Below are 55,538 nucleotides of genomic sequence, written 5' to 3'. Positions count from 1 at the left end.
TGGCTGTGCACCGCCGACAGCGGCAGGATCGACACGCCCAGGCCCGATGCGACCATGTGGCGGATGGTTTCCAGCGAGCTGGACTCGACCGTGGTGTGCTTGGAGCCCTCGCCGCCCTTGTTCAGCGTCGGGCAGGCCTCGAGCACCTGGTCGCGGAAGCAGTGGCCCTCGCCGAGCAGCAGCAGGCTCTTGTCGTTGAGCATGGCGGTGTCGATGGTGTCCTTGGCGGTCCACGGGTGGTCGGCCGGCATCAAGGCGCAGAACGGCTCGTCGTACAGCGGCAAGGTCAGCACGTCGGCCTCGTTGAACGGCAGGGCGATGATCACCGCGTCCAGTTCGCCGTTGCGCAGCTTTTCACGCAGCACGTGGGTGAAGTTCTCTTCGATGTACAACGGCATCTGCGGCGCCACGCGGTGCAACTGCGGGATCAGGTGCGGGAACAGATAGGGGCCGACGGTGTAGATGGCGCCGACCTTGAGCGGCGCGGTCAGCTGGTTCTTGCCGGCCTGGGCCAGCTCGCGGATGCCCTGGGCCTGCTCCAGCACCTTCTGCGCCTGGGCGACGATGCTCTCGCCGACCGGCGTGAGGCGCACCGCGCTCTTGCTGCGCTCGAAGATCAGCACGCCGAGTTCGTCCTCGAGCTTCTTCACGCCCACCGACAGGGTTGGTTGGCTGACGTGGCAACGCTCGGCCGCGTGGCCGAAGTGCTGCTCTTGCGCGAGGGTGACGATGTAGCGAAGTTCGGTGAGGGTCATAACGTGCGTCCATGAAGTTGCGGCCCCAGCATAGCGGCTGCAATCGATAGACGCACGTTATCAGACTTGCCGTTTTGTGACAGAAACAAAAACGTCAGCGTCGGTCCAGCGAATAGACGAACGGCGCAACGACTTCGATCGTGCCATTGTTCAGCAACTCCGCCGGAGGCTTTGGCACCGTGCCGGCACGGCGGATCATCTCCAGCGTGGCCCGGTCAAGCGCCGCACTGCCGGAACCGCCGGCCAGCGCGTACGAGACCACCTTGCCTTCGGCGTCGACGACGAAGCGCAGGCGGTTTATGCCCTGCAGTCCGCGACGGCGAGCGTCCTCGGGGTACTTCTTGTACTTGGCCAGGTGGCGCAGCAGATCGCTCTGCCAGCTCGGCAGGGCATTGCTGTTGGACGCGATGCTCGGCTGCGGCGCCGCCGACTTCTGCGGTGGCGTGTTGCTCGGCGGCGTGTCCGCGACGTCGTCCTTGGCTGGCGGCTCGTCCTTCGGCGGCTCAAGCTTCTTCTCGGGCTTGGGCGGCTGTGGCTTGGCCTTGGGCTTGGGCGGCTTGGGGATGGCGATCTTCGGCTTCGGCGCCTCTGCCAGCTTCGGCAGCGGCGGTTCCTCGACCGGCGTCGGCGGCTTCGGGGCGGCCTTGGGTGGCGGCGGTGGCGCGGGCTCGGGCAGCGGTGCCAGCTCGACCATCATCGCTGCCGGCGGCAACTCGAGGGCCTGGGGCACCGACCAGTTGAGCGTCAGCAGCACGGCGACCGCGTGCACGCCCAGCACGATCGCCAGGCTGCCACCGTAGCGCGCCATGTTTGAGCGCGTTTTCGTCATTTCTTGGCTGCCGTCTCGAGTCCGACCAGGCCGACCTTGAGGTAGCCGGCGGCACGCATGGTGTTCATCACTTCCATCAGGTCGCCGTAATCGACGCCCTTGTCAGCCTGGAAGAAGATGGTGGTTTCCTTGTCGCCCTTGGTCTTGGCGTCGAGCATGGCGCCAAGCTGGTCGCGCTGGGCCACCTCGTCGTCGCCGAGGTAGAGCTTCTTGTCGGCCTTGACGCTGACGAACACCGGCTTCTCGGGCCTCGGCGCGGGCTTCGCGGTCGAGGCGGGCAGGTCGACCTTGATGTCGACCGTGGCCAGGGGGGCCGCGACCATGAAGATGATCAGCAGCACCAGCATTACGTCGATGAACGGCGTGACGTTGATTTCGTGGTTCTCGGCGAGGTCGTCGCCACCTTCGTTGAGATGCAGGCCCATGGCTTACCCCACTTTCACCATGTGCGGGGCGGCGCGCTCGCTGCCCTGGTGGTCCAGGTCGCGGCTGACCAGCAGCAGGACCTGGGCGGAGGCGTCGGACACCTGTGCCTTGTAGCCGGCGATGGAGCGGGCGAAGACGTTGTAGATGACCACGGCCGGGATCGCGGCGACCAGACCCAGGGCGGTGGCCAGCAGGGCTTCGGCGATACCTGGGGCGACCACGGCGAGGTTGGTGGTCTGGGTCTTGGCGATGCCGATGAAGCTGTTCATGATGCCCCAAACGGTGCCGAACAGACCGACGAACGGTGCGGTGGAACCGATGGTAGCCAGTACGCCGGTGCCGCTGCTCATGGTCCGGCCACTGGCGGCTACCAGGCGCTCCAGGCGGAAACTGACGCGTTCCTTGATGCCTTCCTTCTCGCGGGCATTGGCCGACAGGCGCATTTCTTCGAGGGCGTCATGCACCAGGATGTGGGCCAGGGTGCCTTCCTTGTTCGACACCTCGCTGGCCTCTTTCAGGCTCACCGAGCGCTTCAGGGCGGCGATCTCGCCACGCAGGCGGCGCTTGGCGCCCATCAGCTCGAAGCCCTTGGCGATCCAGATGGTCCAGGTGATGATCGAGGCGATGGCCAGGCCGATCATCACGGCCTTCACCACCACGTCGGCGTTCTTGTACATGCCCCATGGGGACAGGTCGTGGGCCATGCCCAGCGAGGTGTCTTCGACCATCGCCTGCACGTTCTCGTTGGCCGGGGCCTGGCCTTCCACCGGCGCAGTCGCGTCGGCTGGTGCGGCAACCGGGGCCTGGCCTTCTGCGGCAGGCGTGGCTGGGGCGGCGGCAGCGGCGGGTGCCGGGGTGGCGGCGACAGGCTCTTCGGCCATGGCTGCCGGGGCCAGTACCAGGCTGAACATCAGCGCGGCAATGGCGCGCCAAGCGCGCGACGGGGTTGGCGAAGCGGAAGGTTGAGTACGTGTCATGCTGGCCGGACCTGATGAAGAGAAATGGGTTGAGTTCTTCAAGGCCTCGAAGCAGGCCGAGAACAGACAGGGTCGCCATTATTGCAAGTAATTCTTGTTAACAAAAGTAATAATGTTGCTTTTTTTGACCTTGGTATAGCCGTTTATCGCGCTAACCCGATAGCCTGTGCCTTTCGCATTAGGAGGTTTGGTATGTCAGACGTTTCAGCTTTGATCGTGGGTTGCGGTGATGTGGGCAGCCGCCTGGCCCGCCAACTGCTTGCTCAAGGCTGGCAGGTCAGCGGCTTGCGCCGTTCGGTCGATCAGTTGCCCGAAGGGGTTCGGCCGATCGCCGCCGATCTGGCCGAGCCGCAGATACCGAGCGCTTGGCCCGAGCAGGGACCTGATTACCTGGTGTATTGCGTGGCGGCCAGCCAGCACGATGAAGCCGGCTACCAGGCGGCCTATGTCGAAGGTTTGCGCCATGTGCTGGGATGGCTGGCGGCGAAAGGGCAGCGGCCACGACGCCTGGTGTTCGTGTCCAGCAGCAGCGTGTATGCGCAGCAGGACGGTGAATGGATTGCCGAAGCGGCAGCCACGCAGCCCGAGGGCTATTCCGGCAAGGTGATGCTCGAGGCTGAGCGGCTGGCGCTGGACAGCGGCATTCCCGCGACGATCGTGCGCCTGACCGGCATCTATGGTCCGGGGCGCGAGTGGTTGCTGAGTCAGGTGCGCCAGGGGTATCGCGTGGCCGAGGAGCCACCGTTGTACGGCAATCGCATTCATGCCGAGGATGCCGCCGGCCTGATGGCGCACCTGCTGCGGGCCGATGCCCGGGGTGTTGCGCTGGATGACTGCTATATCGGCGTGGATGACGATCCGGCGCCGCTGGCCGAGGTGGTGGCCTGGCTGCGTGAATACCTGGGCGTTACCCAGTGGTCGGATGAGCAGCGGGTGCGGCGCACCGGCAGCAAGCGCTGCAGCAATGCGCGGGCGCGGGCGTTGGGGTGGGTGCCGATGTATCCGAGTTACAAAGAGGGGTATGCCGCCATTCTGCAAGGGCGTGGTTGAGACTACCGGCCCTATCGCGGGGCAAGCCCGCTCCCACGCATATCGTGGGAGCGGGCTTGCCCCGCGATGTTGGCTAATCCTTTTCCAGCACCCACTGCCGCGCACCGGCGGCCAGTTGCGGCATTTCATCCGGTTGGGCGCGGTTTACCGCCTGGAAGATTTCCAGGGTGTCGCCGTCGCGCTTGAAGATCCATGGCGCGCCACGCTGGTCGCGCTCCAGCCATAGGCTGTCGTTGCCATCGCCCATGGTCGCGCAGTCGCCCGCCAGGCAAAGGGCGAAGCGGTCAGGGCCAGGCAGGCCGGTAACGTTGCCGGTGTCGCTGAAGCGCACCACTGCGCCCTTGCCCTGGCCTTCGACGATCTTCCAGTCGCCGCCCAGGTATTGCTGGTACAGCGCCTTCTCGAAGCTGCCACCCAGCGGCGTGTTCTGTGGGCCTTCGCTGCGCACGAAGGTTTGCTGGTGACCGGACGGGTCGATCGCCAGCAACTCGTCGCCGTCGAGCTTGAGCTGTTCGACCAGGCCACCTTCGAAGCTGACCTGCCAGTCTTTCTCGTTGGCGCTCAGGCGCCCGTCGGCAGCCTCGAAGCCATTGCTGAAGCTGGCCTGCTGGTTCTTGACGTCGATCTTCCACTCGAACACCGGGCCCTGGGCGTCGAGAGCCTGGCGCAGGCTGGTGCCTTTGCGGGCGGCGTCGATGGCGGCCTGGTTGATCCAGGTGCCGTTGAAGTCTTCGGGTTTATGGCTGGCGCAGCCGCCCAGGAGCAGGGCTGCCAGCGCGATAGGCAATGCGTGGCGCATGGGGGAAACCTTGGGGCAGGAGAGGGTGGTGACGGGCTTGATGCCCGTCACCGGGAGCATCACTCGAGGACCAGGATGGCGTCCATCTCGACCTGGGCACCCTTCGGCAGCGCGGCGACGCCGATGGCGGCGCGGGCCGGGTAAGGCTGTTCGAAGTAACGGCCCATGATTTCGTTGACCTTGGCGAAGTGGCTCAGGTCGGTGAGGAAGATGTTCAGCTTGACGATGTCCTTGAACGAACCGCCAGCGGCTTCGGCCACCGACTTCAGGTTCTCGAACACCTGGACGGTCTGGGCTTCGAAGCCTTCGACCAGTTCCATGGTCTTCGGATCGAGCGGGATCTGGCCCGACATGTACACGGTGTTGCCAGCCTTGATCGCTTGCGAGTAGGTGCCGATGGCGGCAGGGGCCTTGTCGCTGGTGATGACGGTCTTGCTCATGATGACTCCTTGCGGTTGGCGGACTACGCACGCATCCGGGTGATGCGGACCACGCCGGTCAAGGTGCGCAGCTTCTTGATCACGCGGGCCAGGTGCACACGGTCGTGCACGCTGACCACCAGTTGGACCACGCTGATACGGCCGTCGCGTTCGTCCATGCTGATTTTCTCGATGTTGCCGTCGGCGGCGTTGACGCTGCTGGCCAGCAGCGCGATCAGGCCGCGCTGGTGTTCCAGTTCGACGCGCAGCTCGACGTTGAACTCGCCGGTGATGTCCTTGGCCCAAGAGAGCTGCAGGCACTTCTCCGGGTTGTGGCGGACTTCACTGATGTTGCGGCAGTCTTCCAGGTGCACGACCATGCCTTTGCCGGCCGACAGGTGGCCGACGATAGGGTCGCCCGGGATCGGGGTGCAGCACTTGGCGTAGCTGAGCACCAGGCCCTCGGTACCGCGGATCGCCAGCGGGCCTTCCGGCGCCGGCAGTTGCTCGCCTTCGGCGGACAGCAGGCGGCGGGCGACCACGTAGGCCATGCGGTTGCCCAGGCCGATGTCCTCGAGCAGGTCCTCGAGCAGTTCCAGGCGGTACTCGGCGAGGATCGACTGGATGCGCTCCTGGGGGATCTTCTCCAGGCTGCTGTCGAAGCCGGTCAGCACCTTGTTCAGCAGGCGCTCGCCGAGGCTGATGGACTCGGAGCGGCGCTGTTGCTTGAGGGCATGACGAATGTGCGTGCGCGCCTTGCCGGTGACCACGAAGTTGAGCCAGGCCGGGTTCGGCCGGGCGCCCGGCGCGCTGACGATCTCGACGGTGGAGCCGCTCTGCAGCGGCTCGGACAGCGGCGCCAGGCGGCGGTTGATGCGGCAGGCGATGCAGCTGTTGCCGACGTCGGTGTGCACCGCGTAGGCGAAGTCGACGGCGGTGGAGCCCTTGGGCAGCTCCATGATCCGGCCTTTGGGGGTGAAGACGTAGACCTCGTCCGGGAACAGGTCGATCTTCACGCTCTCGATGAACTCCAGCGAGTTGCCGGCGCGCTGCTGCAGCTCGAGGATGCCCTTGACCCACTGGCGGGCGCGGGCGTGGCTGCCCTTGGGCTGCTCTTCCTCGTTGGACTTGTACAGCCAGTGCGCGGCAATGCCGTTGTTGGCCATCTCTTCCATTTCGCGAGTGCGGATCTGGATCTCGATGGGCACGCCGTGCATGCCGAACAGCGTGGTGTGCAACGACTGGTAGCCGTTGGCCTTGGGGATCGCGATGTAGTCCTTGAACCGGCCCGGCAGTGGCTTGTACAGGTTGTGCACGGCGCCGAGCACGCGGTAGCAGGTGTCGACCTTGTCGACGATGATGCGGAAGGCGTACACGTCCATGATCTCTGTGAAGGCGCGACGCTTGCCGCGCATCTTCTTGTAGATGCCATAGAGGTGTTTCTGCCGGCCGCTGACTTCGCCTTGAATGCCATCGGCGGCCAGGCAGTTGGCCAGCGAGGTCTCGATCTTGGCGACGATTTCCTTGCGGTTGCCCCGCGCGCTCTTGACCGCCCGGTGGATCAGCGACGAACGCATCGGGTGCATGGCCTTGAAACCGAGGTCCTCGAACTCGACGCGCACAGTGTGCATCCCCAGGCGGTTGGCGATGGGGGCGTAGATCTCGAGGGTTTCCTTGGCGATGCGTCGGCGTTTTTCGCCGGACAGCACTTCCAGGGTGCGCATGTTGTGCAGGCGGTCGGCCAGCTTGACCAGGATCACGCGGATGTCGCGGGCCATGGCCATGGCCATCTTCTGGAAGTTCTCGGCCTGGGCCTCGGCCTTGGTCTCGAAGTTCATCTGGGTCAGCTTGCTGACCCCGTCGACCAGCTCGGCGACGGTCTCGCCGAATTGCTGGCTCAAGGCTTCCTTGGCGATACCGGTGTCTTCGATCACGTCGTGCAGCATGGCCGCCATCAGGCTCTGATGGTCCATGTGCATGTCGGCGAGAATGCTGGCGACCGCCAGCGGATGGGTCACATAAGGCTCGCCGCTGCGGCGACGCTGGCCATCGTGGGCCTGCTCGGCGTAGAAGTAGGCCCGGCGAACCAGGTTGACCTGTTCGGGGCCCAGGTAAGTCGACAGCCGTTCGGCGAGGGCTTCTATACCCGGCATGGTTTCACCTCTTGCTGAAGAAGAGGGCCTTGCGCCGCACGGTGTCGACTGGGCATCAATCAGACGGCCTCGTTGTTCTCGTCCTCGAACGCGGCGAATACCGGATCCTCGGTGACGATCTCTTCGGCGGCGATGAACTCTGGCGTGACGATGCCTTCGGCGATTTCACGCAGGGCGACGACGGTCGGCTTGTCGTTTTCCCACGCAACGCGTGGCTCTTTGCCGCCGGTAGCCAGCTGGCGGGCGCGCTTGGTCGAGAGCATGACCAGCTCAAAGCGGTTATCCACGTGTTCCAGGCAGTCTTCAACAGTTACGCGGGCCATGGTCTTCCTCAGTAGCAAATGCGGTAGGCGTGCGCCCAGAATGGGCAGGCGGACTCGATAGTTTAAAAAATCACCAGCCAATAGGGAAGGGCTGTTTTGTCGGGTGCCCTTCCTCCGGTGCTGTTTGAGTCGTTTTCGCGGGCCCTGTGGGAGCGGGCTTGTCCGCGAAGCAGTTCACACCAAGCTGGGACGGACGATAACGGTTCCTGTTACCCGAAAACAACCGCCCCTGACGCGTTAACGCAACATTGCGTCGCGCAGGCGCGGGGTCAGCTCCTCGAACAGCGTCTGTACCGAGCGCAGGGCACGGCAATCGGGGCGGGTCAGCAGCCACAGCTGGGTGTCGCAGCCGGGCAGCGGGCCGCTCAGCGCCTCGACGCCGGGCAAGTCGTGGACCATGTAGTCTGGCAGTGCCGCCACGCCCAGGCCGGTGGTCACCAGTTGGGCGATGGTCGACATGCCGCTGCACTGGTAGCGCGGAATCAGCCCCGGGTGATGTTGGTTGCGCCAGACCACCGTGGCGTGGTCCTGCATGGAGTCGTCGGGGGCGATCCATGGCACGCTGGCGGCCGATTCCTGCAGGCGCTCGCGTAGCACCGGCAGGCCGCAGACCACGTAGGAGGTCGAGCCCAGGCAGCGGCCCACGAGGTGTTCCGGCGGCGTGTTGGTCAGGCGCAGGGCGATGTCGGCATCGCGGCGGCTGAGGTTGGCAAAGGTGTTGGAGGTGCCCATTTCCAGCGACAGCGCCGGGTAGTTGGGCATGAACTCGGCCAGCGCCGGCAGCAGCAGGCTGTGCAGCACCGCCTCGGTGCAGGTCAGACGCACGGTGCCGCTGACCACCTGCTCGCCGCTGGTCAGCGCGATGCGCGCCGCGTCCAGCGCCTGTTCGGCGCGCTCGGCCTGCTCGGCCAGGGCCTGGGCGGTGTCGGTGGGCAGGTAGCCCTTGCGGCTCTTGACGAACAGCGCAGTGCCCAGTGCCGATTCCAGCCGGCGGATCGAACGGAAGACCGTGGAAACGTCGACCTTGAGCAGTTCGGCGGCCTTGGCCAGGGACCGGCCGCGCTCCAGCGCCAGGACCAGGGCGAGGTCCGCATGGTTGATCTGATATTGCATCGATGCACGCTCTGCTTGCCGAAATGCCAATGTCTGTTGCGTTGGGGCCATTTTATAGTGAAACGGCCCCCGGGAATCAATGCAGCCGGTCGGCAACCAGCCCCCCACGATGGGCCAGTGAAAAGAACAACAGCAGCACCATCGTCGCCTTTCGAGGCGTCATCCGCAGTTCCCCACATCGCCGCTCCGAATCAAAGGATGTACAGCCATGACGTCGGTCTCCCCGTGCGCCAGTTCTTCCCGCGAGATGAATGAGTTCCTGGATGCCCATCCGGATACCCAGTACGTCGACCTGCTGATCTCCGACATGAACGGGGTGGTGCGCGGCAAGCGCATCGAACGCGCCAGCCTGCACAAGGTGTACGAGAAAGGCATCAACCTGCCGGCCTCGCTCTTCGCCCTGGATATCAACGGTTCAACCGTCGAAAGCACCGGTCTTGGCCTGGACATCGGCGACGCCGACCGTATCTGTTTCCCGATTCCGGGCACGCTCTGCGACGAGCCATGGCAGAAGCGTCCGACCGCGCAGTTGCTGATGACCATGCATGAGCTGGATGGCGCGCCGTTCTTCGCCGATCCGCGCGAGGTGCTGCGCCAGGTGGTAAGCCGGTTCGACGACCTGGGCCTGGATATCTGCGCCGCGTTCGAGCTGGAGTTCTACCTGATCGACCAGGACAACCTCAACGGCCGTCCGCAGCCGCCGCGCTCGCCGATTTCGGGCAAGCGCCCGCAGTCGACCCAGGTGTACCTGATCGACGACCTCGACGAATATGCCGACTGCCTGCAGGACATGCTCGAAGCCGCCAAGGAGCAGGGCCTGCCCGCCGACGCCATCGTCAAGGAAAGCGCCCCCGCGCAGTTCGAGGTCAACCTGCACCACGTCGCCGACCCGCTGAAGGCCTGCGATTATGCGATCCTGCTCAAGCGCCTGATCAAGAACGTCGCCTACGACCATGAGATGGACTCCACCTTCATGGCCAAGCCCTATCCGGGCCAGGCAGGCAACGGTCTGCACGTGCACATCTCGCTGCTGGACAAGAAGACCGGCAAGAACATCTTTACCAATGACGACCCGCTGCAGAGCGAGACCCTGCGCCACGCCATCGGCGGCGTGCTGGAGACCATGCCGGCATCGATGGCGTTCCTGTGCCCGAACATCAACTCCTACCGCCGCTTCGGCGCCCAGTTCTACGTGCCCAATGCGCCGAGCTGGGGCCTGGACAACCGCACCGTCGCGGTCCGCGTGCCGACCGACAGCAGTGAGAACGTGCGCATCGAGCACCGCGTGGCCGGTGCCGACGCCAACCCGTACCTGATGCTCGCGGCGATCCTCGCCGGCATCCACCATGGCCTGACCAACAAGGTCGAGCCGAACGCGCCGATCGAAGGCAACTCGTACGAACAGCTGGAACAGAGCCTGCCGAACAACCTGCGCGACGCCCTGCGCGCGCTGGATGACAGCGAAGTCCTCAACCAATACATCAGCCCGGACTACATCGACATCTTCGTGGCCTGCAAGGAGAGCGAGCTGGCCGAGTTCGAAGTGTCGATCTCCGACCTCGAGTACAACTGGTACCTGCACACGGTGTAAGCCCATGAGCGCATTTGCGGTCCCCTTGATCGGTGTCAGCGCCTGCCGCCAGCAGGTGGGAAAGAACTCGTCGCACACGGTGGGCGACAAGTATGTCGAGGCCGCGGGCTTTGCCGGGCTGCCGCTGATCCTGCCGGCGCGTGATGGCGGCAGCGACACCCGGGCGCTGCTGGCCCGGCTCGATGGCATTCTTTTTACCGGTTCGCCTTCAAATGTCGAGCCGCATCATTACAATGGCGCCCCCAGCGCGGAAGGTACCCGGCACGATCTTGCACGTGATCGCCTTACCTTGCCGCTGCTGCAGGCGGCCATTGCCGCCGGTGTGCCGGTGTTGTGCATCTGCCGTGGCTTCCAGGAACTGAACGTGGCCCTTGGCGGCACCCTGCACCAGCGCGTGCAGGAACTGCCCGGCTACCTGGACCACCGCGAACCTGAGGACGCACCCCTGGAGGTGCAATACGGCCCTCGTCATCCCGTCGCGGTCACCGCGGGCGGGTTGTTCGAGCGCCTGGGCCTGGCGGCGCAGTTCGAGGTCAACTCGCTGCACAGCCAGGGTATCGACCGCCTGGCCCCGGGCCTGCGCGTCGAGGCACGGGCCCCGGATGGCCTGGTCGAAGCGGTGTCGATGCCTGATGCGCCGGGCTTTGTAGTCGGCGTGCAGTGGCACCCTGAATGGCGTTTCGCCGAAAACCCGGTTTCGCTGCGCCTGTTCGAGGCGTTCCGCGAGGCTTGCATTGCCCATGCTGCTCGGGAGGGTGTACGTCAGGAAACACGCTGACGTTAGCCGAAGGTCCAGGATGACCGTGCCCCACCACGAGCTTTCAATGAGTGAAAGCGGGCCCACTACGGCGGGCCTGTGAGAACAATTCCAATAGTTACGGCACAGACTCATGAATGAATACACAGAAGCCGGACGCCCACCCGACGTGGCGTCCGACTCGGGCAACACCCAGCGCAGCAAGGGCCTGGCCAAGGGCCGTCTCGGTCTGCTGGCCAGCGTCGTGCTGGGCATTTCCACCATCGCGCCGGTCTACACCCTGACCGGCGCACTCGGCCCGACCGTGCGCGAAGTCGGCGCCCACCTGCCGGCGGTGTTCATCGTCGGCTTCCTGCCGATGCTGCTGGTGGCCCTGGGCTACCGCGAGCTGAACTCGGCCGAGCCCGACAGCGGCACCTCCTTCACCTGGTCGGCCCGGGCCTTCGGTCCGATGATCGGCTGGATCGGCGGCTGGGGGCTGGTGGTCGCCACCACCATCGTGCTGTCCAACCTGGCGGGCGTGGCGGTGGACTTCTTCTACCTGTTCCTGGCCCAGATCACCGGCAACCAGGAGCTGGCGGCGCTGGCGGACAACCTGCTGGTCAACGTCACCACCTGTTGCGTGTTCATCGCCCTGGCGGTGTGGATCTGCTGTCGGGGCATGGCCACCACCATGACTGTGCAGTACGGCCTGGTGGCCTTGCAGTTGCTGGTGTTGATCGGCTTTGCGTTCGCCGCCTTCGGCGAAACCACGGCGCCACCACCGCTGGCATTCGATCTTGCCTGGTTCAACCCGTTCGGCGTCGAGTCGTTCTCGGCATTCGCGGCCGGCCTGTCGTTGTCGATCTTCATCTTCTGGGGTTGGGACGTGTGTCTGACCGTCAGCGAGGAGTCGATCGGTAGCGAAGAGGTGCCGGGCAAGGCCGCCACCTGGACGGTGTTGCTGATCCTTGGCCTGTATCTGCTCACCGCCATCGCCACCCTGCAGTTCGCCGGGATCAGCGAGGATGGATTGGGCCTGGGCAACCCACGCATCCAGGAGAACGTGTTCGCCCACCTGGCCGGCCCGGTCATGGGACCGCTGGCAATCCTGATGTCGATCGCGGTGCTGGCCAGCACCGCCGCCTCGCTGCAGTCGACCTTCGTCTCGCCGGCGCGCACCCTGCTCGCCATGGGTTACTACGGCGCCGTGCCGCAGCGCTTCGCCACGGTCTGCCCGCGCTCGCAGACGCCGCGCTACGCGACCATCTGTGCCGGCATTGCCGCGGCGCTGTTCTACGTGACCATGCGTACCTTGAGCGAGAACGTGCTGGCAGACACCATCACCGCCCTGGGCATGATGATCTGCTTCTATTACTCGCTGACTGCTTTCGCTTGCGTGTGGTACTTCCGCCGCAGCCTGTTCGACAGCGTGCGTCACTTCTTTATGCGCGGCGTCTGCCCGCTGGTGGGTGGGGTGATCCTGTCGGTGATCTTCGTGCGCACGGCGATCGACAGCGCTTCGCCGGACTTCGGCAGCGGCTCGCATGTGGGCGGGCTGGGGCTGGTGTTCGTGATCGCAGCGATCATCTCGGCACTCGGGATCGTGCTGATGATGCTGTCGCGGCTGCGGGCGCCGGCGTATTTCCTGGGGGCGACCCTGCGCCAGCAGGCGACCATTCAGTTGCAGGACTGACGCATGGGGGCGCTTTGCGCCCCTTTCGCGACACAAGGCCGCTCCCACAGGTACAGCACGGTTTCAGACTCTGCACCGTACCTGTAGCGGCCTTGCCGGGGCGCCGTACCGGTCGGATAGGGCCTCGCAGAGGCCCCGGCGGTCTTCAGCCGATCAGCTGCTTGAGCAACTCACCATGCCGCGCCTGCTGTTTCTTCAGCAACAGGCGATTCGATGCGAACACCGCCTTCAATTCCTCCAGCGCCACGCCGAAGTCGTCATTGATGATGACGTACTCATACTCGTCATAGTGCACCATCTCGCTGACCGCTTCCTTCATGCGTCCGGCAATGATCTCCTCACTGTCCTGGCCACGACCATCCAGCCGTTGGCGCAAGGCCTCCTGGCTAGGCGGCAGGATGAAGATCGAACGCGCCTCGGGCATCAGCTTGCGTACCTGCTGGGCGCCTTGCCAGTCGATCTCCAGGATCAGGTCGTAGCCCTGGTCGAGGGTTTCCTGCAGCGCGCTGCGCGACGTGCCGTAGAAGTTGCCGAACACTTCGGCGTGCTCGAGGAAGTCGCCCTGGGCGATCAATGCCTTGAACTCCTCATGAACGACGAAGTGGTAGTTCACCCCGTGCTCCTCGCCCGGACGCATGGCGCGGGTGGTGTGGGAGACCGAGACGCGCACGTTGGCGTCGTCCTTGATCAGGGCCGTGACCAGGCTGGTCTTGCCGGCGCCGGACGGGGCCGAAACGATGTAGAGGGTGCCGCTGATGTGATTCATGGTAGGGGTGGCCTTACTCGATATTCTGTACTTGTTCACGCATCTGTTCGATCAGCACCTTCAGATTGACCGCCGCTTGCGTGCTGCGCGGGTCGAAGGCCTTGGAGCCAAGGGTGTTGGCTTCGCGGTTGAGCTCCTGCATCAGGAAGTCCAGGCGCCGGCCGGCGGCGCCGCCGGACTTGAGCACCCGGCGCACCTCGGTGACGTGGGTGCTGAGGCGGTCCAGCTCCTCGGCGACATCGCTCTTCTGCGCCAGCAAGACCATTTCCTGCTCCAAGCGCTGCGGGTCTAGCTCGGCCTTCATGTCGCCGAAACGATCGAGGACCTTCTGCCGTTGCGCGGCCAGCATCTGCGGCACGAGGGTGCGCAAGGTGGCGACTTCGCCGGCCATGCTGTCCAGGCGCTCGTTGATCAGCCTGGCGAGCTCGGCGCCTTCACGCTGACGACCCGCCTTGAGTTCGGCCAGCGCCTCGTCGAACAGGGCAACGGCTTCGGCATTGAGCGCCTGCGGATCGCTGGCGTCGGCCACCAGCACGCCTGGCCAGGCCAGCACTTCCAGCGGGTTGAGCGGTGCCGGCTGCTTGATCAGGCCGGCGACGGTCTCGGCGGCGGCGACCAACTGCGCGGCACGCTCGCGGTCGACCTGCAACGGCTTGCCGGCGTTGTCCTCGCTCAGGCGCAGGGTGCACTCGACCTTGCCGCGGGACAGGCCCTGGCGCAGGCCCTCGCGTACCGCGCCTTCAAGGTCGCGCAGCGCTTCGGGCAGGCGCAGGTGGGGTTCGAGATAGCGGTGGTTGACCGAACGCAGCTCCCAGACCAGGGTGCCTTGGCTGCCAGCGCGCTCGACACGAGCAAAAGCGGTCATGCTATGCACCATGGGGAGTACCTCGCGTATTCAGATGAACGGGGAGCCTGTCGGCTGCAAGGCGCAGGATTGTAGCGCAGTGCGGCCCGGGCGCCCAATCCGCCCACGCTACCGACCCTCCTCGGGCTTGTCGGAAAAGGTGACAGGCTGCGCGGGTACGACGACAGGCGTGCCTTCGGCGGGCGGCGGGCTCTATAATGCTCGGCAGATTCAAAGTCCCGGTACAGGTATCCCAGATGAAACGTCCAAGTGGTCGCGCCGCCGATCAGCTCCGCTCGATCCGCATTACCCGCAACTACACCAAGCACGCCGAGGGATCGGTACTGGTCGAGTTCGGTGACACCAAGGTCATCTGCACGGTCAGCGTCGAGAATGGTGTTCCCCGCTTCCTCAAAGGTCAGGGCCAAGGCTGGCTCACCGCCGAATACGGCATGCTGCCGCGTTCGACCGGCGAGCGTAACCAGCGTGAGGCCAGCCGCGGCAAGCAAGGCGGCCGCACCCTCGAAATCCAGCGCCTGATCGGCCGCTCCCTGCGCGCCGCGCTGGACATGAGCAAGCTCGGCGACATCACCCTGTACGTCGACTGCGATGTGATCCAGGCTGACGGCGGTACCCGCACCGCCTCGATCACCGGCGCCATGGTCGCGCTGTGCGACGCCCTGGCGGTGATCAAGAAGCGTGGCGGCCTCAAGGGCGGCAACCCGCTCAAGCATATGATCGCCGCGGTGTCGGTGGGCATGTACCAGGGCGAGGCCGTGCTCGACCTCGATTACCTCGAGGACTCCGCCGCCGAGACCGACCTGAACGTGGTCATGACCAGTGCCGGTGGCTTCATCGAAGTGCAGGGCACCGCCGAAGGCGCGCCGTTCCAGCCAGAAGACTTCAACGCCATGCTGGCGCTGGCGCAGAAGGGCATGACCGAGATCTTTGAACTGCAGCAGGCCGCGCTGGCCGACTGACGACACGCCAGGAAGGTGCGCAACATGAGCGATGTGGACTTGCCGATCACCCCGCCCAGCGCCGATGTCCGGCAGTGGGCGATGTTCTGCCACCTGTCCGCGCTGCTGGGTCTGGTGATGCCCCTTGGGCATCTGCTTGGCCCGCTGGTGCTGTGGCACCTCAAGCGCGAGCAGGATCCTTTCATCGATGCCCAGGGCAAGGAGGCGCTGAACTTTCAGATCAGCGTGACCCTCGCCGGGTTCGTCTGCTTGCTGTTGATGTTCGTGTTCATCGGTATCGTGCTGTTCGCCGCGCTGATGGTGGCGGTGCTGATCCTGATCATCCTGGCGGCAGTCAGGGCCAACGAGGGGAAGCCGTATCGCTATCCTTGGATCTGGCGGCCGATCAGATAGGCACAAAAAAGCCGACCCCATGGGTCGGCTTTTTTGTGTGCGCCATCCTCAGATGGTCAGCGTCCAGTCGTAGTCCACGATCAGCGGCGCATGCTGGGAGAAGCGCGGCTGGCGTGGCAGACGGGCGTTGCGCACGAAGCGGCGCAGGCCTGGGGTGAGGATCTGGTAGTCGAACCGGTAACCCAGGTTGAGCATCTCGGCCTGCTCGTTGTCCGGCCACCAGCTGTACTGGTCGCCTTCACGGCTGACTTCGCGCAGGGCGTCGACATAGCCCATGTCGCCGACGATGGCGTCCATCCAGGCGCGTTCCGGCGGCAGGAAACCGACCGACTGCTGGCTGTCGCGCCAGTTCTTGATGTCGAGCTTCTGCTGCGCCACGTAGAACGAGCCGCAGTAGATGTATTCGCGACGTTTGCGACGCTGCTTGTCCAGGTACTTGGCGAAGTCGTCCATCAACTTGAACTTCTGGTTCAGGTCTTCGTCGCCGTGCATGCCCGAAGGCAGCAGCAGGCTGGCAATACTGACTTTGTCGAAATCTGCTTGCAGATAACGCCCGTAGCGATCGGCTGTCTCGAAGCCCAGGCCGGTGATGACTGCCTTGGGCTGCATGCGCGAGTACAGTGCCACGCCACCTTGGGTGGGCACCTCCGCGTCGCAGGCGTAAAGGAAATAGCCATCGAGCTGGAAAGCTGGGTCGTCGAGTTCAAAGGCCGAGGCGCGGGTATCCTGAAGGCAGATGACGTCGGCATTCTGGGCTTGCAACCAGCTGAGCAATCCACGCTCGGCCGCAGCCTGAATGCCATTTACGTTCACACTGATGATCCGCATAAATGGCCCCAAAAATCTCGTGCGTGTATGATACCCGAGCTCAACACATTTAGCTAAATCCGTGGTGTCCGGGACCTTTCATGCAGCCGTATCAGCGCGACTTCATCCGTTTTGCCATCGATAGCGGCGTTCTGCGCTTCGGTGAGTTCACCCTGAAATCGGGGCGTACCAGCCCGTACTTCTTCAATGCCGGCCTGTTCAACACAGGTTCCGCGCTGGCCCAGCTGGGGCGTTGCTACGCGGCGGCCATCGTCGACAGCAAGATCCCCTTCGATGTGCTGTTTGGCCCGGCCTACAAGGGCATTCCCCTGGCGGCGGCCACTGCCGTGGCCCTGGCCGAACAACATCAGCTCGACGTACCGTGGTGCTTCAACCGCAAAGAGGCCAAGGATCACGGCGAGGGCGGCAGCCTGGTCGGTGCCCCGCTGGCCGGTGACGTGCTGATCATCGACGATGTAATTACCGCCGGCACCGCGATCCGCGAGGTTATGCAGATCATCAACGCCCAGCAGGCCAAGGCCGCCGGCGTGCTGATCGCGCTGAACCGTGAAGAGCGCGGCAATGGCGAGCTGTCGGCGATCCAGGAAGTCGAACGCGACTTCGGCATTCCGGTCGTGAGCATCGTCTCGCTGACTCAGGTGCTGGAGTTCCTGGCTGACGACCCGCAGCTCAAGCAGCACCTGCCGGCGGTCGAGGCCTACCGCGCCCAGTACGGCATCTGACCGGCTCGCGGCTCATGAAAATGGCGACCTTAGGGTCGCCTTTTTCATGCCTGTTATTCAGCGGCGGTTCGGGTAACTGGCCTGCACGGCATCAAGGAGATTTCCGAGCGGCGAAGGAAAGGCGGACCTTGGGCCGCCTGTACCTCGTGTCAGTCTGTGCCGTACTTCGGCGAGCGTGGCCCGTAGAGGATCCCGCCATTCGGATAGGGTGTAAGCAGGCGTGCGCTGGTCATCCCGGCGATCGGGTAGCCGGCGTCATCCTGCACGCTGCTGATGATCTGGTTGATGGCCGCCGCCACCAGCATGCCGATCAGGCCGCCCTGGTTCTGCTTGCCTTCCTCGCTGGAGGCCGTGGCGCTGCCGGTCCACAAGGTGGCACCGGTCTTCAGGTCGACCAGTTTGGCGCTGGCGGTGACGATGGTCGCGCTGCTCAGCACCATGTAGCGGGTGCCGTAGTCGCTGACGGTCACGTACAGGCCGGCGTCGGCGCCGAAGATCTCGTTCAGCTTGGCCGTGGGCAGCTGGTGGATATCGGCCGGCGTGGTCAGGCCGTTCTGGCGGAAGGTTTCATCCACCAGTGCCACCGGCATCACGTAGTAGCCGGCCTCGGCCAGCGGATAGGTGACCTGGGACAGCATGCTGTAGGTGGCCTTGACGTCGGGCGACTCGTTCAGCGGCGGCAGGATCAGGATCGACTTCGGTCGGCTCTGCTTGTAGGCCGAATAGTCGATGCTCTTGCGTTCGGCGCAGCCGGCGAACAGGGCCAACACGCAGGCGCCGACGATCAGTTGGGTCAGGCGCTTGATCATTGCTTGGCTCCCTTGCTGGCGTTGCTCATCAGGAAGTCCATGTAGGCCGCCGACTCGGGGAACAGCGCTTTTTCGGTACGGAACTGCTGGATCATCTGGTCATCCTTGCCCAGGCTGGAGTACAGCAGGCCCAACTGCGCGTGGTAGCCCGGCGGCACGGCGCCGTTCTTGGCCTTGATCTTCTCCAGGTCGCGCTCCAGGGCTGTGACTTGCTCTTCCTTGGCGTCACCCTTGAGGTAGCCGTACACCTGGGGCTGGTAGCTTTCCCACTGGTACAGGGTCTTGGGCGAATTGCAGCCGGCCAGCAGGACGCTGCCCAGCAGCAGCCCGGCGACAGTGCGCCAGGCCGGGTAGGTGATGCTCATCGAACGGTCTTCCTTGTCGTGTTGTGCTTGTTATTGCGCTTGTGGTTTCCACTGGCCGCTTTCGACTGCGCCCACCAGCTTGTTGACGGCTTCGCGCATGGCCAGGTCGAGCACTTTGCCGTTGAGGGTCGAGTCGTAGCTGGCGGTGCCGCCGAAGCCGATGACTTCACGGTTGGACAGGGCATATTCACCGGCGCCCTGGCTCGAATAGACCACTTCGGAGGTGCTGATGTTGACGATATTCAGGGCGACCTTGGCGTAGGCGATCTGGGTCTTGCCGCGGCCGAGGATGCCGAACAGCTGGTGATCGCCGACTTCCTTGCGGCCGAACTCGGTGACGTCGCCGGTCACCACGAAGTCGGCGCCCTTCAGGCGCTGGGCCTGGCCCTTGATGGCCGCCTCCTGCTGGATCTCGCCCATGTTGTCGCGGTCCAGCACGTTGAAACGGTTGGTCTGCTGCAGGTGGGTGATCAGGATGGTCTTGGCCTGGCCGCCGAGGCGGTCGACGCCGTCGGAGAAGATGCCGCGCATATAGCTGGAGCGGTTGTCGAACTTGCCCACGGCGATCGGCGTGCGCACGCCACTGTAGGGGCGGTTGACGCTTTCGACCTGTTGCACGGCAACAGCGGTGGAGGTTTCGGTGGCACAGCCGGCGATGGACCCGACAGCCAGGGCGGCTGCCAGCACGAGTCCTTGTGATGCGTATTTCACGCGTGATCTCCAGGTAAATAGAAACTATTCGCAACGAACGAGCATACTGTCACGTTGTTTCGGCAGTCTACCGGGAATCTTTATGGTCAAACACAAAGGTTGATGGCTATAAGCCATCTATTTGCGTGGGCGGGGTGAAAGCATCGCGGTGCAGGCCTGCTCCCTCCAGGGAGCGGGCCTGCACCGCGATAGGATTACAGCGGGATCAGCGTGGCTTGCGGTTGGTGATCAGGGTGCCCACGCCGCTGTCGGTGAAGATCTCCAGCAGCACCGCATTCGGCACGCGGCCGTCGATGATGTGCGAGCTGTTGACGCCGCCCTGGACCGCGTCCAGCGCGCATTTGATCTTCGGCAGCATGCCGCCGTAGATGGTGCCGTCGGCAATCAGCTCGTTGACCTGCTCGGTGGTCAGCCCGGTGAGGACCTCGCCCTGCTTGTCCATCAGGCCGGCGATGTTGGTCAGCAGCATCAGCTTCTCGGCCTTCAATGCCTCGGCCACCTTGCCCGCCACCAGGTCGGCGTTGATGTTATAGGACTCGCCGTTGGCGCCCACGCCGATTGGTGCGATCACCGGAATGAAGTCGCCCTTGACCAGCATGTTCAGCAGGTCGGTGTTGACGCTCACGACCTCGCCGACATGGCCGATGTCGATGATTTCCGGGGTGGTCATTTCCGGCGTCTGGCGGGTGACGGTCAGCTTCTTGGCGCGGATCAGCTCCGCGTCCTTGCCGGTCAGGCCGATGGCGCTGCCACCGTGGCGGTTGATCAGGTTGACGATGTCCTTGTTAACCTGGCCGCCCAGGACCATCTCCACCACATCCATGGTCGCCGCGTCGGTGACGCGCATGCCATCGATGAAGTGGCTGTCGATCGACAGGCGCTTGAGCAGGTCGCCGATCTGCGGCCCGCCACCGTGCACCACCACCGGGTTGATGCCCACGGCCTTCATCAGCACGATGTCACGGGCGAAGCCGGTCTTGAGCTCCTCGCTTTCCATCGCGTTGCCGCCGTACTTGATCACCAGGGTCTTGCCGACGAAGCGGCGGATGTAAGGCAGTGCTTCGGACAAAACCTCGGCTACATGGGAAGCGGCATCGCGATCGAGGGTCATGCAGGGCTCCAGGTAAGGAACGTAAAGTCGTCAGAACGGCAGTTGCAGGCCGGGTTGGACCCGCAGCAACTGCGTGCGGAATACAGCCTTGATTCGGTCGAGCTCTGCCGCGCTGTCGGCCTCGAAGCGCAGCACCAGCACCGGCGTGGTGTTGGAGGCGCGGACCAGGCCCCAGCCGTGGGGATAGTCGACCCGCACACCGTCGATGGTGGTCAGGTTGGCTTCGCCCCAGTCGGCGTCGCGTTGCAGTGCATCAATGATGCTGAATTTACCCTCGTCGGTCACATCAATGTTGATTTCCGGCGTGGAAATATCATTGGGGAACGCGGCGAACAGGCTTTCGGCGTCCTGCCCGGCCTTGCTGAGAATCTCCAGCAGGCGCGCGGCGCTGTAGATGCCGTCGTCGAAACCGTACCAGCGTTCCTTGATGAAGATGTGTCCGCTCATCTCGCCGGCCAGCAGCGAGCCGGTCTGTTTCATCTTCTTCTTGATCAGCGAGTGGCCGGTCTTCCACATCAGCGCACGGCCACCGTGCTGCTCGATCAGCGGGGTCAGGCGGCGGGTGCATTTGACGTCGAAGATGATCTCGGCACCCGGGTTGCGCGACAGCACGTCCTGGGCGAACAGCATCAGCAGGCGGTCGGGGTAGACGATGCTGCCGGTGTTGGTCACCACGCCGACGCGGTCGCCGTCACCGTCGAAGGCCAGGCCGATGTCGGCACCGGTTTCCTTGACCTTGGCGATCAGGTCTTCCAGGTTCTCGGGCTTGCCCGGGTCAGGGTGGTGGTTGGGGAAGTGGCCGTCGACCTCGCAGAACAGCGGGATTACATCGCAGCCCAGGGCCTCGATCAGTTGCGGGGCGACTACGCCGGCGGCACCGTTGCCGCAGTCGACCACCACTTTCAGGCGCTTGGCCAGCTTCACGTCGGCGGTGATCTGCTGGAAGTAGCGGTCGAGGATCTCGACCTTTTCCACACTGCCTTCGCCGCGGGTCAGGTCGTTGGTCTTCAGGCGCGTCAGCAAGGCCTGGATCTGTTCGTTGGCCAGGGTGTCGCCGGCGATGACGATCTTGAAACCGTTGTAGTCCGACGGGTTGTGACTGCCGGTGAGCATCACCCCCGACTTGCCGGCCAGCACGTTGGCGGCGAAGTACAGCGCTGGGGTCGGCACCAGGCCGACATCGCTGACCTGGCAACCGGCGTCAGCCAGGCCCTTGATCAGTTGCTCGACCAGCATCGGGCCGGACAGGCGGCCATCACGGCCGACCGAAATCTGTGGCTCGCCCTGGGCGAGGGTCTGGGCGCCGATGGCGCGACCGATCCAGTAGGCGGTCTCGGCATGCAAGGTCTTGCCGACCACGCCCCGGATGTCATAGGCGCGGAAGATGCTGTCGGGCAGTGCGGGGACCAGCTGGGCCATGTCGTTCATCTCTGGGGACTCCATAAGTCAAAGGCTTCTGGGCAAGCGCAAACTGAACGCTTGGACGGCGGTTTCGCCAGAGAGTTCGCCATCCATGGCCCGAGCGGTCTGCTGTCGGCTCAGCGGGTGCCGGAGTGGCCGAAGCCGCCGGTACCGCGCTGGGTCTCGTCGAACTGCTCGACGATGTCGAAGTGCGCCTGCACCACCGGCACCAGGATCAGCTGGGCGATGCGTTCGCCGACGGTGAGGGTGAACGGCGTGTTGCCGCGGTTCCAGCAGGAGACCATCAGCTCGCCCTGGTAGTCCGAGTCGATCAGGCCGACCAGGTTGCCCAGCACGATGCCGTGCTTATGGCCCAGGCCCGAGCGTGGCAGGATCATGGCCGCCAGGCCCGGGTCGCCGATGTACACCGACAGGCCGGTGGGGATCAGCAGGGTCTGGCCCGGCTCGAGGACGGTGTCCTCCTTGAGCAGGGCGCGCAGGTCCAGGCCGGCGGAGCCGGGGGTGGCGTACTGCGGCAGGGGAAATTCGGTGCCCAGGCGTGGGTCGAGGATCTTGGCTTGAAGAGCGTGCATGTAACTTATTGAACCTGGTTGAGCCGTTCGGCGATGAAGGCAACCAGCTGGCGGGCGATCTTGCCCTTGCTGGTCTGCGCGAAGAGGGTCTGGTGCTGCTGGCGGTCGATCACGGTCAGGGCGTTCTCCTCGCTGTTGAAGCCGATGCTGGGGTTGGCCACATCATTGGCGACAATCAGGTCGAGGTTCTTGTCCTTGAGCTTGCGCGTGGCGTAGTCGAGCAGGTGCTCGGTCTCGGCGGCGAAGCCCACGCTGAACGGGCGATCAGGCCGGCCGGCAATGGTCGCAAGGATATCGGGATTGCGCACCATCTGCAGCAGCATGCCGTCGCCTGTGGTGGGATCCTTCTTGAGCTTCTGTGGGGCGACGACTTCCGGACGGTAGTCCGCGACCGCAGCCGAGGCGATGAACAGGTCGCAGGGCATGGCCGCCTCGCAGGCCGCGAGCATGTCCCGCGCGCTCACCACGTCGATGCGGGTGACCCGGTCGGGCGTCTGCAGGTGTACGGGGCCGGTGACGAGGGTCACCCGGGCCCCGGCTTCGGCGGCGGCCTCGGCCAGGGCGAAGCCCATCTTCCCTGAACTATGATTGGTGATGTAGCGCACCGGGTCGATGTTCTCTTGCGTCGGCCCAGCGGTGATCAGCACGTGCTTGCCGGTCAGGGCCTGGCGCTTGAAGCTCTCGGCGGCGCACCAGGCCAGGTCTGTGGCCTCAAGCATGCGGCCCAGGCCGACGTCGCCACAGGCCTGGCTGCCGGAGGCCGGGCCGAACACCTGGATGCCGCGACTTTTGAGCAGCTCGAGGTTGGCCTGCGTGGCCGGGTCGCGCCACATGGCCTGGTTCATCGCCGGGGCGACGGCCACGGTTGCATCGGTGGCCAGCACCAGGGTGGTCAGCAGGTCGTCGGCCATGCCCTGGGCCATGCGCGCCATCAGGTCGGCGGTGGCCGGGGCGATCAGCACCAGGTCGGCCCACTTGGCCAGCTCGATATGGCCCATGGCCGCTTCGGCGGCGGGGTCGAGCAGGTCCATGTGCACCGGGTGGCCGGACAGTGCTTGCAGCGTGAGCGGGGTGATGAACTCGGCGCCACCACGGGTCATGACCACGCGCACCTGCGCGCCGTGTTCCAGGAGTCGGCGAATCAGCTCGGCGCTCTTGTAGGCGGCGATGCCGCCACCCACGCCGAGAACGATGCGCTTGCGATACAACCGCTGCATAGGCCTTGCCTTATTCCAGTGAAAGCGGGCGGCGACGATAGCTGCCTGCGGCAGATCGTCGCATTTTCGAAGCGAACTAGATTAACACAGCGCCCAAATGGGCCGTAGTGGCTGGCGAGGAGGGGAAATGAACATCAGGGAGTGGCCGGCTGAGGAACGGCCGAGGGAAAAACTGTTGCAGCGTGGGGCGTCGATCCTTTCGGACGCGGAATTGCTGGCCGTGCTGCTGGGCTCGGGGGTTGCCGGGCGCAATGTGCTCGACCTCGCCCGTGGCCTGCTGGCGAAGTTCGGCGGGCTCAGGCAGCTCCTCGAGGCGGAACGAGCCAAGGTGCTGCGTGAGCCAGGTCTGGGACCGGTTAAGTATGCACAATTGCAGGCATTGCTTGAGATCGGCAGGCGCTATCTGGACGAACACATCGAGCGTGCGTCGGCCCTGGAGAGCCCGGCGTCGGTGAGGCGTTATCTGAAATCCATGCTGCGGCACGAGTCCAGCGAGGTGTTTGGCTGCCTGTTCCTGGACACCAAGCACCGACCGCTGGCGTTCGAGATACTGTTCCGCGGCACTATCGACCGCGCGAGCATCTATCCACGCGAGGTCGTGCGCCGGTCCTTGCTGCACAACGCGGCGGCGCTGATCCTCTGCCACAACCATCCGTCGGGCAATTGCGAGCCAAGCCAGGATGACGTGCATCTGACGCTGATGCTCAAGCGCTCGCTGGCGCTGATCGATGTGCGGGTGACGGATCATGTCATCGTCGGCGATGGTGAACCGTTTTCGATGCTTGAACATGGGTGGTTGGGGGGCTGATCCTCATGGGGCAAGCCCGCTCTCACGATGTGTGCGTGGGAGCGGCAGTGCGACTTGCCCTGTGATTAGGCCTCAACGGTCGACGGAGACCTTGCTGAAGTCCTGCCGCCCGAACGGGCTTACCTGATAACCCTCGACCCCTTTGTGGAGCAGTGCGGCCGCCGTGGGATGCGCCAGCGGCAGCCACAGCGCCTGCTGCTGGATCAGCGTCTGCGCCTGTTGGTACAGGCGGCTGCGCACGCTCTGGTCGTTGGTGGTGCGCCCGGCATTGATCAACTGGTCCAGGCGGCTGTCGCAGAAGCGCGCGAAGTTGGTCCCGGACTTGACCGCCGCGCAGGCAAACTGCGGGCTGAGGAAGTTGTCCGGGTCGCCGTTGTCGCCGGCCCAGCCCATGAACAGCAGGTCGTGTTCGCCGGCCTTGGCGCGGCGGATCAACTCGCCCCATTCGATGGTGCGGATCTCGGCCTTGATGCCGACCTTGGCCAGGTCCGCCTGGAGCATCTGTGCGCCGAGGCTGGGGTTGGGGTTGAGCAGGCTGCCCGCCGGGCGGGTCCAGATCGTGGTCTCGAAGCCCTTGGCCAGGCCGGCCTTGGCCAGCAGCGCCTTGGCCTTCTTCTGGTCCATGGCATAGCCGGGCAGGTCCTTGGCGTAGCTCCAGGTATTTGGCGGATAGGGGCCGTTGGCGGCGGTGGCGGTGTCTTCGAACACCGCTTTCAGGTAGGCGGGCTTGTCGAAGGCCAGGTTGATCGCCTGGCGCACCTCGGGCTTGTCCAGCGGCGGGTGCTGGCTGTTGATGGCGACGAAGGCGGTCATGAACGCCGGGGTGGTCGCCACCTTCAGGTTGCCGTCCTTGCCGGCTTCGGCAATGTCCAGTGGTTTGGGCGACAGGGCCACCTGGCACTCGCCGCGCTTGAGCTTCTGCAGGCGCACGTTGGCGTCCGGGGTGATGGCGTAGATCAGCGGATCGACGGACGGCTTGCCGGCGAAGTAGTCGGGGTTGGCGCGGTAGCGCACCACGGCGTCCTTCTGGAAGCGTTGGAAGACAAACGGCCCGGTACCCACCGGCTGGCTGTTGAGCTTGTCCGGTGTGCCGGCCTTGAGCAGCTTGTCGGCGTACTCGGCCGAATAGATCGAGGCGAAGCCCATGCTCAGGGTGGCCAGGAAGGTGGCGTCGGCGTGGGTCAGGGTGAAGCGCACGGTTTGCGGGTCGGGTGCGTCGATCGCCTTGATCAGGCTCCCCAGCTGCAGCGACTGGGCATGCGGGTAGCCGCCCGGGGCGGTCTTGTGCCAGGCGTGGGCCGGATAGAGCATGCGCTGGAAGCTGAACAGCACGTCGTCGGCGTCCAGGTCGCGGCTCGGCTTGAAGAACGGCGTGGTGTGGAACCGCACGCCCTGGCGCAGCTTGAAGTCGTAGATCAGGCCATCGGCTGACACCGTCCAGCTTTCGGCCAGGCTCGGCACCACCTTGCCGAGGCCGGCATCGAACTCGACCAGACGGTTCATCAGCACATCGGCCGAAGCATTGGTGGTGGTCAGCGAGTTGTACTGCACCACGTCGAAGCCCTCCGGGCTGGCTTCGGTGCATACCGACAACGGCGCTGCCTGGGCCAGGCCGGCGGCGCACAGGGTGGTGAACAGGAGGGAAAGGGCGGCGGCACGCATGGTGACTCCTTGGCTGGTCGGTGGCCCATCTGCCGGTGCAGTCTGGAAAATTCAGGAAATGTCCTACCCTAGTGCGGACATGGGCAAATGACCACACCCTTTCGCATTAATTCGGCGACGGGCGGTCGACAGCTTCCCGCCCCAGTCGTTATGCTGCCCGGGCGCGCTCGGCCTGACCGGAATACTCATCTTCTGTTGTTGTGGCAGAGTCTTTCTGGTATAAAGCAGCGCTCTTTTCTAGGGGCTCGGCCTGTCGCGTCAGCGAATACGGTTGATAAGACCTCCAGAATCACGGCGCCTGGCGCCAAAGACTGAGAGATTAAGCGGCCAACCCATGCCGGGTTGGGCATGTGGTTTTAGAGGGCTGAGTCATGTCGAGAGTCTGTCAAGTTACTGGTAAGGGTCCAGTAACCGGGAACAACATTTCCCACGCAAACAACAAAACCCGTCGTCGTTTCCTGCCGAACCTGCAGCACCACCGTTTCTGGGTTGAGTCCGAGAAGCGTTTCGTGCGTCTGCGCGTATCCGCCAAAGGCATGCGCGTCATTGACAAGCGTGGTATCGACGTAGTGCTGGCCGAGCTGCGCGCTCGCGGCGAAAAGTTCTAAGGAGAACGTCATGCGTGAATTGATCCGTCTGGTTTCGAGTGCCGGCACCGGCCACTTCTACACCACCGACAAGAACAAGCGCACCACCCCGGACAAGATCGAGATCAAGAAATACGATCCGGTCGTCCGCAAGCACGTGGTGTACAAGGAAGCCAAGATCAAGTAATTGATCTGCGACCTGAAAAACCCGCTACCGTAAGGTGGCGGGTTTTTTTATGCCTGTTTGAAAGCGGCTTGCCCCGCGATAGGGCTTACTTCTGCTCGAACAGCACATAGATCTTGCGGCACGGCTCCAGCACTTCCCAGGTGCCCTTGAAGCCGGCCGGGATAACGAACCGATCACCGGTACGCAGGGTCTTGGCGTTGCCTTCCTGGTCGCGCAGCACCGAAACACCCTGGACGATCTCACAGTACTCGTGTTCGGTGTAGTTCACTGTCCACTGGCCCACCTCGCCTTCCCAGACCCCGGCGGCGAACTGGCCGCAAGGGCTGGAATAATGGTTGTAGACAGCCTGGTCAGGCTCGCCCTTAAGGATTTTCTCCGCCGCCGGGCGGTAGCGTTCGGCCTCGGTGAGAACTTGGGCGAAGTCGACGATACTGGCGATGCTCATGGTTGTTACCCTGTTGTTGTTTAATAAAATGCACATCAGTAGGCTTTTAGGCCATTCGTGTCAAATATATTGATAGTTTGTCCGCCCTGGTTTAGGGTGTCGGATGCCGGTGTGCGTTCGTCGCCCGGCCAGAATTTCTGACAGCGCCCGTGAGTCCTCAGTGCGGCGTTGCACCTTAACAAGAGAGGAGTTTCCTATGACCACCCTGACTCGTGCGGACTGGGAACAGCGTGCCCAGCAACTGAAGATCGAAGGCCGAGCCTTCATCAACGGCGAATACACCGATGCCGCCTCCGGTGAAACCTTCGACTGCCTGAGCCCGGTGGACGGACGCTTCCTGGCCAAGGTCGCCAGCTGCGACCTGGCCGACGCCAACCGCGCCGTCGACAACGCCCGCGCCGTGTTCGAATCCGGTGTCTGGTCGCGCCTGGCCCCGGCCAAGCGCAAGGCCAAGCTGATCCGCTTCGCCGACCTGCTGCGCAAGCACGTCGAGGAGTTGGCCCTGCTCGAAACCCTCGACATGGGCAAGCCGATCAGTGACTCCTTCTCGATCGACATTCCGGGCGCGGCCCAGGCCATCCACTGGACTGCCGAAGCCATCGACAAAGTCTACGACGAAGTCGCCCCGACCCCGCATGATCAATTGGGCTTGGTGACCCGTGAGCCAGTGGGTGTGGTCGGTGCCATCGTGCCGTGGAACTTCCCGCTGCTGATGGCCTGCTGGAAGCTGGGCCCGGCCCTGGCTACCGGTAACTCCATCGTCCTGAAACCATCGGAAAAGTCGCCGCTGACCGCCATTCGCATCGCCCAGCTGGCCATCGAGGCCGGTATCCCGGCGGGCGTGCTGAACGTGCTGCCAGGCTACGGCCACACCGTGGGCAAGGCCCTGGCCCTGCACATGGACGTGGACACCCTGGTGTTCACCGGCTCCACCAAGATCGCCAAGCAGCTGATGGTCTACGCGGGCGAGTCGAACATGAAGCGCGTCTGGCTGGAAGCCGGCGGCAAGAGCCCGAACATCGTCTTCGCCGACGCCCCTGACCTGCAGGCTGCCGCCGAGGCCGCCGCCAGCGCCATCGCCTTCAACCAGGGCGAAGTCTGCACCGCGGGTTCGCGCCTGCTGGTCGAGCGTTCGATCAAGGACAAGTTCCTGCCCATGGTGGTCGAGGCCCTCAAGGCCTGGAAGCCGGGCAACCCGCTGGACCCGGCGACCACCGTCGGCGCGCTGGTCGATACCCAGCAGATGAACACCGTGCTGTCGTACATCGATGCCGGTCATCAGGATGGCGCCAAGCTGCTGGCCGGTGGCAAGCGCATCCTCGAAGAGACCGGTGGCACCTATGTCGAGCCGACCATCTTCGACGGCGTGACCAACGCCATGAAGATCGCCAAGGAAGAGATCTTCGGACCGGTGCTGTCGGTGATCACCTTCGACACCGCCGAGGAAGCCATCGCCATTGCCAACGACACGCCGTATGGCCTGGCCGCCGGCATCTGGACCGCGGACATCTCCAAGGCCCACAAGACCGCCCGCGCCGTGCGCGCCGGCAGCGTCTGGGTCAATCAGTACGACGGCGGCGACATGACCGCGCCGTTCGGCGGCTTCAAGCAGTCGGGCAACGGCCGTGACAAGTCGCTGCACGCGTTGGAGAAATACACCGAGTTGAAGGCGACCTGGATCAAGCTGTAATCCAGTAACGTTTCATCGTGGGGCTCGTGGGGGCGGGCTTGCCCCGCGATGAGCCGCAGACAGCCGGGCCGGTTCACGCCGTCCCGGCTTTGTCGTCTCTGTCATATACGATTTGCGCTCAAAGGAGGCTGTGATGCGTTGGGGAACCTACTTTGCCGTCCTGGCGTCGGTGCTCAGTGTCGGGCTCGCCCTCGGCGTGAGCATGCCGCTGGTGTCCTTGCGCTTGGAGGGCTGGGGCTACGGCGGGTTCGCCATCGGTGTGATGGCAGCGATGCCGGCGCTGGGCGTGCTGGTGGGGGCCGCGGTGGCCAGCCGCCTGGCCGGTTGGGTCGGTGTGCCTGCAGCGATGCGCCTGTGCTTGTGGGGCGGCGCGGCGTCCATTGCCCTGGTCGCGCTGCTGCCCAGCTACCCCTTGTGGCTGCTGCTGCGCCTGATGATCGGCATGTCGCTGACCGTGGTGTTCATCCTCGGCGAAAGCTGGATCAACCAACTGGTGGTCGAGCAATGGCGCGGACGGCTGGTGGCGCTGTATGGCAGCAGCTATGCCCTGAGCCAGCTGGCCGGGCCGCTGGTGCTGGGCTTTCTCGGCTCGGATGACGACTTCGGTTTCTGGGCGGCGACCGGTCTGCTGCTGGTTGCGCCTTTGATTTTGCTGGGCCGGGGAGGGGCGCCGACCACCGAGGCGTGCAGCGTGACCTTCAGCGACCTGTTCGGCTTCTGCCGACGCCTGCCGGTGATCGCCTGGGCCATCGCGCTGTTCGCGGCGTTCGAGGCGATGATCCTGACGCTGCTGCCGGTGTATTGCCTGCAGCAAGGGTTCACCACGGAGGTGGCGTTGTTCATGGTCAGCACCGTGGTGGTGGGCGACGCGGTGCTGCAATTGCCGATTGGCGCCCTGGCCGATCGCATGTCGCGGCGCACGCTGTTCAGTGGCTGCGCGCTGACCTTGCTGGTTTCCAGCTTGGCGATCCCCTTGCTGTTGCACACACCGGTCATCTGGCCGCTGTGGGTGTTGTTCGGTGCCAGTGCGGGTGGCTTGTTCACCCTGTCGCTGGTGCTCATCGGCGAGCGCTACCGGGATGACGAACTGGTGCGGGCCAACGCCCATGTGGCGCAGCTGTGGGGCATTGGTTGCCTGCTCGGGCCGTTGCTGGCCGGGGCGGGGAGCCAGTGGATCAGTGGACACGCGCTGCCGTTGCTGATGGCGGTGGGGGCGGCGGGGTTGGTGGTGCTGACCCGGCGGCGGGATGCCTTCGAGCCGGCGTCGGCCTGACCGATAGCAATTGCGGGGCAAGCCCGCTCCCACGACCGACGTGGGAGCGGGCTTGCCCCGCAATGCGTTCTACAACATCTTCTCCAGCCCGACCGCCTTGCTGATCCAGGCATTGAAGCGTCGCCATATCCCCCCGGGCTCGGTCACCAGCATATGTCCCTGGCCATTGTCCTCGGTCGCCCAGGCCAGTTTCCCGTCCACCAGCTTCACCTCGTAGCTCAGCGCGGGCGCCATGCCCTGCACGGCCAGATCGCGGGTGTATTCGGCCAGCTCCGGGCTGTCCACCAGCACCCCGACTTCGGTGTTCCACAGCACCGAGCGTGGGTCGAAGTTGAACGAGCCGATGAAGGTCTTGCGGCGGTCGAACACCATGGCCTTGCTGTGCAGGCTGGAATCGGAGCTGCCATGCAAGCCCAGGCGCGGCCGTGGGGCGCCGGGCTGGCGGCGCAGCTCGTACAGTTGCACGCCATGTTCGAGCAGGGCGCGACGGTAGGGCGCGTAGCCACCGTGCACGGCCGGTACGTCGGTGGCTTCAAGGGAGTTGGTCAGCAGCTTGACCGAGGTGCCGGCGTCGGCGCGGCTGGTCAGGTACAGCAGCCCCGGTTCGCCGGGCACGAAATAGGCCGAGACCAGGATCAGCTCCTTGTGCACGCCGTTCAGCTCCGGGGCCAGCTGCCGGCTCATCAGCAATCGGGGATCTGGTTCGTTGTCCGCAAGCACCTTGCTCGGTGCATCCCACAAGGCCTGGCTGTGGGCCCAGATCAGTTCGTTGCGCCACACGTCCAGGCGCGGCTGCGACTGATAGGCCATCAGGCGGTCGTACAGTGCCTTGCGCTTGATTCGTGCCTCGGCCAGCGATACTTCCAGGCGCTGGCGGCTGGCGAACAGGTCGTCGGCATCAGGCTGGCGCCAGAGGAAATCGCCGATGGGGCGGCTCAGGGCGCTGTTCCAGTACTGGTCAAAGCTGTGGCCGAGCTGCTCGGCCACCGGGCCCACGCCCAGCAGGTCGATGTCGGTGAAGTTGAGGTTGGGCTCGGCGTCGAAGTACTCGTCGCCCAGGTTACGACCGCCGACGATGGCCATGCTGTTGTCCACCAGGAACAGCTTGTTGTGCATCCGCCGGTGCTGGCGCGACAGGTTGAACAGCCGCCCCACGGCGCGGGTAGCCCCAGTGCTGCGGCCCAGGTGCAATGGGTTGAACACGCGGATGTGAATGTTCGGATGGGCGGCGAGGGTACCCATCAGGTTGTCCAGGCCGTCGCTGGTGGTGTCGTCCAGCAGTATGCGCACGCGCACGCCGCGGTCGGCGGCGCGCAGCAGTTCGTGGACCAGGGCGCGGGTGCTGAGGCCGTCGTGGACGATGTAGTACTGCAGGTCGATGCTTGTCCGGGCGTTGCGGATCAGTTCGGCGCGGGCGCGGAACGCTTCGTTGCTGTTGGGCAGCAGGCGAAAGCCCGAACGCCCCTCGTAGGGGGCGGCCTGGCGCTGTACCGAGCGGCCGAACGCCGAATCGCCGGCCGGCAGGGCCTGGCTGACTTCACGGGGCGTACCGACGCTGGCACAGCCCGTCAGGCCGAGCTGCAGCACCAACAGCAGAGGCAAAGCTCGCTGGAGTCTCAAGGGTGGATCGTCCTGTGCAGCAAGGGCTTATGGGGTTGGACAATGCCAGGCGGCGCAACGTTACCCGTCGCCGTGCTCGGCCTCCAGTAGACGAAGGGCGGTTTCACCGACCTTGCGCACGGCGGCTTCAATCTGCGCCGTGGGTCGGGCGGCGAAGTTCATGCGCAGGCAGTTCCGGTACTTGCCCGAGGCCGAGAAGATGCTGCCTACGGCAATCTGCACACCCTGCTCCAGTAAAGCGCGGTTCAGGCGCAGCGTATCGAAACTTTCCGGCAATTCAACCCACAGCATGAAGCCACCTTGCGGGCGGCTGGCGCGGGTGCCCGGGGGAAAGTAGCGGGTCACCCAGTCGCACATCTGGTCGCGGCCGCGCTGGTACTGGCTGCGCATGCGTCGCAGGTGTGGCTGGTAGTGGCCTTCGGCGATGAAGTCGGCAATCGCCAGCTGCGGTTGGCAGGCGGTGCTGCCGGTGCTGATGTACTTCATGTGCAGCACCCGCTCCAGGTAGCGCCCGGGGGCTACCCAGCCGACCCGCAGGCCCGGGGCCAGGGTCTTGGAGAACGAACTGCAGAGCAGCACGCGGCCATCGTCGTCGAACGACTTGATCGTGCGCGGGCGTGGGTAGGTGTACGCCAGATCGCCATACACATCGTCTTCGAGGATCGCCACATCATAGCGCTGGGCGAGGGTCAGCAGGGCCTTCTTGCGTGCTTCGGGCATGATGTAGCCCATCGGGTTGTTGCAGCTGGGGGTGATCTGGATGAGCTTGATCGGCCACTGTTCAAGGGCCAGTTCCAGGGCCTCCAGGCTGATGCCGGTGATTGGGTCGGTGGGGATCTCCAGGGCTTTCATGCCTAGGCCCTTCAACGTCTGCATGGCGCCGTGGAAGCTGGGCGAATCGACCGCGACGATGTCGCCGGGCTGGCACACCGCGCGAATGCTGCACGACAGCGCTTCGTGGCAGCCGGTGGTCACCACCAGGTCGGCCGGGCCCAGGCGGCAGCCGGAGTCGAGCATCAGGCGGGCGATCTGCTCGCGCAGCTGGGCGTTGCCGTGGATGTTGTCGTAGTACAGGCCGGGCATGTCCATGCGCCGGCTGATCTGCGCCAGGCTGCGCAGCAGTGGCTTGAGCGTGGGACTGTCGACGTCGGGCATGCCGCGACCGAGCTGGATCACGTCCGGGCGCGGGGTGGCGCGGACCAGCTCCAACACCTGTTCCCACTGGGAGATATCCACAGGCCGCTGGGCGGGGCGGCTGATGTCGGGCAGGGCGGGGAGCTGGCGATCCTCGGCGACGAAATAGCCGGACTTGGGCCGAGGCGATACCAGGCCGTTGTCCTCCAGCAGGCGGTAGGCCTGCTGTACGGTGCTCAGGCTGACCCCGTGCTCGACGCTCAGGGCGCGCACCGAGGGCAGGCGCTGGCCGGGGCGGTAGAGGCCTTGCTCGATACGCGAGCCGAGCAGTTCGGCGAGGTTGAGGTAGAGCGTCACGGCATACTCCTACACGTTTGCGGGTCGATGACCGATACAGATTGTTGGAAAATACTTCATTCAACTGACTTCTCGCCAATTCTGTATGGGAATAATAAGCCGCCGTTGAGTCTGTATTGTCGAGGGCACGAGGGTGCATGCTTTCTCCACGGTATCAACTGATGGGAGAACGCAGTGATGGGTGGCTTGAGCGATGTGCGCTTGCAACTGTTGCCTGGTGAACTCGAGGCCGGGCAGCGGCCCAAGGTCTTCAATGCGCCGGCCGGCCTGAGTCGTTGGGGCCTGATGCTGCATCGCTGGCGGACCCGCAGGGCGCTGCTGCAGTTGGATGATCGGCAGTTGCGCGATATCGGGCTGACCTGGGAGCAGGCGAGACGGGAAGGGCGCAAGCCCTTCTGGAAGGACTGAGCCGGATTGCTGATTACTGTTGAAATCGCTGGAGCCGCTTTGCGGCCCCAGCGCGACACAAGGCCGTTCCCACAGAGGGCCTGGTTCAGGCCGGTATCAGACCAGCTCCTTGAGCCGGTACCAGAGCATACCCAGCGCCAGCAGCGGCGAGCGTAGCAGCTGGCCGCCGGGGAACGTGGTGTGCGGCACCTTGGCGAACAGATCGAAACGACCACCCTGCTGGCCGCTAATGGCCTCGCCGAGCAAGCGTCCGGCCAGGTGGGTGGCGTTGACCCCATGGCCGGAATAGGCCTGGGCGTAGTAGACGTTGGGCTGGCTGGCCAGACGGCCGATCTGTGGCAGGCGGTTGGCGCCGATGCCGATCATGCCGCCCCACTGGTAGTCGATGCGCACATCGGCCAACTGTGGGAACACCTTGAGCATCTTCGGCCGCATGTAGGCGGCGATGTCCTGCGGGTCGCGTCCGGAGTAGTGGCAGGCGCCGCCGAACAGCAGGCGCTGGTCGGCGGACAGGCGGTAGTAGTCCAGTGCCACGCGCTGGTCGCACACCGCCATGTTCTGCGGCAGCAACTGGCGGGCGCGTTCTTCACCCAAGGGTTCGGTGGCGATGATGTAGCTGCCGGCGGGTAGCACCTTGCCGCCCAGCTCGCGGTTGAGGTCGTTGTGGTAGGCGTTGCAGCACAGCACCAGGGTCTTGGCGCGCACCCGGCCCTGGGCGGTGTGTACCTTCACCTCGGGGCCATAGTCGATGCGTGTGACTTCAGACTGCTCGTACAGGCCGACACCCAGGCGGCTGGCCACTGCGGCTTCGCCGAGTGCCAGGTTGAGCGGGTGCAGGTGGCCCGAACCCATGTCGACCAGGCCGCCGACATAGCGGCCCGAACCCACCACCGAGTGCATGTCGCCGGGCTGTACCAGTCGCAGTTCGTGGCGATAGCCCAGGTTGCGCAGCTCCTCGGCGTCTTCGGCGAAGCCCTCCAGTTCGGCGGGCTTGTTGGCCAGGTCGCAGTAGCCCCAGGTCAAATCGCAGTCGATGCCATGGTGCTCGACGCGGTCGCGGACGATCTCCACGGCCTCCAGGCCCATGAGCTTCATGCTGCGAACCCCTTCTTCACCGATCACCGGGAGAAACTGCTCCAGGCCGTGGCCGACGCCGCGGATAAGCTGGCCGCCGTTGCGGCCACTGGCGCCCCAGCCGAGCTTGCGTGCCTCCAGGAGGATCACCGACAAGCCGCGCTCGGCCAGTTCGATGGCGGTGTTCAGGCCTGAATAGCCACCGCCGACGATGCACACGTCGGCGCTGTGTTCGCCTTGCAGGAACGGATGGTCAGGGTGGGGCGCGCTGCTGGCGGCGTAGTAGGAGGCGGCGTGCTGCGCGCTGTGGACCATGGGGCGATTCCTGGGTTGAGACGAAAGGGGGAGGATAGGCAACTGCCCAATCGCGGGGCAAGTCGCATCGGCGCACCGCGACTGGGCTTATAATTCAACCTCATTCATCGCACTGTCCTTGGTCATGTCCTGCAACCGCCACAAGATCCACTTCCTGCGCGAACTCATTCCCTCGTTCGAGTGCGAGCCCGGCTGCCATGACTGCTGCGGCCCGGTCACCACGTCCGCCGAGGAAATGGCCCGTCTGCCGCGCAAGACCCAGGCCGAGCAGGACGCCGCCCTGGAGCGGCTGGACTGCGTGCACCTGGGCCCGAACGGCTGTACGGTCTATGCAGAGCGCCCGATGATCTGCCGCCTGTTCGGTACCACCCCGCGCCTGGCCTGCCCCCGTGGCCGAGGACCGGCGCAACCCATCGAGCCTGCGGCCGAGCAACTGGTCCACCAGTTCATCGCCACGACCCGTCAGGTGCTGGTCTGAGACCTCAGTCCGGGATCGGCAGGCACAGGCTCTCTTTCACCTCTTCCATCACGATGTAACTCTTCGACTCGCGCACATGGGGCAGTTTGAGCAGGATGTCGCCGAGCAGCTTGCGGTACGATGCCATCTCCGAGATCCGCGCCTTCACCAGGTAGTCGAAGTCGCCCGACACCAGGTGGCACTCCAGCACGTGCGGCAGCTTGAGCACGGCGCGGCGGAATTCCTCGAAGGTGTCGCCGGACTTATAGTCCAGGCTGATCTCGACGAACACCAGCAGGCTGCCCTTCAGGTGCTGCGGATTGAGCCGGGCGTTGTAGCCCATGATGATCCCCTCGCGCTCCAGGCGCCGCACGCGTTCGGTGCAGGGGGTGGTGGACAGTCCGACCTTTTCGCCCAGTTCGGTGAAGGAAATACGCCCGTCATTCTGCAGGATCCGCAGGATGTTGCGGTCGATCTTGTCCAGTTCACGTTTGCTCTGGTGCTGGGTTCTCATAGGGGATGCCCCTCCGTGAAAGGCGATTTTGCCGAGAATTCTCGCCAAATATAGCTGCTTATATAGTGAATAGCACTGGGCGGAGATTCATATACTGCGCGCATCCATGCCATTTCAACAAAAGACTGCGGCGAGCCGCGTGCGAGGGATACAACAATGCGAGTTCTGGTACTTGGTAGCGGTGTGATCGGTACCGCCAGTGCCTACTATCTGGCCCGGCAAGGTTTCGAGGTCACGGTGGTCGATCGCCAGCCGGCGGTGGCCATGGAAACCAGTTTCGCCAACGCAGGCCAGATCTCGCCCGGCTATGCCTCGCCCTGGGCCGCTCCGGGCGTGCCGCTCAAGGCCATCAAGTGGCTGCTGGAGCGCCACGCGCCCCTGGCCATCAAGCTGACCGGCGACGTCGACCAGTACCTGTGGATGGCGCAGATGCTGCGCAACTGCACCGCCAGCCGCTACGCGGTGAACAAGGAGCGCATGGTGCGCCTGTCCGAGTACAGCCGCGACTGCCTCGACGAGCTGCGCGCTGAGACCGGCATCGCCTACGAAAACCGCAGCCTGGGCACCACCCAGCTGTTCCGCACCCAGGCCCAGGTGGACGCCGCGGCCAAGGATATCGCCGTACTGGAACAGTCCGGCGTTCCCTACGAGCTGCTCGACCGCGACGGCATCGCCCGTGTCGAGCCGGCCCTGGCCGGGGTGAAGGACATCCTCGCCGGTGCCCTGCGCCTGCCCAACGACCAGACCGGCGATTGCCAGCTGTTCACCACCAAGCTCGCCGAAATGGCCATCAAGCTGGGCGTCGAGTTCCGTTTTGGTCAGGATATCCAACGCCTGGACTTCGCCGGTGACCGCATCAACGGCGTATGGATCGACGGCAAGCTGGAAACCGCCGACCGCTACGTGCTGGCCCTGGGCAGCTATTCGCCGCAACTGCTCAAACCACTGGGCATCAAGGCCCCGGTCTATCCGCTCAAGGGCTACTCGCTGACCGTGCCGATCACCAATGGCGACATGGCGCCGACTTCGACCATCCTGGACGAGACCTACAAGGTCGCCATAACCCGTTTCGACAACCGCATCCGCGTTGGCGGCATGGCCGAGATTGCCGGTTTTGACCTGTCGCTGAACCCGCGTCGACGCGAAACGCTGGAGATGATCGTCAACGACCTTTATCCTCGCGGCGGCGACCTGAGCCAGGCGAGCTTCTGGACCGGCCTGCGCCCGGCCACCCCGGACGGTACCCCGATCGTCGGGGCGACCAAGTTCCGTAACCTGTTCCTCAACACCGGTCACGGCACCCTGGGCTGGACCATGGCCTGCGGTTCCGGTCGCCTGCTGGCAGACCTGATCGCGCGCAAGAAGCCGCAGATCAGTGCCGAAGGCCTGGACATCTCGCGTTATGGCAACAGCCGCGAGATCGCCAAGCACGGGCAGCCGGCGCCTGCGCATCAGTAAGCATTGATACTGCTGGCCTTATCGCGGGGCAAGCCTGCTCCCACGAACACCGTAGAGTCTGGTGGGAGCGGGCTTGTCCCGCGATAAGGCCGAAAACCGATTGACCCGTTCCCTCACCCCGGCGCGTTGGGTACCTACCCCCATCTGCCGTGTCGGGGCTTTATCGATAACCAGAATTGCCAGAAGGCTGCCGCCATGCGTCCCGCCCGTGCCCTGATCGACCTCCAAGCCCTCCGTCACAACTACCGCCTGGCCCGTGAGCTGACCGGCGCCAAGGCCCTGGCAGTGGTCAAGGCCGACGCCTACGGTCATGGCGCTGTGCGTTGCGCCCTGGCGCTCGAGCCCGAGGCCGACGGTTTTGCCGTGGCCTGCATCGAGGAGGCCTTGGAGCTGCGCGCGGCGGGCATCAAGGCGCCGGTGCTGCTGCTCGAAGGTTTCTTCGAGGCCAGCGAGCTGGCGCTGATCGCCGAGCATGACCTGTGGTGCGTGGTGCATTCGCTGTGGCAGCTGGAAGCGATCGAGCAGACTGCGGTGCGCAAGCCGCTGACCATCTGGCTGAAGATGGACACCGGCATGCACCGCGTCGGCGTGCACCCCAAGGATTATCACGACGCCTACCAGCGCCTGCTGGCCAGCGGCAAGGTGTCGCGTATCGTGCTGATGAGCCACTTCGCCCGCGCCGACGAACTCGATGCCGCCGCCACCGAGCAACAGGTCGCCGTGTTCGAGGCCGCGCGCCAGGGCCTGGCCGCCGAGTGCAGCCTGCGCAACTCCCCGGCGGTGCTGGGCTGGCCGCGCATCAAGAGCGACTGGGTGCGCCCGGGCATCATGCTCTATGGCGCCACGCCGTTCGAGGTGGCGCAGGCCGAAGCGGCCCGCCTGCAACCGGTGATGACCCTGCAATCGCGGATCATCAGCGTGCGCGAGCTGCCGGCCGGCGAGCCGGTGGGCTACGGCGCCAGATTCGTCAGCCCGCGCCCGACCCGCGTGGGCGTGGTCGCCATGGGCTATGCCGACGGCTACCCACGCCAGGCGCCCACCGGCACCCCGGTGGTGGTGGCCGGCAAGCGCACCCAGCTGATCGGCCGGGTGTCGATGGACATGCTCTGCGTCGACCTCACCGAGGTGCCCGAGGCCACTGTCGGCAGCCCGGTGGAGCTGTGGGGCAAGCAAGTCCTGGCCAGTGACGTGGCGCTGCAGGCCGGGACCATTCCGTACCAGATCTTCTGCAATCTCAAACGCGTACCACTGGACTATATCGGCGAATAAGACGCTGAAGCGGACAGGCTGCGGGGCTGTGTGTTGTAAATACTGAACGGCATTGCCATCATATCGTTCACACTACCCCCATCTCGACCGATTCAGGAGGCTCCAGCTTTGGACGTCGGTGAACGACTGCAAGCCATCCGCAAGCTCAAGGGCCTGTCCCAGCGCGAACTCGCCAAGCGCGCGGGGGTGACCAACAGCACCATCTCGATGATCGAGAAGAACAGCGTCAGCCCGTCGATCAGCTCCCTGCGCAAGGTGCTCAGCGGCATCCCCATGTCCATGGTCGAGTTCTTCTCGGTGGAGCTGGCGCCTGAGAGCCCGACCCAGATCGTCTACAAGGCCCACGAGCTGATCGACATCTCCGATGGCGCGGTGACCATGAAGCTGGTCGGCAAGTCGCATCCCAACCGGGCCATCGCCTTCCTCACCGAGGTCTACCCGCCGGGTGCCGACACCGGCGCGGAAATGCTCACCCACGACGGCGAAGAGACCGGCATCCTGCTCGAAGGCCGCCTGGAACTGGTGGTCGGCACTGAAATATTCATTCTCGAGGCCGGCGACAGCTACTACTTCGAAAGCACCCGTCCGCACCGCTTTCGCAACCCGTTCGAGGAGCCGGCGCGGCTGATCAGTGCGGCGACCCCGTCGAACTTTTGATCCAGCGCAGTGCATTGATTCGCCAATACCCTTTCCCTCAGTGTGGTCGTTTCACGCCTTCCGGGTTCCCGCTATACTTTTCAACGCTCGCAATTCCGTGGCCGCGGGCGTGATTAGCCACCATGAGGGTGTTCGCGTGAACCAAATCAAGAAGATGCTGGCCGTACCAGCAGCCGTATTCGCCCTTTGGGCAATGAGCGCAACCGCTGCAACCAACGACGACATCGCCAAGCGCCTCGAGCCGGTTGGCCAGGTGTGCGTCCAGGGCCAGGAATGCAAGGGCATGGAAGTGGCCGCCACTGCCGGCGGGGGCGGCGCCAAGACCCCGGACGAGATCATCGCCAAGCACTGCAACGCCTGCCATGGCACTGGCCTGCTGAACGCGCCGAAAATTGGCGACACGGCGGCCTGGAAAGAACGCGCCGACCACCAGGGCGGCCTCGATGGCATCCTGGCCAAGGCCATCACCGGCATCAACGCCATGCCACCGAAAGGGACGTGCGCCGATTGCTCGGATGAAGACCTGAAAGGTGCGATCAAGAAGATGTCGGGGCTGTGAACCTGATCTGATTCGAGTAAAGCCCGCCATTGATGGCGGGCTTTTGTTTTTTCGGACTCTGATGGCCCTATTGCGGTGCCGGAACAGGCAACCAACCCGCTGCGACTTGTGTCCAACCCCTGAACCCACGGATGACTCAGGAGGCCCAGATGTATCGCTGCTCCATCGACCAGGCTGTCGAACAAGCCCTGGCCCGCCTGCCTAGCCATATCCACATGGGCCTGCCGCTCGGCCTGGGCAAACCCAATGCCTTCGTCAACGCGTTGTATGCGCGAGTTCGCGATCTCCCCGAGCGCCGGCTGACGATCTACACCGCCCTGTCCCTTGGTCGTCCCGCGCTGGGCGATGGTTTGCAGCGTCGTTTCCTCGAGCCCTTCGTCGAGCGTGTGTTCGCCGACTATGAAGAACTCACCTACCTGGCCGACCTGCGTGCCGACCGACTCCCGGCAAACATACGCGTCGAGCAGTTCTTCATGCAGCCCGGCAGCCTGTTGCACAGCGACGCGGCGCAGCAGGATTACGTCAGCAGCAACTACAGCCACGCGGCCCGCGACATCAACGCCAAAGGCCTGAACCTGGTCGCGCAACTGGTGGCGGCCACGCCTGAAAGGCCCGACCACCTAAGTCTGGCATGCAATCCCGACATCACCCTCGACCTGCTGCCGATGATCACCCGGCGTCGCGCCGCTGGCGAGACCATTCTGGTGCTGGGTCAAGTCCACGACGAACTGCCCTACATGCCCGGGGACGCGGAGCTGGAACTGACGCAGTTCGACCTGCTGATCGACCAGCCCGAGCGACGCCGGCTGTTCTCCACCCCGAACATGCCGGTGAACACCCAGGACCATTGCATCGGCCTGCATGCCAGCGCCTTGGTACGCGACGGCGGCACCCTGCAGATCGGCATCGGCGCCATGGGTGATGCGATCACCGCGGCGCTGCTGGCGCGCCAGGGCGACAACGAGGGCTATCGTGCGCTGCTCGATGAGCTGGATATCGGACCATGGCAGGCGCTGATCGAGCGGGAAGGGGGGCTGGATACCTTCGCCCAGGGGCTGTACGGCTGCAGCGAGATGTTCGTCAATGGCCTGCTGGCACTGGTCGACGCCGGGGTGGTGCGCCGTCCTGCCGACGAGCAGGGGGTGCTGATCCATGGCGGGTTCTTCCTTGGGCCTCGGGCGTTCTACCAGCGCCTGCGCGAGATGCCGTTGCAACAGCGCGCACGTTTCGCCATGAGCGCCATCAGCTTCATCAACGAGCTCTACGGCCAGGAGGCGCGCAAGCGTCGCCAGCGTCGGGATGCGCGCTTCGTCAACACGGTGTTCGGCATGACCCTGCTCGGCGCGGGGGTTGCCGACCAGCTCGAGGATGGCCGGGTACTCAGCGGCGTGGGCGGGCAATACAACTTCGTCGCTCAGGGGCACGCGCTGGAGGGCGGTCGCTCGATCCTGTTGCTGCGCAGCTGGCGTGAGACCGGTGGCGAAGTGACCTCGAACCTTTACTGGACCTACGGCCATTGCACCATCCCCCGGCACCTGCGGGACATCGTGATCACCGAGTACGGCATTGCCGACCTGCGCGGGCAGACCGACAGCGAAGTCATTGCGCGGTTGCTGGCGATCAGTGACTCACGTTTTCAGCGCGAGCTGATGGAGCAGGCCAAGGCGGCGGGCAAGCTGGCCAAGGACTTCGAGCTGGAGGCGCGGTTCATGAACAATACGCCTGAGCGGCTTGAGACTATTCGGGCGCGGCATGCACGGCTGTTCCCTGAGTATCCGCTGGGGACTGATTTCACGGCAGAGGAGCGGGATCTGTTGCGGGCGCTGAACTGGTTGAAGAGCAAGTTCAAGCTGAGCGAGGTTTTGGAGTTGGGCAAGGCGGCGTTGGATGCACCGGGGCCCGAGGGGTATGGAGCACAGTTGGCGCGGATGCGGCTGGATGACCCGCAGGGTTTGAAGGCGGAGTTGTATCAGCGGTTGCTGCTGGCGGCGCTTCAGGCGACGCGGCAATGATGCAGCGTGGGAGCGGGGCAAGCCCGCTCCCACGAGTCCATCACTCGATGAACGTGACTACGCCGCCTTCAAGCGACTTCACACGAGCCAGCGATTCGACGCGATAGCCTTGGCTGTCCAGTTCGGCACGGCCGCCCTGGAACGACTTCTCGATGACGATGCCCAGGCCTGCCACGGTGGCGCCGGCCTGCTTGATGATCGAGATCAGTGCCTGGGACGCCTTGCCGTTGGCCAGGAAGTCGTCGATCACCAGCACGCGGTCGCTGCTGTTGAGATGGCGCGGCGAGATGGCCACGGTGTTCTCGGTCTGCTTGGTGAAGGAGTACACCGAGGCAGTCAGCAGGTTCTCGGTCAGGGTCAGCGACTGGTGCTTGCGGGCGAAGATCACCGGTACGCCGAGCTTCAGGCCGGTCATCACCGCCGGGGCGATGCCGGAGGCTTCGATGGTGACGATCTTGGTCACGCCCGAATCGGCGAACAGGCGGGCGAACTCGTCACCGATCAGCTGCATCAGCGCAGGGTCGATCTGGTGGTTGAGAAACGCATCGACTTTGAGTACCTGGTCGGAAAGCACGATGCCTTCTTCGCGAATCTTCTGCTGCAGTGCTTCCACTGTGTGTCTCCGATGTAACAAAGGTGGCCGCACGAAGCGGCAAAGTTAAAGAGTAATGGTTGATCAGCGTTTGAGCATCGCCCGGATATCGGCCAGGGCGTTGTTGCCGCGCGCGGCTTTCACTTCCACGGGCGCATCGTCCAGGCCTTCCCAGGCCAGGTCGTCCGGCGGCAGTTCGTCGAGGAACCGGCTCGGGGTACAGTCGATGATTTCGCCGTACTGCTTGCGCTTGGCGGCGAAGGTGAAGGCCAGGGTCTGGCGCGCGCGGGTGATGCCCACGTAGGCCAGGCGGCGTTCCTCTTCGATGGTGTCGGCCTCGATGCTCGAGCGGTGGGGGAGGATCTCCTCCTCCATGCCCATGATGAACACGTAGGGGAACTCCAGGCCCTTGGAGGCGTGCAGGGTCATCATCTGCACGCCCTCGGCGTTCTCTTCCTCTTCCTGCTGGCGCTCGAGCATGTCGCGCAGCACCAGCTTGCCGATGGCGTCCTCGATGGTCATGTCACCCTCTTCGTCCTTCTCGAGGGTGTTCTTCAGCGCTTCGACGAGGAACCAGACGTTGCTGATGCGGAACTCCGCGGCCTTGTCGCTGGCGGTCTGCTGGCGGATCCAGTTCTCGTAATCGATGTCGCGGATCATCTCGTGCAGCGCGGCGATCGGGTCTTCCAGGGCGACTTTGTGGCGCACCCCGTCAAGCCAGTGCTTGAAGCGCTGCAGGCGCTCGGTGTAGCGGGCATCCAGGTGCTCGCCCAGGCCCAGCTCCTCGCTGGCGGCGTACATCGAGATGCCGCGTTCGGTGGCGTAGTTGCCGAGCTTTTCCAGGGTGGTCGAGCCGATCTCGCGGCGCGGCACGTTGATCACCCGCAGGTAGGCGTTGTCGTCGTCCGGGTTCACCAGCAGGCGCAGGTAGGCCATCAGGTCCTTGACCTCCTGGCGGCCGAAGAAGCTGTTGCCGCCGGACAGGCGGTACGGCACCTGGTGGTGCTGCAGCTTCAGTTCGATCAGCTTGGCCTGGTAGTTGCCCCGGTAGAGGATGGCGAAGTCGCTGTACGGGCGGTTGGTGCGCAGGTGCAGGGTGAGGATTTCCATGGCCACGCGTTCGGCCTCGGCTTCCTCGTTCTTGCAGCGGATCACGCGGATCTCGTCACCGACGCCCATCTCGCTCCACAGCTCTTTCTCGAAGGCGTGGGGGTTGTTGGCGATCAGCACGTTGGCGCAGCGCAGGATGCGGCTGGTGGAGCGGTAGTTCTGCTCGAGCATGACGATCTTCAGGGAGGGGTAGTCCTCCTTGAGCAGCATCAGGTTCTCGGGGCGGGCGCCACGCCAGGCGTAGATCGACTGGTCATCGTCGCCGACCACGGTGAACTGGTTGCGCATGCCGATCAGCATCTTCACCAGCAAGTACTGGCTGGCGTTGGTGTCCTGGTATTCGTCCACCAGCAGATAGCGCACGCGGTTCTGCCAGCGTTCGAGCACATCGGGGTGCTCCTGGAACAGCTTGACCGGCTGCAGGATCAGGTCGTCGAAATCCACCGCGTTGAACGCCTTGAGCGTGCGCTGGTAGTGGGTGTAGACGATGGCCGCGGTCTGCTCGCGCGGGTTGCGCGCCTTTTCCAGGGCCTCGGGCGGCAGGATCAGGTCGTTCTTCCAGGCACCGATCATGTTCTTGATCTCGTCGATGCCGTCGTCGCCGGAGTATTCCTTCTGCATGATGTCCGACAGCAACGCCTTGATGTCGGATTCGTCGAAGATCGAGAAGCCCGGCTTGTAGCCCAGGCGCTCGTGTTCCTTGCGAATGATGTTCAGGCCCAGGTTGTGGAAGGTGCACACCGTCAGGCCCCGGCCTTCTCCCGGACGCAGCAGGGTGCCGACCCGCTCCTTCATCTCGCGCGCGGCCTTGTTGGTGAAGGTCATCGCCACGATGTACTGGGCGCGGATGCCGCAGTTCTGGATGAGGTGGGCAATCTTGCGCGTGATCACGCTGGTCTTGCCGGAGCCTGCACCGGCGAGCACCAAAAGAGGGCCGCCGACGTAGTCTCGGGCTTCCTGTTGCCGGGGATTGAGTCGGGACATGCTAGAAACCGGGGGTAACCAGAAAATAGCCGCGCATTCTAGCAGGCATGGGGCTGTTAATGCGCGACCGTCTGACGTTGTGATGGAGGGCGCGAATCGGATTTGCCGCATCTGCTACTTTCGCGCAGGATGCACGTCAGATTGCGTCGGGATGGTGGCCAGGGATGGGCAATGACTAAAAGTGAAAATCATTTCCAATTAATCGGGTAGGATTGCCCGCGCTCGCCGTTCCACCGCCCACGTCTAAGGAGCCCGCTTGTCCACGCCTGTCGAACCCCTGCGTTTGCTGCTGTTGGCTGATGAGTCGGAATGGGCCGTGCATCTGCGCGAGTGCTTGCAGCCGATGGGCGGCAGCGTCGTGCTGCTGACCGCGCCAAACTGGGCGGCGGTGGACAGCCTGTTCGCCAACGACCGCCAGGCCGTGGTGCTGGCCACGCCAGAGCTGCAGCCGGCCCCGGGGCGTTGCGAGCTGCCGACCATCCTGCTGCTGGAGCAGGAGCCGGCCAGCGCGCCGCTGGGCGTCAGCGACTGGCTGGTGCTGGCGCAGCTGACCACCGATACCCTGCGTCGCTCCCTGCGCCATGTGCGTGAGCGCGGTGTGCTGGTGGCCACCCTGCAACGGCTGGCCGAACAGGATCCGCTGACCGGCATCGCCAACCGCCAGGGCTTCCAGGCCCTGCTGACCGCGCGCCTGGCCGAGAACGAAGGCCGCGGCCTGGCCCTCGGCCACCTCGACCTGGATAACTTCCGTCACGTCAACGATGCCCTCGGCCACCAGGGGGGGGACCGCCTGATCCTGCAGGTGGTCGCCCGGCTGAAGCACCAACTGGAGGCGAGCGATCAACTGGCGCGCCTGGGCAGCGACGAGTTTGCCCTGCTGATCGACACCCGGCGCGACCCCAACCGCGCCGAGTGGATGGCCGAGCGCATTACCGAGGCGCTGACCGAGCCCTACTGGATCGACGGCGAGAGCCTGCTGCTCGGCTGCAGCCTGGGGATCGCCCATGCCCGCGCCCAGGCCGGTGCCGACCCGCTGATGTGGCACGCGCACATCGCCATGCGCCAGGCCAAGAGCAGCCAGGGCTGCACCTTCCATGTGTTCAACGAGCGCATCAACCGCAACGCCCGCAGCCTGGCCGACCTCGAAAGCGAGCTGCGCCGCGCCCTGCGCCGCGACGAGTTGGAGCTGCACTACCAGCCGCGGCTCAACCTCGCCGATGGCTGCATCGTCGGGCTCGAGGCGCTGGTGCGTTGGAACCATCCCGAGCGCGGCCTGCTGGCGCCCAGCGAGTTCGTGCCGCTGGCCGAACAGAGCGGGTTGATCGTGCCGTTGGGCTACTGGGTGATCTCCCGGGCGCTGAGCGACATGCAGGCCCTGCGCGAGCGCGGCCTGGCGCCGCTGCACATGGCGGTGAACCTGAGCTTCCGCCAGTTTCAGGACAGCCAGTTGCTGGCCACTCTGAGCCGGCTGATCGTCGAGCACGGCGTCGATGCCCGCTGGCTGGAGTTCGAACTGACCGAGACCGCCGTGATGCGGCGCAACGAGCTGGTGCGCCAGACCATGGACGCCCTGGGGCGCCTGGGGGTGCGTTTCTCGCTGGATGACTTCGGGACCGGCTTCTCGTCGTTCGTGCACCTGAACAGCCTGCCGATCACCCTGCTCAAGGTCGATCGTAGCTTCGTCGGTGGCATGGAGCAGCGCGAGGAGAATGCCAAGCTGGTGCACGCGATGATCAACCTGGCGCACAACCTGAACCTGGAGGTGGTGGCCGAAGGGGTGGAGAGCGAGGAGCAGCTGGCGCTGCTGCGGGCATTCGGTTGCGACCAGGTGCAGGGCTTCCTGGTAAGCCGGCCGTTGCCGGTGGAGGCGTTGATCGAGTACCTGTTGCAGGTGCCGAGCCCGGGTCTGGTGCAGACCTTATAGATCTCATGCAGCCTTGTGCCGCGAAAAGGGGCGCAAAGCGCCCCCGGCAATTTCAAGCCGTAAAGATGATCAACCGACCAACATGCGCCCGGTCTCTTCCAGGTTTTCATGCCAGCTCAAGGCTTCGCGCAGGATATGCGGGGTATGCCCGCCACGCTGGCAGGCGCGCTCGAAGTAATCGTTGAGCGCTGCGCGGTAGTCCGGGTGCACGCAGTTGTCGATGATCACCCGGGCACGCTCGCGCGGCGCCAGGCCGCGCAGGTCGGCCAGGCCCACCTCGGTCACCAGGATGTCCACGTCATGCTCGGTATGGTCGACGTGGCTGACCATCGGCACCACGCTGGAAATCGCGCCGCCCTTGGCGATCGACTTGGTGACGAAGATCGCCAGGTGCGCGTTGCGGGCGAAGTCGCCCGAGCCACCGATGCCGTTCATCATCTTGGTGCCGCAGACATGGGTGGAGTTGACGTTGCCGTAGATGTCGAACTCCAGCGCCGTGTTGATGCCGATGATCCCCAGGCGACGGACCACTTCCGGGTGGTTGGAGATTTCCTGCGGACGCAGCACCAGCTTGTCCTTGTAACGCTCCAGGTTACCGAACACGTCGGCGTTGCGGCGGCTCGACAGGGTGATCGAGCTGCCCGAGGCAAAGCTCAGCTTGCCGGCGTCAATCAGGTCGAAGGTCGAGTCCTGCAGCACTTCGGAGTACATGGTCAGGTTGTCGAACGGCGACTCGATCAGGCCGCACATCACCGCGTTGGCGATGCTGCCGATGCCGGCCTGCAGTGGGCCGAGGTTGTTGCTCATGCGCCCGGCGTCCACCTCGCCCTTGAGGAAGGCGATCAGGTGGTCGGCAATGCCCTGGGTCTCGTGGTCAGGCGGCAGCACGGTGGACGGCGAGTCCGGCTGATCACTGATGACGATGCCGACGATCTTGGCCGGGTCGATCGGGATCGCGGTGCTGCCGATGCGGTCGTCGACCTTCACTAGCGGGATCGGCGTGCGGGTCGGGCGGTAGGTCGGGATGTAGATGTCGTGCAGGCCTTCGAGGTTGGCATGATGCGACAGGTTGATCTCGACGATGACCTGCTTGGCGAAGATCGCGAAGCTGGCCGAGTTGCCGACGGAGGTGGTCGGCACGATATGGCCTTGCTCGGTGATCGCCACCGCTTCGATGACCGCGATGTCCGGCAGGGTGAGCTGTTTGTTGCGCAGCTGCTCGACGGTTTCCGACAGGTGCTGGTCGATGAACATCACCTTGCCGTCGTTGATGGCCTTGCGCAGGGTGCTGTCGACCTGGAACGGCATGCGCCGGGCCAGCACGCCGGCCTCGGTCAGTTGCTTGTCCAGGTCGTTGCCCAGGCTGGCGCCGGTCATCAGGCTGATCTTCAGCGGCGACTGTTTTGCACGCTCGGCCAGTGCGTGGGGCACGGCCTTGGCTTCGCCGGCGCGGGTGAAACCGCTCATGCCGACGGTCATGCCGTCCTGGATCAGGCCAGCGGCGTCAGCCGCACTCATAACCTTGCTGTGCAGGGAGGACAAGCGGATACGATCACGGTACATGGATTGTTATCTCAGGCTACTGAAGCTACTGGAAGCGCAGTCTAGAGATTTCACCCGGAACCGTCCCGCGACCATGGTCGTAGGCGAAGGCCGGAAGTAGAGCCGTTGATCTGGATCAAGCCAATGAAAAGGCCCCTGGGAATATCTCCCCAGGGGCCTTATGCACTTCTTATAGGTGCAAGGTCGGGTCAGTCCACGGCCTTGACCATGTCCTCGATGACTTTCTTGGCGTCACCGAACACCATCATGGTCTTGTCCAGGTAGAACAGTTCGTTGTCCAGGCCCGCGTAGCCGCTGGCCATTGAGCGCTTGTTGACGATGATGGTCTTGGCCTTGAAGGCCTCGAGGATCGGCATGCCGGCAATCGGCGACTTCGGATCGTTCTTCGCCGCCGGGTTGACCACGTCGTTGGCGCCCAGCACCAGTACCACGTCGGCCTGGCCGAACTCGGCGTTGATGTCTTCCATCTCGAACACCTGGTCGTACGGCACCTCGGCTTCGGCCAGCAGCACGTTCATGTGGCCTGGCATACGGCCTGCAACCGGGTGGATCGCGTATTTCACGGTCACGCCGTTGTGCACCAGCTTCTCGGTCAGTTCCTTGAGCGCGTGCTGGGCGCGCGCCACCGCCAGGCCGTAGCCGGGAACGATGATCACGCTGTCGGCGTTGCTCAGCAGGAAGGTGGCGTCGTCGGCCGAGCCGGACTTCACCGGGCGCTGCTCCTTCGAACCCTGCGCCGCGCCGATATCGGTATCGCCGCCGAAGCCGCCGAGGATGACGTTGAAGAACGAACGGTTCATCGCCTTGCACATGATGTACGAGAGGATCGCACCGCTGGAGCCCACCAGGGAGCCGGCGATGATCAGCATCGAGTTGTTCAGCGAGAAGCCGATACCCGCCGCCGCCCAGCCCGAATAGCTGTTGAGCATCGACACCACCACCGGCATGTCGGCGCCGCCGATCGGGATGATGATCAGCACGCCCATGACGAAGGCCAGGGCCAGCATCAGGGTGAACGCGCTGTAGTGGCCGGTGAAGGTGAACAGCAGTCCCAGGGCGATGGTCGCCAGGCCCAGGATCAGGTTCAGCTTGTGCTGGCCGGCGAACTGTACCGGTGCGCCCTGGAACAGGCGGAACTTGTACTTGCCCGACAGCTTGCCGAAGGCGATCACCGAGCCCGAGAAGGTAATCGCACCGATGGCCGCGCCGAGGAACAGCTCCAGGCGGTTGCCGGTGGGGATCGGGTCGCTGATGCTGGCGACGATGCCCATCGATTGCGGCTCGAGCACGGCGGCGATGGCGATGAACACCGCGGCCAGGCCGATCATGCTGTGCATGAAGGCGACCAGTTCGGGCATCTTGGTCATCTCGACGCGCTTGGCCATGATCGAGCCAGCGCTGCCGCCGACCAGCAGACCGACGATGACGTAACCGATGCCAGCGGTCGCCAGCTCCGCGCCAAGCTTGTAGATCAGGCCGACCGTGGTGAGGATGGCGATGCCCATGCCGATCATGCCGAACAGGTTGCCCCGGCGTGAGGTGGTCGGGTGCGAGAGGCCCTTGAGCGCCTGGATGAAGCAGACCGAGGCGACCAGGTACAGAAGCGTTACCAGATTCATGCTCATGCTTACTTCTGCCCCTCGTTCTTGGTTTTCTTCTTGAACATTTCCAGCATGCGGCGGGTGACCAGGAAGCCACCGAACACGTTGACCGCGGCTAGCGCGACGGCCAGGGTGCCCATGACCTTGCCGGCCGGGGTGACGGTCAGCGCGGCGGCCAGCATGGCGCCGACGATGACGATCGCGGAAATGGCGTTGGTGACCGCCATCAGCGGCGTGTGCAGGGCCGGGGTGACGTTCCACACCACGTGGTAGCCCACGTAGATGGCCAGCACGAAGATGATCAGGTTGTAGATGCCGTGGGAAATCAGCATGTCTTCCATTGTCGTGCTCCTCAGCCGTTCTTGCGCACGACCTGGCCGTCGCGGCACATCAGGCACGCGGCGACGATGTCGTCTTCGAGGTTGATGACCAGGCTGCCGTCCTTGTCGAACAGCAGCTTCATGAAGTCCAGCAGGTTGCGCGCGTACAGCGCCGAGGCATCGGCGCCGACCTGGGCCGGCAGGTTGGTCGGGCCGACGAGGGTCACGCCGTTGTGCATGACGACCTGATCGGCCACGGTCAGCGGACAGTTGCCACCCTGGGCCGCGGCGAGGTCGATGACCACCGAGCCGGGTTTCATCTGCGCCACGGTCTCGGCGCTGAGCAGGGTCGGCGCCTTGCGCCCGGGAATCAGCGCGGTGGTGATGACGATATCGGCCTGCTTGGCGCGTTCGTGCACGGCCTGGGTCTGGCGCTGCATCCAGCTGGCCGGCATCGGTCGGGCATAGCCGCCGACGCCTTCGGCGCATTCGCGTTCTTCATCGGTCTCGTAGGGCACGTCGATGAACTTGGCCCCCAGCGACTCGATCTGCTCCTTCACCGCCGGGCGCACGTCCGACGCTTCGATCACCGCGCCCAGGCGCTTGGCCGTCGCGATCGCCTGCAGGCCGGCGACGCCGGCGCCGAGGATCAGCACGCGGGCGGCTTTCACGGTGCCGGCGGCGGTCATCAGCATGGGCATGAAGCGTGGGTAGTGGTGGGCCGCCAGCAGCACGGCCTTGTAGCCGGCGATGTTGGCCTGGGACGACAGCACGTCGAGGCTCTGGGCCCGCGAGGTGCGCGGCGCGGCTTCCAGGGCGAAGGCGGTGATGCCGCGTTCGGCCATCTTGCCGATCAGTTCGTTGTTGAAGGGGTTGAGCATGCCCGCCAGCAGGCTGCCGCTGTTGATCAGCGCCAGTTCCTGGTCATTGGGCGCGACCACCTTGAGCACCAGCTGCGCGCCAAAGGCGTCAGTGGCTTCGCCCAGGGTGGCGCCCACGGCTTCATAGGCACTGTCCGGAATGCTGGCGTTGAGCCCTGCCCCCCGTTGCACGGTGACCTGATGGCCCTGGCCTACCAGTTTCTTGATGGTTTCCGGGGTCGCGGCGACCCTTGTCTCACCCGTCTGCGTCTCGAGAGGAACACCAATGTGCACGACTATGTCTCCTGCGGTGACCTTTATTGTCTTTATGGAAACCAGCGCACTTCGGGTGGTGCGGCTGGGCGGCCGTAGAGCACGACTCCGCCTGGTTCGAGGCGGGAGAGGCATTTTGCAGACGAACCCAGGGGCCTTCAACAGGTTCTGAAGCGAAACGAACTTAAAACTACAAGTCACCCTGTGACCGTATGTCGCAACGATTCCGATCCAGCCCGTCAAGTACGCGCTATTCGCAGCTTAGGGGAAAAAAAGAAAAAATTTCGGCCGTTTTCGTTCACGGCGTTGTGAATGTCGCAAAATAAGCCGCAAACCCGCGTAGTCACTAGGGTTGCTACGGTTTTTCCGCTCTACGGAACAGATTACGAATTTGCGACAAATCCATATATCTGTAGGTGTTAAAAATAATTGACTACGGAGTCAATTATTTGGTTTTTGCCTTCAGTTGGCGGCGGTGTACTGCTGTGCCTGCACCACCAGCCAGTCGCGAAACGCCCGCAGCGAAGCGGATTCCACCTTTCGCTCGGGGATCATCAGATGGTAGGCCTTGTCGCTGGAGAGGGCATGCCTGTTAGCGACCAGCAGTCGGCCTTCTTGCAACTCGCGCTGGATCAGGAAGGGTGGGATCAGCGCAATGCCCATGTCGTGCATGGCGGCCTGGGCCAGCATGGAGAACAGTTCGTAGCGCGGGCCGGTCATGTCGCGTTCGACGCTCAGGCCCAGGCCGTCGAACCACTGCCGCCAGGCATAGGGGCGCGTGGTCTGCTGCAGCAGGGGCAACTCGGCGATGCGCCGGGCGTCGAGGCTGGCTTGCCCTTCCAGCAGCGCGGGGCTGCACACCGGCATGGGGTTCTCGCCCATCAGGCGGTGGGACTGGGTGCCGGACCAGTCGGCGTCGCCGAAGTAGATGGCGGCGTCGAAGGGCGTGTCGGCGAACAGGAAGGGGCGGGTGCGGTTGGTCAGGTTGACCGTGACCTCGGGGTGGCGCTGCTGGAAGTCCTTCAGGCGCGGTAGCAGCCATTGCGTGCCGAAGGTCGGCACCACCGCCAGTTCGATCACGTTGGCGCCTTGCTGGCGCATCACCGAAAGCGTGTCGCGCTCCACCGCATCAAGCTGCGCAGCCACCTGGCGGCTGTAGGAGAGCCCGGCTTCGGTCAGCTTCACGCCCCGTCGCGAGCGACGGAACAGTTCCACGTTAAGGAAGGCCTCAAGGCCACCAATCTGCCGACAGACGGCGCCCTGGGTCAGGGCCAGCTCCTGGGCGGCCTTGGTAAAACTCTCGTGACGCGCGGCTGCCTCGAAACATACCAATGCGGTGGTGCTGGGGATCTTGCGGCGCATGTACGTCAACCTCACTTGTCTGGCTTTGAACAGGGCATTTCGGTGATTACGAAGTGAGAAAATATCACTAAACCGTGCGCAATCCTCGTTTGTACCGCCGGCCGATCAGGCCTAGGATCAATCCAGCACAACAATTCGTTCCCATCTTTCGAGGAATCCGCACATGGCTGGCAAGGCAAGCTTCAACTGGATCGACCCGCTGCTGCTGGATCAGCAGCTCACTGAAGAAGAGCGCATGGTTCGCGACAGCGCCTATCAGTTCGCCCAGGACAAGCTGGCACCCCGTGTGCTGGAGGCGTTCCGCCACGAGCAGACAGACCCGGCGATCTTCCGCGAGATGGGTGAAGTCGGTCTGCTCGGCGCGACCATCCCTGAACAGTACGGCGGCAGCGGCCTGAACTACGTGTGCTACGGCCTGATCGCCCGCGAGGTGGAACGCATCGACTCTGGCTACCGCTCGATGATGAGCGTGCAGTCGTCACTGGTGATGGTGCCGATCAACGAGTTCGGCACCGAGGCGCAGAAGCAGAAGTACCTGCCGAAACTGGCCAGTGGCGAGTGGATCGGCTGCTTCGGCCTGACCGAGCCCAACCATGGTTCCGACCCGGGCTCGATGATCACCCGCGCCCGCAAGGTCGACGGTGGCTATCGCCTGACCGGCAGCAAGATGTGGATCACCAACAGCCCGATCGCCGATGTATTCGTGGTCTGGGCCAAGGACGATGCCGGCGATATCCGCGGCTTCGTGCTGGAGAAAGGTTGGGACGGCCTCAGCGCCCCGGCCATCCACGGCAAGGTTGGCCTGCGCGCTTCGATCACCGGCGAGATCGTCATGGACAACGTGTTCGTGCCGGAGGAGAACATCTTCCCGGACGTGCGTGGCCTCAAGGGCCCGTTCACCTGCCTGAACTCTGCCCGCTATGGCATCTCCTGGGGCGCCCTGGGCGCCGCCGAGGCCTGCTGGCACACCGCGCGCCAGTACACCCTGGACCGCCAGCAGTTCGGCCGCCCACTGGCTGCCAACCAGCTGATCCAGAAGAAACTGGCCGACATGCAGACCGAGATCACCCTGGCCCTGCAAGGCTGCCTGCGCCTGGGGCGGATGAAGGATGAAGGTACCGCGGCGGTCGAGATCACCTCGATCATGAAGCGCAACTCCTGCGGCAAGGCCCTGGACATCGCCCGTTTGGCCCGCGACATGCTGGGCGGCAATGGCATCTCCGACGAGTTCGGCGTGGCCCGCCACCTGGTCAACCTCGAGGTGGTCAACACCTATGAAGGGACCCATGACGTGCACGCGCTGATCCTCGGGCGCGCGCAGACCGGCATCCAGGCGTTCTATTAATAGAGGACCAGGCCATGGGCGCGCTTTCCCATCTGCGGGTGCTGGATCTTTCCCGGGTGCTGGCCGGCCCTTGGTCCGGCCAGATCCTGGCTGACCTTGGCGCCGATGTGATCAAGGTCGAGCGTCCGGGAGCGGGTGACGACACCCGTTCTTGGGGGCCGCCTTTCCTGCGCGATGTTCAGGGCGAGAACACCAGCGAGGCGGCCTACTACCTGTCGGCCAACCGCAACAAGCGCTCGGTGACCATCGACTTTACCCAGCCGGAAGGCCAGCGTCTGGTGCGCGAGCTGGCGGCGAAGTCGGATATCGTCATCGAGAACTTCAAGGTTGGCGGGCTGGCGGCCTATGGGCTGGACTATCAAAGCCTGAAGGCGGTCAATCCGACGCTCATATACTGCTCGATCACCGGCTTCGGCCAGACCGGGCCATATGCCAAGCGTGCCGGCTACGACTTCATGATCCAGGGGCTGGGTGGGCTGATGAGCCTGACCGGTCGCCCGGAGGGGGAGGAGGGGGCCGGGCCGATGAAGGTCGGGGTGGCGCTGACCGACATCCTCACCGGGCTGTATTCCACCGTGGCGATCCTGGCGGCCCTGGCGCATCGTGACCAGTCTGGTATCGGCCAGCACATCGACATGGCGCTGCTGGATGTACAGGTGGCCTGCCTGGCCAACCAGGCAATGAACTACCTCACCACGGGTACTGCGCCTCGTCGGCTGGGCAATGCGCACCCGAATATCGTGCCATACCAGGATTTCCCGACGGCCGATGGCAACTTCATTCTTACCGTGGGCAATGACGGGCAGTTCCGCAAGTTCGCGGAAGTGGCCGGGCAGGCGCACTGGGCGGATGACCCACGCTTCGCCACCAATAAACAGCGGGTGGCCAATCGCGCCGAGCTGATTCCGCTGATTCGCCAGGCCACGGTGTTCAAGACCACGGCCGAGTGGGTGAGCGAGCTGGAGAAGGCAGGCGTGCCGTGCGGACCGATCAACGATCTGGCGCAGATGTTCCAGGATCCGCAGGTGCTGGCCCGTGGGTTGGTAGTGGATGTTCCTCATCCGTTGGCGGGGAGCGTGCCGCAGGTGGCCAGCCCGATCCGGTTGTCGGAGACGCCGGTGGAGTATCGGCAGGCGCCACCGTTGCTGGGGGAGCATACCGAGGCGGTGCTTGGCGATGTGCTGGGGTTGGATGGGGAGGCGGTGCAGCGACTCCGGGCTGCCGGGGTGCTGTGACGCGCTACCTATATAGGAAGGGGCAGGGAGGCCGATAGGCCTCCCTGCTTTTGTTTTGGGGCTGCTTATATAGGTACCAAGGCTTCTGAGGCGATCTTTTTGATTTTTATGAAATTAACGGTTGACGCCCTGTCAGATCCCCTTATAATGCGCCCCACTTCCAGCGACATCGGAACAAAAAACTCCTTGAATATCAATGAGTTGATTGTTGAAGAGGGTGGCGGAGGTGCTTCGGTCTAACGATCGGCAGCGGTGAGAAAGGCAGTTGACAGCAGG

General features: G+C 64.4%; 53 protein-coding genes and 1 pseudogene (1 of these 54 running past the window's edge). 22 read left to right on the top strand and 32 right to left on the bottom strand.

Going from position 1 to position 55,538, the window contains the following annotated elements:
• The 4 genes from AC25MA_RS09295 to exbB form a co-directional block, all read right to left on the bottom strand.
• Nucleotides 1-755 carry the 5' portion of a hydrogen peroxide-inducible genes activator gene (locus tag AC25MA_RS09295; protein WP_028689956.1) on the bottom strand. 172 nt of this gene lie to the left of the window's left edge, so only the first 755 of its 927 coding nucleotides appear in the window; it begins with the start codon at nt 753-755; the stop codon falls past the left edge of the window.
• A gap of 94 nt (nt 756-849) precedes the next feature.
• Nucleotides 850-1,584: an energy transducer TonB gene (locus tag AC25MA_RS09290; RefSeq protein ID WP_028689955.1), complete on the bottom strand. Its 735-nt coding sequence runs from the start codon at nt 1,582-1,584 to the stop codon at nt 850-852.
• Nucleotides 1,581-2,009, bottom strand: a complete 429-nt coding sequence (gene exbD / locus AC25MA_RS09285; RefSeq protein WP_023632733.1) for a TonB system transport protein ExbD — start codon at nt 2,007-2,009, stop codon at nt 1,581-1,583. Before exbD ends, AC25MA_RS09290 begins: the two co-directional genes overlap by 4 nt.
• 3 nt (nt 2,010-2,012) lie before the next feature.
• On the bottom strand, nt 2,013-2,987 hold the full coding sequence (gene exbB, locus AC25MA_RS09280; protein WP_236180613.1) for a tonB-system energizer ExbB: 975 nt from the start codon (nt 2,985-2,987) through the stop codon (nt 2,013-2,015).
• Nucleotides 2,988-3,179: 192 nt separating this feature from the next.
• Here exbB and AC25MA_RS09275 point away from each other — a divergent pair, with 192 nt between their 5' ends.
• Entirely contained in the window at nt 3,180-4,037 is an 858-nt protein-coding gene (locus AC25MA_RS09275; RefSeq protein WP_028689953.1) for an SDR family oxidoreductase, read from the top strand.
• A gap of 73 nt (nt 4,038-4,110) precedes the next feature.
• On the opposite strand, the gene AC25MA_RS09270 is transcribed toward AC25MA_RS09275, so the two are convergent.
• The 5 genes from AC25MA_RS09270 to AC25MA_RS09250 form a co-directional block, all read right to left on the bottom strand.
• Complete coding sequence (locus AC25MA_RS09270) at nt 4,111-4,836, bottom strand: hypothetical protein (protein ID WP_028689952.1); 726 nt, start codon at nt 4,834-4,836, stop codon at nt 4,111-4,113.
• A 59-nt stretch (nt 4,837-4,895) separates the two neighbouring features.
• Complete coding sequence (locus AC25MA_RS09265) at nt 4,896-5,276, bottom strand: RidA family protein (RefSeq protein ID WP_028689951.1); 381 nt, start codon at nt 5,274-5,276, stop codon at nt 4,896-4,898.
• A 23-nt stretch (nt 5,277-5,299) separates the two neighbouring features.
• On the bottom strand, nt 5,300-7,408 hold the full coding sequence (gene spoT, locus AC25MA_RS09260; RefSeq protein ID WP_028689950.1) for a bifunctional GTP diphosphokinase/guanosine-3',5'-bis pyrophosphate 3'-pyrophosphohydrolase: 2,109 nt from the start codon (nt 7,406-7,408) through the stop codon (nt 5,300-5,302).
• A gap of 59 nt (nt 7,409-7,467) precedes the next feature.
• Nucleotides 7,468-7,731, bottom strand: a complete 264-nt coding sequence (gene rpoZ / locus AC25MA_RS09255) for a DNA-directed RNA polymerase subunit omega (RefSeq protein ID WP_008091595.1) — start codon at nt 7,729-7,731, stop codon at nt 7,468-7,470.
• 237 nt (nt 7,732-7,968) lie between these two features.
• Complete coding sequence (locus AC25MA_RS09250; RefSeq protein ID WP_028689949.1) at nt 7,969-8,844, bottom strand: LysR family transcriptional regulator; 876 nt, start codon at nt 8,842-8,844, stop codon at nt 7,969-7,971.
• Between the two features lie 208 nt (nt 8,845-9,052).
• On the opposite strand from AC25MA_RS09250, the gene AC25MA_RS09245 reads away from it, so the two are divergent.
• The 3 genes from AC25MA_RS09245 to AC25MA_RS09235 all read left to right on the top strand — a co-directional run bounded on the left by AC25MA_RS09245 (nt 9,053) and on the right by AC25MA_RS09235 (nt 12,867).
• Complete coding sequence (locus AC25MA_RS09245; RefSeq protein ID WP_028689948.1) at nt 9,053-10,435, top strand: glutamine synthetase family protein; 1,383 nt, start codon at nt 9,053-9,055, stop codon at nt 10,433-10,435.
• A gap of 4 nt (nt 10,436-10,439) precedes the next feature.
• On the top strand, nt 10,440-11,213 hold the full coding sequence (locus AC25MA_RS09240) for a gamma-glutamyl-gamma-aminobutyrate hydrolase family protein (protein ID WP_028689947.1): 774 nt from the start codon (nt 10,440-10,442) through the stop codon (nt 11,211-11,213).
• Between the two features lie 112 nt (nt 11,214-11,325).
• A complete protein-coding gene (locus AC25MA_RS09235) occupies nt 11,326-12,867 on the top strand; it encodes an APC family permease (RefSeq protein WP_062360116.1) in 1,542 nt (513 codons plus the stop codon).
• A gap of 145 nt (nt 12,868-13,012) precedes the next feature.
• Here AC25MA_RS09235 and gmk read toward each other — a convergent pair whose 3' ends face one another.
• Both gmk and AC25MA_RS09225 read right to left on the bottom strand, forming a co-directional pair.
• Nucleotides 13,013-13,633: a guanylate kinase gene (gmk, locus tag AC25MA_RS09230; protein WP_207851220.1), complete on the bottom strand. Its 621-nt coding sequence runs from the start codon at nt 13,631-13,633 to the stop codon at nt 13,013-13,015.
• Between the two features lie 13 nt (nt 13,634-13,646).
• Entirely contained in the window at nt 13,647-14,510 is an 864-nt protein-coding gene (locus AC25MA_RS09225) for a YicC/YloC family endoribonuclease (protein WP_028689944.1), read from the bottom strand.
• A gap of 224 nt (nt 14,511-14,734) precedes the next feature.
• Between AC25MA_RS09225 and rph the strand changes: the two genes are divergently transcribed.
• Both rph and AC25MA_RS09215 read left to right on the top strand, forming a co-directional pair.
• Nucleotides 14,735-15,457 carry a ribonuclease PH gene (rph, locus tag AC25MA_RS09220; RefSeq protein ID WP_009681991.1) on the top strand — a complete coding sequence of 241 codons (723 nt, stop codon included), beginning with the start codon at nt 14,735-14,737 and terminating at the stop codon, nt 15,455-15,457.
• A 24-nt stretch (nt 15,458-15,481) separates the two neighbouring features.
• Nucleotides 15,482-15,850, top strand: a complete 369-nt coding sequence (locus AC25MA_RS09215; RefSeq protein WP_028689943.1) for a DUF4870 domain-containing protein — start codon at nt 15,482-15,484, stop codon at nt 15,848-15,850.
• A 48-nt stretch (nt 15,851-15,898) separates the two neighbouring features.
• On the opposite strand, the gene AC25MA_RS09210 is transcribed toward AC25MA_RS09215, so the two are convergent.
• Complete coding sequence (locus tag AC25MA_RS09210) at nt 15,899-16,678, bottom strand: exodeoxyribonuclease III (protein ID WP_028689942.1); 780 nt, start codon at nt 16,676-16,678, stop codon at nt 15,899-15,901.
• Nucleotides 16,679-16,758: 80 nt separating this feature from the next.
• Here AC25MA_RS09210 and pyrE point away from each other — a divergent pair, with 80 nt between their 5' ends.
• Nucleotides 16,759-17,400, top strand: a complete 642-nt coding sequence (pyrE, locus tag AC25MA_RS09205) for an orotate phosphoribosyltransferase (RefSeq protein WP_486971972.1) — start codon at nt 16,759-16,761, stop codon at nt 17,398-17,400.
• Nucleotides 17,401-17,549: 149 nt separating this feature from the next.
• On the opposite strand, the gene AC25MA_RS09200 is transcribed toward pyrE, so the two are convergent.
• The 7 genes and pseudogenes from AC25MA_RS09200 to coaBC form a co-directional block, all read right to left on the bottom strand.
• Nucleotides 17,550-18,209, bottom strand: a complete 660-nt coding sequence (locus tag AC25MA_RS09200) for a DUF799 domain-containing protein (protein WP_028689941.1) — start codon at nt 18,207-18,209, stop codon at nt 17,550-17,552.
• Nucleotides 18,206-18,574: a DUF4810 domain-containing protein gene (locus AC25MA_RS09195; protein ID WP_028689940.1), complete on the bottom strand. Its 369-nt coding sequence runs from the start codon at nt 18,572-18,574 to the stop codon at nt 18,206-18,208. Before AC25MA_RS09195 ends, AC25MA_RS09200 begins: the two co-directional genes overlap by 4 nt.
• Before the next feature lie 30 nt (nt 18,575-18,604).
• The gene (locus AC25MA_RS09190) at nt 18,605-19,285 is read right to left on the bottom strand and encodes a CsgG/HfaB family protein (RefSeq protein WP_028689939.1); all 681 of its coding nucleotides are present in this window, start codon (nt 19,283-19,285) and stop codon (nt 18,605-18,607) included.
• A gap of 205 nt (nt 19,286-19,490) precedes the next feature.
• Nucleotides 19,491-20,396, bottom strand: a complete 906-nt coding sequence (argB, locus tag AC25MA_RS09185) for an acetylglutamate kinase (RefSeq protein WP_028689938.1) — start codon at nt 20,394-20,396, stop codon at nt 19,491-19,493.
• Nucleotides 20,397-20,426: 30 nt separating this feature from the next.
• Nucleotides 20,427-21,800 (bottom strand): annotated as a pseudogene (locus tag AC25MA_RS09180) (phosphomannomutase/phosphoglucomutase); the annotation flags it as partial.
• A gap of 134 nt (nt 21,801-21,934) precedes the next feature.
• Entirely contained in the window at nt 21,935-22,390 is a 456-nt protein-coding gene (gene dut / locus AC25MA_RS09175) for a dUTP diphosphatase (RefSeq protein ID WP_028689936.1), read from the bottom strand.
• Between the two features lie 5 nt (nt 22,391-22,395).
• A complete protein-coding gene (gene coaBC, locus AC25MA_RS09170) occupies nt 22,396-23,607 on the bottom strand; it encodes a bifunctional phosphopantothenoylcysteine decarboxylase/phosphopantothenate--cysteine ligase CoaBC (protein ID WP_028689935.1) in 1,212 nt (403 codons plus the stop codon).
• Between the two features lie 127 nt (nt 23,608-23,734).
• On the opposite strand from coaBC, the gene radC reads away from it, so the two are divergent.
• Complete coding sequence (gene radC / locus AC25MA_RS09165) at nt 23,735-24,415, top strand: RadC family protein (protein WP_028689934.1); 681 nt, start codon at nt 23,735-23,737, stop codon at nt 24,413-24,415.
• Nucleotides 24,416-24,487: 72 nt separating this feature from the next.
• Here radC and AC25MA_RS09160 read toward each other — a convergent pair whose 3' ends face one another.
• Nucleotides 24,488-26,077, bottom strand: a complete 1,590-nt coding sequence (locus tag AC25MA_RS09160; protein WP_028689933.1) for an ABC transporter substrate-binding protein — start codon at nt 26,075-26,077, stop codon at nt 24,488-24,490.
• Between the two features lie 371 nt (nt 26,078-26,448).
• Here AC25MA_RS09160 and rpmB point away from each other — a divergent pair, with 371 nt between their 5' ends.
• Both rpmB and rpmG read left to right on the top strand, forming a co-directional pair.
• The gene (gene rpmB / locus AC25MA_RS09155; RefSeq protein WP_003258972.1) at nt 26,449-26,685 is read left to right on the top strand and encodes a 50S ribosomal protein L28; all 237 of its coding nucleotides are present in this window, start codon (nt 26,449-26,451) and stop codon (nt 26,683-26,685) included.
• Nucleotides 26,686-26,695: 10 nt separating this feature from the next.
• Nucleotides 26,696-26,851 (top strand): 50S ribosomal protein L33, encoded by a 156-nt coding sequence (gene rpmG, locus AC25MA_RS09150; RefSeq protein WP_003253507.1) that lies wholly within the window; start codon nt 26,696-26,698, stop codon nt 26,849-26,851.
• An 85-nt stretch (nt 26,852-26,936) separates the two neighbouring features.
• Here the strand turns inward: rpmG and AC25MA_RS09145 are convergent, their stop codons facing one another.
• Nucleotides 26,937-27,296 carry a cupin domain-containing protein gene (locus AC25MA_RS09145; protein WP_028689931.1) on the bottom strand — a complete coding sequence of 120 codons (360 nt, stop codon included), beginning with the start codon at nt 27,294-27,296 and terminating at the stop codon, nt 26,937-26,939.
• Nucleotides 27,297-27,492: 196 nt separating this feature from the next.
• On the opposite strand from AC25MA_RS09145, the gene AC25MA_RS09140 reads away from it, so the two are divergent.
• On the top strand, nt 27,493-28,986 hold the full coding sequence (locus tag AC25MA_RS09140) for an aldehyde dehydrogenase (protein WP_182324000.1): 1,494 nt from the start codon (nt 27,493-27,495) through the stop codon (nt 28,984-28,986).
• A gap of 133 nt (nt 28,987-29,119) precedes the next feature.
• Nucleotides 29,120-30,259: an MFS transporter gene (locus AC25MA_RS09135; RefSeq protein ID WP_069015975.1), complete on the top strand. Its 1,140-nt coding sequence runs from the start codon at nt 29,120-29,122 to the stop codon at nt 30,257-30,259.
• A 69-nt stretch (nt 30,260-30,328) separates the two neighbouring features.
• On the opposite strand, the gene AC25MA_RS09130 is transcribed toward AC25MA_RS09135, so the two are convergent.
• Both AC25MA_RS09130 and AC25MA_RS09125 read right to left on the bottom strand, forming a co-directional pair.
• Nucleotides 30,329-31,879 (bottom strand): phospholipase D family protein, encoded by a 1,551-nt coding sequence (locus AC25MA_RS09130; RefSeq protein ID WP_028689928.1) that lies wholly within the window; start codon nt 31,877-31,879, stop codon nt 30,329-30,331.
• Nucleotides 31,880-31,939: 60 nt separating this feature from the next.
• Complete coding sequence (locus AC25MA_RS09125) at nt 31,940-33,370, bottom strand: aminotransferase-like domain-containing protein (RefSeq protein WP_028689927.1); 1,431 nt, start codon at nt 33,368-33,370, stop codon at nt 31,940-31,942.
• Between the two features lie 177 nt (nt 33,371-33,547).
• On the opposite strand from AC25MA_RS09125, the gene AC25MA_RS09120 reads away from it, so the two are divergent.
• A complete protein-coding gene (locus tag AC25MA_RS09120) occupies nt 33,548-33,778 on the top strand; it encodes a DUF1127 domain-containing protein (RefSeq protein WP_028689926.1) in 231 nt (76 codons plus the stop codon).
• 96 nt (nt 33,779-33,874) lie between these two features.
• Here the strand turns inward: AC25MA_RS09120 and AC25MA_RS09115 are convergent, their stop codons facing one another.
• Nucleotides 33,875-35,167: an NAD(P)/FAD-dependent oxidoreductase gene (locus AC25MA_RS09115; protein ID WP_028689925.1), complete on the bottom strand. Its 1,293-nt coding sequence runs from the start codon at nt 35,165-35,167 to the stop codon at nt 33,875-33,877.
• A gap of 124 nt (nt 35,168-35,291) precedes the next feature.
• Here AC25MA_RS09115 and AC25MA_RS09110 point away from each other — a divergent pair, with 124 nt between their 5' ends.
• Complete coding sequence (locus AC25MA_RS09110) at nt 35,292-35,645, top strand: YkgJ family cysteine cluster protein (protein ID WP_050707514.1); 354 nt, start codon at nt 35,292-35,294, stop codon at nt 35,643-35,645.
• A 4-nt stretch (nt 35,646-35,649) separates the two neighbouring features.
• Here AC25MA_RS09110 and dadR read toward each other — a convergent pair whose 3' ends face one another.
• On the bottom strand, nt 35,650-36,138 hold the full coding sequence (dadR, locus tag AC25MA_RS09105) for a transcriptional regulator DadR (RefSeq protein WP_003258963.1): 489 nt from the start codon (nt 36,136-36,138) through the stop codon (nt 35,650-35,652).
• A gap of 156 nt (nt 36,139-36,294) precedes the next feature.
• On the opposite strand from dadR, the gene dadA reads away from it, so the two are divergent.
• The 5 genes from dadA (at nt 36,295) to AC25MA_RS09080 (ending at nt 42,093) form a co-directional block, all read left to right on the top strand.
• Nucleotides 36,295-37,596, top strand: coding sequence for a D-amino acid dehydrogenase (gene dadA, locus AC25MA_RS09100; RefSeq protein ID WP_028689923.1), 1,302 nt, complete (start codon nt 36,295-36,297; stop codon nt 37,594-37,596).
• Nucleotides 37,597-37,791: 195 nt separating this feature from the next.
• On the top strand, nt 37,792-38,865 hold the full coding sequence (gene alr / locus AC25MA_RS09095) for an alanine racemase (protein WP_069015973.1): 1,074 nt from the start codon (nt 37,792-37,794) through the stop codon (nt 38,863-38,865).
• Nucleotides 38,866-38,973: 108 nt separating this feature from the next.
• Nucleotides 38,974-39,522 (top strand): cupin domain-containing protein, encoded by a 549-nt coding sequence (locus tag AC25MA_RS09090; protein WP_023629132.1) that lies wholly within the window; start codon nt 38,974-38,976, stop codon nt 39,520-39,522.
• 154 nt (nt 39,523-39,676) lie between these two features.
• Entirely contained in the window at nt 39,677-40,081 is a 405-nt protein-coding gene (locus tag AC25MA_RS09085) for a c-type cytochrome (RefSeq protein ID WP_036985953.1), read from the top strand.
• Between the two features lie 149 nt (nt 40,082-40,230).
• Nucleotides 40,231-42,093, top strand: coding sequence for an acetyl-CoA hydrolase/transferase family protein (locus AC25MA_RS09080; protein ID WP_182323991.1), 1,863 nt, complete (start codon nt 40,231-40,233; stop codon nt 42,091-42,093).
• 40 nt (nt 42,094-42,133) lie between these two features.
• Here the strand turns inward: AC25MA_RS09080 and AC25MA_RS09075 are convergent, their stop codons facing one another.
• Together AC25MA_RS09075 and rep are read right to left on the bottom strand one after the other, a co-directional pair.
• A complete protein-coding gene (locus AC25MA_RS09075) occupies nt 42,134-42,706 on the bottom strand; it encodes a xanthine phosphoribosyltransferase (RefSeq protein WP_011536381.1) in 573 nt (190 codons plus the stop codon).
• A gap of 63 nt (nt 42,707-42,769) precedes the next feature.
• Nucleotides 42,770-44,779: a DNA helicase Rep gene (gene rep, locus AC25MA_RS09070; protein WP_028689918.1), complete on the bottom strand. Its 2,010-nt coding sequence runs from the start codon at nt 44,777-44,779 to the stop codon at nt 42,770-42,772.
• Nucleotides 44,780-45,035: 256 nt separating this feature from the next.
• Between rep and AC25MA_RS09065 the strand changes: the two genes are divergently transcribed.
• Nucleotides 45,036-46,703, top strand: coding sequence for a putative bifunctional diguanylate cyclase/phosphodiesterase (locus AC25MA_RS09065; protein WP_486971971.1), 1,668 nt, complete (start codon nt 45,036-45,038; stop codon nt 46,701-46,703).
• Between the two features lie 69 nt (nt 46,704-46,772).
• Here the strand turns inward: AC25MA_RS09065 and scpC are convergent, their stop codons facing one another.
• From scpC to AC25MA_RS09040, 5 genes are all read right to left on the bottom strand, one after another.
• Entirely contained in the window at nt 46,773-48,266 is a 1,494-nt protein-coding gene (gene scpC / locus AC25MA_RS09060; protein WP_028689916.1) for a succinyl-CoA:acetate CoA-transferase ScpC, read from the bottom strand.
• Nucleotides 48,267-48,454: 188 nt separating this feature from the next.
• Nucleotides 48,455-49,891, bottom strand: a complete 1,437-nt coding sequence (locus AC25MA_RS09055; protein ID WP_028689915.1) for an NAD(P)(+) transhydrogenase (Re/Si-specific) subunit beta — start codon at nt 49,889-49,891, stop codon at nt 48,455-48,457.
• 2 nt (nt 49,892-49,893) lie between these two features.
• Nucleotides 49,894-50,208, bottom strand: a complete 315-nt coding sequence (locus AC25MA_RS09050; RefSeq protein ID WP_023631272.1) for an NAD(P) transhydrogenase subunit alpha part 2 — start codon at nt 50,206-50,208, stop codon at nt 49,894-49,896.
• 11 nt (nt 50,209-50,219) lie between these two features.
• A complete protein-coding gene (locus AC25MA_RS09045) occupies nt 50,220-51,341 on the bottom strand; it encodes a Re/Si-specific NAD(P)(+) transhydrogenase subunit alpha (protein ID WP_486971970.1) in 1,122 nt (373 codons plus the stop codon).
• 441 nt (nt 51,342-51,782) lie between these two features.
• The gene (locus AC25MA_RS09040) at nt 51,783-52,682 is read right to left on the bottom strand and encodes a LysR family transcriptional regulator (RefSeq protein ID WP_028689913.1); all 900 of its coding nucleotides are present in this window, start codon (nt 52,680-52,682) and stop codon (nt 51,783-51,785) included.
• 163 nt (nt 52,683-52,845) lie between these two features.
• On the opposite strand from AC25MA_RS09040, the gene AC25MA_RS09035 reads away from it, so the two are divergent.
• Complete coding sequence (locus AC25MA_RS09035) at nt 52,846-54,027, top strand: acyl-CoA dehydrogenase (RefSeq protein WP_028689912.1); 1,182 nt, start codon at nt 52,846-52,848, stop codon at nt 54,025-54,027.
• A gap of 14 nt (nt 54,028-54,041) precedes the next feature.
• Nucleotides 54,042-55,262, top strand: coding sequence for a CaiB/BaiF CoA transferase family protein (locus AC25MA_RS09030; protein ID WP_486971969.1), 1,221 nt, complete (start codon nt 54,042-54,044; stop codon nt 55,260-55,262).
• Nucleotides 55,263-55,538 lie beyond the last annotated feature (276 nt).

The organism is Pseudomonas sp. P65(2024), assembly GCF_057480955.1.
This window is presented reverse-complemented; position numbering and strand designations above follow the sequence as displayed.

Excerpts from the sequence above, each read along its gene's own strand:
- AC25MA_RS09290 (WP_028689955.1), bottom strand. The coding sequence starts at position 1,584 with ATGACGAAAACGCGCTCAAACATGGCGCGCTACGGTGGCAGCCTGGCG.
- exbD (WP_023632733.1), bottom strand. The coding sequence starts at position 2,009 with ATGGGCCTGCATCTCAACGAAGGTGGCGACGACCTCGCCGAGAACCAC.
- exbB (WP_236180613.1), bottom strand. The coding sequence starts at position 2,987 with ATGACACGTACTCAACCTTCCGCTTCGCCAACCCCGTCGCGCGCTTGG.
- AC25MA_RS09275 (WP_028689953.1), top strand. The coding sequence starts at position 3,180 with ATGTCAGACGTTTCAGCTTTGATCGTGGGTTGCGGTGATGTGGGCAGC.
- AC25MA_RS09270 (WP_028689952.1), bottom strand. The coding sequence starts at position 4,836 with ATGCGCCACGCATTGCCTATCGCGCTGGCAGCCCTGCTCCTGGGCGGC.
- AC25MA_RS09265 (WP_028689951.1), bottom strand. The coding sequence starts at position 5,276 with ATGAGCAAGACCGTCATCACCAGCGACAAGGCCCCTGCCGCCATCGGC.
- spoT (WP_028689950.1), bottom strand. The coding sequence starts at position 7,408 with ATGCCGGGTATAGAAGCCCTCGCCGAACGGCTGTCGACTTACCTGGGC.
- rpoZ (WP_008091595.1), bottom strand. The coding sequence starts at position 7,731 with ATGGCCCGCGTAACTGTTGAAGACTGCCTGGAACACGTGGATAACCGC.
- AC25MA_RS09250 (WP_028689949.1), bottom strand. The coding sequence starts at position 8,844 with ATGCAATATCAGATCAACCATGCGGACCTCGCCCTGGTCCTGGCGCTG.
- AC25MA_RS09245 (WP_028689948.1), top strand. The coding sequence starts at position 9,053 with ATGACGTCGGTCTCCCCGTGCGCCAGTTCTTCCCGCGAGATGAATGAG.
- AC25MA_RS09240 (WP_028689947.1), top strand. The coding sequence starts at position 10,440 with ATGAGCGCATTTGCGGTCCCCTTGATCGGTGTCAGCGCCTGCCGCCAG.
- AC25MA_RS09235 (WP_062360116.1), top strand. The coding sequence starts at position 11,326 with ATGAATGAATACACAGAAGCCGGACGCCCACCCGACGTGGCGTCCGAC.
- gmk (WP_207851220.1), bottom strand. The coding sequence starts at position 13,633 with ATGAATCACATCAGCGGCACCCTCTACATCGTTTCGGCCCCGTCCGGC.
- AC25MA_RS09225 (WP_028689944.1), bottom strand. The coding sequence starts at position 14,510 with ATGGTGCATAGCATGACCGCTTTTGCTCGTGTCGAGCGCGCTGGCAGC.
- rph (WP_009681991.1), top strand. The coding sequence starts at position 14,735 with ATGAAACGTCCAAGTGGTCGCGCCGCCGATCAGCTCCGCTCGATCCGC.
- AC25MA_RS09215 (WP_028689943.1), top strand. The coding sequence starts at position 15,482 with ATGAGCGATGTGGACTTGCCGATCACCCCGCCCAGCGCCGATGTCCGG.
- AC25MA_RS09210 (WP_028689942.1), bottom strand. The coding sequence starts at position 16,678 with ATGCGGATCATCAGTGTGAACGTAAATGGCATTCAGGCTGCGGCCGAG.
- pyrE (WP_486971972.1), top strand. The coding sequence starts at position 16,759 with ATGCAGCCGTATCAGCGCGACTTCATCCGTTTTGCCATCGATAGCGGC.
- AC25MA_RS09200 (WP_028689941.1), bottom strand. The coding sequence starts at position 18,209 with ATGATCAAGCGCCTGACCCAACTGATCGTCGGCGCCTGCGTGTTGGCC.
- AC25MA_RS09195 (WP_028689940.1), bottom strand. The coding sequence starts at position 18,574 with ATGAGCATCACCTACCCGGCCTGGCGCACTGTCGCCGGGCTGCTGCTG.
- argB (WP_028689938.1), bottom strand. The coding sequence starts at position 20,396 with ATGACCCTCGATCGCGATGCCGCTTCCCATGTAGCCGAGGTTTTGTCC.
- dut (WP_028689936.1), bottom strand. The coding sequence starts at position 22,390 with ATGCACGCTCTTCAAGCCAAGATCCTCGACCCACGCCTGGGCACCGAA.
- coaBC (WP_028689935.1), bottom strand. The coding sequence starts at position 23,607 with ATGCAGCGGTTGTATCGCAAGCGCATCGTTCTCGGCGTGGGTGGCGGC.
- radC (WP_028689934.1), top strand. The coding sequence starts at position 23,735 with ATGAACATCAGGGAGTGGCCGGCTGAGGAACGGCCGAGGGAAAAACTG.
- AC25MA_RS09160 (WP_028689933.1), bottom strand. The coding sequence starts at position 26,077 with ATGCGTGCCGCCGCCCTTTCCCTCCTGTTCACCACCCTGTGCGCCGCC.
- rpmB (WP_003258972.1), top strand. The coding sequence starts at position 26,449 with ATGTCGAGAGTCTGTCAAGTTACTGGTAAGGGTCCAGTAACCGGGAAC.
- rpmG (WP_003253507.1), top strand. The coding sequence starts at position 26,696 with ATGCGTGAATTGATCCGTCTGGTTTCGAGTGCCGGCACCGGCCACTTC.
- AC25MA_RS09145 (WP_028689931.1), bottom strand. The coding sequence starts at position 27,296 with ATGAGCATCGCCAGTATCGTCGACTTCGCCCAAGTTCTCACCGAGGCC.
- AC25MA_RS09140 (WP_182324000.1), top strand. The coding sequence starts at position 27,493 with ATGACCACCCTGACTCGTGCGGACTGGGAACAGCGTGCCCAGCAACTG.
- AC25MA_RS09135 (WP_069015975.1), top strand. The coding sequence starts at position 29,120 with ATGCGTTGGGGAACCTACTTTGCCGTCCTGGCGTCGGTGCTCAGTGTC.
- AC25MA_RS09120 (WP_028689926.1), top strand. The coding sequence starts at position 33,548 with ATGGGTGGCTTGAGCGATGTGCGCTTGCAACTGTTGCCTGGTGAACTC.
- AC25MA_RS09115 (WP_028689925.1), bottom strand. The coding sequence starts at position 35,167 with ATGGTCCACAGCGCGCAGCACGCCGCCTCCTACTACGCCGCCAGCAGC.
- AC25MA_RS09110 (WP_050707514.1), top strand. The coding sequence starts at position 35,292 with ATGTCCTGCAACCGCCACAAGATCCACTTCCTGCGCGAACTCATTCCC.
- dadR (WP_003258963.1), bottom strand. The coding sequence starts at position 36,138 with ATGAGAACCCAGCACCAGAGCAAACGTGAACTGGACAAGATCGACCGC.
- dadA (WP_028689923.1), top strand. The coding sequence starts at position 36,295 with ATGCGAGTTCTGGTACTTGGTAGCGGTGTGATCGGTACCGCCAGTGCC.
- alr (WP_069015973.1), top strand. The coding sequence starts at position 37,792 with ATGCGTCCCGCCCGTGCCCTGATCGACCTCCAAGCCCTCCGTCACAAC.
- AC25MA_RS09085 (WP_036985953.1), top strand. The coding sequence starts at position 39,677 with ATGCTGGCCGTACCAGCAGCCGTATTCGCCCTTTGGGCAATGAGCGCA.
- AC25MA_RS09080 (WP_182323991.1), top strand. The coding sequence starts at position 40,231 with ATGTATCGCTGCTCCATCGACCAGGCTGTCGAACAAGCCCTGGCCCGC.
- rep (WP_028689918.1), bottom strand. The coding sequence starts at position 44,779 with ATGTCCCGACTCAATCCCCGGCAACAGGAAGCCCGAGACTACGTCGGC.
- scpC (WP_028689916.1), bottom strand. The coding sequence starts at position 48,266 with ATGTACCGTGATCGTATCCGCTTGTCCTCCCTGCACAGCAAGGTTATG.
- AC25MA_RS09055 (WP_028689915.1), bottom strand. The coding sequence starts at position 49,891 with ATGAGCATGAATCTGGTAACGCTTCTGTACCTGGTCGCCTCGGTCTGC.
- AC25MA_RS09050 (WP_023631272.1), bottom strand. The coding sequence starts at position 50,208 with ATGGAAGACATGCTGATTTCCCACGGCATCTACAACCTGATCATCTTC.
- AC25MA_RS09040 (WP_028689913.1), bottom strand. The coding sequence starts at position 52,682 with ATGCGCCGCAAGATCCCCAGCACCACCGCATTGGTATGTTTCGAGGCA.
- AC25MA_RS09035 (WP_028689912.1), top strand. The coding sequence starts at position 52,846 with ATGGCTGGCAAGGCAAGCTTCAACTGGATCGACCCGCTGCTGCTGGAT.
- AC25MA_RS09030 (WP_486971969.1), top strand. The coding sequence starts at position 54,042 with ATGGGCGCGCTTTCCCATCTGCGGGTGCTGGATCTTTCCCGGGTGCTG.